This is a genomic window from Rhodanobacter sp. K2T2 (assembly GCF_013408815.1).
Taxonomy (GTDB): domain Bacteria; phylum Pseudomonadota; class Gammaproteobacteria; order Xanthomonadales; family Rhodanobacteraceae; genus Rhodanobacter.
This window is the reverse complement of sequence record NZ_JACCCA010000018.1, coordinates 1-56,461: the sequence shown is the minus strand read 5'-3', so window position 1 is coordinate 56,461 and position 56,461 is coordinate 1. Positions and strand designations below refer to the sequence as shown.

General features: G+C 61.8%; 51 protein-coding genes and 2 pseudogenes (1 of these 53 cut by a window edge). 29 read left to right on the top strand and 24 right to left on the bottom strand.

All coding sequences use genetic code 11. From position 1 onward, the window contains the following. Together HDE78_RS20110 and HDE78_RS20105 are read left to right on the top strand one after the other, a co-directional pair. On the top strand, positions 1–74 hold the 3' portion of the coding sequence (locus HDE78_RS20110) for a hypothetical protein (protein ID WP_179482878.1). 133 nt of this gene lie to the left of the window's left edge; 74 of the gene's 207 nt are visible here — the last part of the coding sequence; the start codon falls outside the window, past its left edge; it ends in the stop codon at positions 72–74. An 852-nt stretch (positions 75–926) separates the two neighbouring features. After that, positions 927–1,520: a hypothetical protein gene (locus HDE78_RS20105; protein ID WP_179482876.1), complete on the top strand. Its 594-nt coding sequence runs from the start codon at positions 927–929 to the stop codon at positions 1,518–1,520. Between the two features lie 131 nt (positions 1,521–1,651). Here the strand turns inward: HDE78_RS20105 and HDE78_RS20100 are convergent, their stop codons facing one another. Beyond that, complete coding sequence (locus tag HDE78_RS20100) at positions 1,652–2,254, bottom strand: short chain dehydrogenase (protein WP_179482874.1); 603 nt, start codon at positions 2,252–2,254, stop codon at positions 1,652–1,654. A gap of 101 nt (positions 2,255–2,355) precedes the next feature. Here HDE78_RS20100 and HDE78_RS20095 point away from each other — a divergent pair, with 101 nt between their 5' ends. Next, positions 2,356–3,237: a LysR family transcriptional regulator gene (locus tag HDE78_RS20095; RefSeq protein WP_179482872.1), complete on the top strand. Its 882-nt coding sequence runs from the start codon at positions 2,356–2,358 to the stop codon at positions 3,235–3,237. Between the two features lie 315 nt (positions 3,238–3,552). Here the strand turns inward: HDE78_RS20095 and HDE78_RS20090 are convergent, their stop codons facing one another. Together HDE78_RS20090 and HDE78_RS20085 are read right to left on the bottom strand one after the other, a co-directional pair. Further along, entirely contained in the window at positions 3,553–4,182 is a 630-nt protein-coding gene (locus HDE78_RS20090; protein ID WP_179482871.1) for a hypothetical protein, read from the bottom strand. 484 nt (positions 4,183–4,666) lie between these two features. After that, entirely contained in the window at positions 4,667–11,104 is a 6,438-nt protein-coding gene (locus tag HDE78_RS20085; protein WP_179482869.1) for a putative Ig domain-containing protein, read from the bottom strand. Between the two features lie 296 nt (positions 11,105–11,400). On the opposite strand from HDE78_RS20085, the gene HDE78_RS20080 reads away from it, so the two are divergent. The 4 genes from HDE78_RS20080 to HDE78_RS20065 are packed head-to-tail and all read left to right on the top strand — an operon-like array spanning position 11,401 to position 13,653. Continuing rightward, positions 11,401–11,934, top strand: a complete 534-nt coding sequence (locus HDE78_RS20080; protein WP_179482867.1) for a tail fiber protein — start codon at positions 11,401–11,403, stop codon at positions 11,932–11,934. A 36-nt stretch (positions 11,935–11,970) separates the two neighbouring features. After that, on the top strand, positions 11,971–12,501 hold the full coding sequence (locus tag HDE78_RS20075; protein ID WP_179482865.1) for a tail fiber protein: 531 nt from the start codon (positions 11,971–11,973) through the stop codon (positions 12,499–12,501). Between the two features lie 52 nt (positions 12,502–12,553). Beyond that, the gene (locus HDE78_RS20070) at positions 12,554–13,087 is read left to right on the top strand and encodes a tail fiber protein (RefSeq protein ID WP_179482863.1); all 534 of its coding nucleotides are present in this window, start codon (positions 12,554–12,556) and stop codon (positions 13,085–13,087) included. Positions 13,088–13,092: 5 nt separating this feature from the next. Then, positions 13,093–13,653 carry a GNAT family N-acetyltransferase gene (locus tag HDE78_RS20065; protein ID WP_343205674.1) on the top strand — a complete coding sequence of 187 codons (561 nt, stop codon included), beginning with the start codon at positions 13,093–13,095 and terminating at the stop codon, positions 13,651–13,653. Here the strand turns inward: HDE78_RS20065 and HDE78_RS20060 are convergent. Beyond that, positions 13,635–13,919 carry a hypothetical protein gene (locus tag HDE78_RS20060; RefSeq protein WP_179482862.1) on the bottom strand — a complete coding sequence of 95 codons (285 nt, stop codon included), beginning with the start codon at positions 13,917–13,919 and terminating at the stop codon, positions 13,635–13,637. The two genes, HDE78_RS20065 and HDE78_RS20060, sit on opposite strands and share 19 nt — an antisense overlap. Positions 13,920–15,280: 1,361 nt before the next feature. On the opposite strand from HDE78_RS20060, the gene HDE78_RS20055 reads away from it, so the two are divergent. The 4 genes from HDE78_RS20055 to HDE78_RS20045 all read left to right on the top strand — a co-directional run bounded on the left by HDE78_RS20055 (position 15,281) and on the right by HDE78_RS20045 (position 18,065). Beyond that, positions 15,281–15,901, top strand: a complete 621-nt coding sequence (locus HDE78_RS20055; RefSeq protein ID WP_218862603.1) for an FAD-dependent monooxygenase — start codon at positions 15,281–15,283, stop codon at positions 15,899–15,901. A gap of 27 nt (positions 15,902–15,928) precedes the next feature. Continuing rightward, positions 15,929–16,075 carry a hypothetical protein gene (locus HDE78_RS20875; RefSeq protein ID WP_218862601.1) on the top strand — a complete coding sequence of 49 codons (147 nt, stop codon included), beginning with the start codon at positions 15,929–15,931 and terminating at the stop codon, positions 16,073–16,075. A gap of 239 nt (positions 16,076–16,314) precedes the next feature. Continuing rightward, on the top strand, positions 16,315–17,463 hold the full coding sequence (locus HDE78_RS20050; protein ID WP_179482860.1) for a GGDEF domain-containing protein: 1,149 nt from the start codon (positions 16,315–16,317) through the stop codon (positions 17,461–17,463). Between the two features lie 377 nt (positions 17,464–17,840). Then, a complete protein-coding gene (locus HDE78_RS20045; protein ID WP_179482858.1) occupies positions 17,841–18,065 on the top strand; it encodes a hypothetical protein in 225 nt (74 codons plus the stop codon). 114 nt (positions 18,066–18,179) lie between these two features. Here HDE78_RS20045 and HDE78_RS20040 read toward each other — a convergent pair whose 3' ends face one another. Further along, entirely contained in the window at positions 18,180–19,088 is a 909-nt protein-coding gene (locus tag HDE78_RS20040; RefSeq protein ID WP_179482856.1) for a hypothetical protein, read from the bottom strand. A 499-nt stretch (positions 19,089–19,587) separates the two neighbouring features. After that, positions 19,588–19,842, bottom strand: a complete 255-nt coding sequence (locus HDE78_RS20035; RefSeq protein ID WP_179482854.1) for a helix-turn-helix transcriptional regulator — start codon at positions 19,840–19,842, stop codon at positions 19,588–19,590. A 165-nt stretch (positions 19,843–20,007) separates the two neighbouring features. On the opposite strand from HDE78_RS20035, the gene HDE78_RS20030 reads away from it, so the two are divergent. Then, positions 20,008–20,463 carry a hypothetical protein gene (locus HDE78_RS20030; RefSeq protein WP_179482852.1) on the top strand — a complete coding sequence of 152 codons (456 nt, stop codon included), beginning with the start codon at positions 20,008–20,010 and terminating at the stop codon, positions 20,461–20,463. Between the two features lie 119 nt (positions 20,464–20,582). On the opposite strand, the gene HDE78_RS20025 is transcribed toward HDE78_RS20030, so the two are convergent. Both HDE78_RS20025 and HDE78_RS20020 read right to left on the bottom strand, forming a co-directional pair. Then, positions 20,583–21,293, bottom strand: a complete 711-nt coding sequence (locus HDE78_RS20025; protein ID WP_179482850.1) for a hypothetical protein — start codon at positions 21,291–21,293, stop codon at positions 20,583–20,585. Positions 21,294–21,329: 36 nt separating this feature from the next. After that, a complete protein-coding gene (locus tag HDE78_RS20020; protein WP_179482848.1) occupies positions 21,330–23,276 on the bottom strand; it encodes a CocE/NonD family hydrolase in 1,947 nt (648 codons plus the stop codon). Between the two features lie 308 nt (positions 23,277–23,584). Between HDE78_RS20020 and HDE78_RS20015 the strand changes: the two genes are divergently transcribed. Continuing rightward, positions 23,585–24,304, top strand: coding sequence for a hypothetical protein (locus HDE78_RS20015; protein WP_179482846.1), 720 nt, complete (start codon positions 23,585–23,587; stop codon positions 24,302–24,304). Positions 24,305–24,366: 62 nt separating this feature from the next. Here HDE78_RS20015 and HDE78_RS20010 read toward each other — a convergent pair whose 3' ends face one another. Next, entirely contained in the window at positions 24,367–25,122 is a 756-nt protein-coding gene (locus HDE78_RS20010; protein WP_179482844.1) for a M90 family metallopeptidase, read from the bottom strand. A 548-nt stretch (positions 25,123–25,670) separates the two neighbouring features. Between HDE78_RS20010 and HDE78_RS20005 the strand changes: the two genes are divergently transcribed. The 4 genes from HDE78_RS20005 to HDE78_RS19990 all read left to right on the top strand — a co-directional run bounded on the left by HDE78_RS20005 (position 25,671) and on the right by HDE78_RS19990 (position 30,661). Beyond that, positions 25,671–26,180 carry a FecR family protein gene (locus HDE78_RS20005; protein ID WP_218862599.1) on the top strand — a complete coding sequence of 170 codons (510 nt, stop codon included), beginning with the start codon at positions 25,671–25,673 and terminating at the stop codon, positions 26,178–26,180. Between the two features lie 7 nt (positions 26,181–26,187). Next, on the top strand, positions 26,188–26,805 hold the full coding sequence (locus HDE78_RS20000; protein WP_179482842.1) for an OmpA family protein: 618 nt from the start codon (positions 26,188–26,190) through the stop codon (positions 26,803–26,805). A gap of 39 nt (positions 26,806–26,844) precedes the next feature. Beyond that, entirely contained in the window at positions 26,845–28,824 is a 1,980-nt protein-coding gene (locus tag HDE78_RS19995) for a CHASE2 domain-containing protein (RefSeq protein ID WP_179482890.1), read from the top strand. Between the two features lie 238 nt (positions 28,825–29,062). Further along, on the top strand, positions 29,063–30,661 hold the full coding sequence (locus HDE78_RS19990; RefSeq protein WP_179482840.1) for a tetratricopeptide repeat protein: 1,599 nt from the start codon (positions 29,063–29,065) through the stop codon (positions 30,659–30,661). Between the two features lie 167 nt (positions 30,662–30,828). On the opposite strand, the gene HDE78_RS19985 is transcribed toward HDE78_RS19990, so the two are convergent. From HDE78_RS19985 to HDE78_RS21165, 3 genes and pseudogenes are all read right to left on the bottom strand, one after another. Continuing rightward, positions 30,829–31,941 carry a hypothetical protein gene (locus HDE78_RS19985; RefSeq protein WP_179482838.1) on the bottom strand — a complete coding sequence of 371 codons (1,113 nt, stop codon included), beginning with the start codon at positions 31,939–31,941 and terminating at the stop codon, positions 30,829–30,831. A gap of 578 nt (positions 31,942–32,519) precedes the next feature. Then, a complete protein-coding gene (locus HDE78_RS19980) occupies positions 32,520–32,687 on the bottom strand; it encodes a hypothetical protein (protein ID WP_179482836.1) in 168 nt (55 codons plus the stop codon). Between the two features lie 154 nt (positions 32,688–32,841). Beyond that, positions 32,842–33,123, bottom strand: a pseudogene (locus tag HDE78_RS21165) (cation:proton antiporter); the annotation flags it as partial. A 387-nt stretch (positions 33,124–33,510) separates the two neighbouring features. Between HDE78_RS21165 and HDE78_RS19970 the strand changes: the two are divergent. Next, entirely contained in the window at positions 33,511–33,660 is a 150-nt protein-coding gene (locus HDE78_RS19970; protein ID WP_179482832.1) for a hypothetical protein, read from the top strand. Positions 33,661–33,947: 287 nt separating this feature from the next. Continuing rightward, the gene (locus HDE78_RS19965) at positions 33,948–36,662 is read left to right on the top strand and encodes a TIM-barrel domain-containing protein (protein WP_179482830.1); all 2,715 of its coding nucleotides are present in this window, start codon (positions 33,948–33,950) and stop codon (positions 36,660–36,662) included. Positions 36,663–36,812: 150 nt separating this feature from the next. Here HDE78_RS19965 and HDE78_RS19960 read toward each other — a convergent pair. After that, positions 36,813–37,852: pseudogene (locus HDE78_RS19960) on the bottom strand (NADH:flavin oxidoreductase). Between the two features lie 200 nt (positions 37,853–38,052). Here HDE78_RS19960 and HDE78_RS19955 point away from each other — a divergent pair. The 3 genes from HDE78_RS19955 (at position 38,053) to HDE78_RS19945 (ending at position 40,201) form a co-directional block, all read left to right on the top strand. Beyond that, positions 38,053–38,439: a helix-turn-helix domain-containing protein gene (locus HDE78_RS19955; RefSeq protein WP_179482828.1), complete on the top strand. Its 387-nt coding sequence runs from the start codon at positions 38,053–38,055 to the stop codon at positions 38,437–38,439. Between the two features lie 128 nt (positions 38,440–38,567). Next, the gene (locus HDE78_RS19950; protein WP_179482826.1) at positions 38,568–39,218 is read left to right on the top strand and encodes a hypothetical protein; all 651 of its coding nucleotides are present in this window, start codon (positions 38,568–38,570) and stop codon (positions 39,216–39,218) included. Positions 39,219–39,364: 146 nt separating this feature from the next. Beyond that, entirely contained in the window at positions 39,365–40,201 is an 837-nt protein-coding gene (locus HDE78_RS19945; protein ID WP_179482824.1) for a restriction endonuclease, read from the top strand. A 91-nt stretch (positions 40,202–40,292) separates the two neighbouring features. Here HDE78_RS19945 and HDE78_RS19940 read toward each other — a convergent pair whose 3' ends face one another. The 5 genes from HDE78_RS19940 to HDE78_RS19920 form a co-directional block, all read right to left on the bottom strand. Further along, positions 40,293–41,117: an alpha/beta hydrolase gene (locus tag HDE78_RS19940; RefSeq protein ID WP_179482822.1), complete on the bottom strand. Its 825-nt coding sequence runs from the start codon at positions 41,115–41,117 to the stop codon at positions 40,293–40,295. Between the two features lie 181 nt (positions 41,118–41,298). Then, entirely contained in the window at positions 41,299–41,952 is a 654-nt protein-coding gene (locus HDE78_RS19935) for a GGDEF domain-containing protein (RefSeq protein WP_179482820.1), read from the bottom strand. Continuing rightward, positions 41,883–42,374, bottom strand: coding sequence for a hypothetical protein (locus HDE78_RS19930; RefSeq protein WP_179482818.1), 492 nt, complete (start codon positions 42,372–42,374; stop codon positions 41,883–41,885). The genes HDE78_RS19935 and HDE78_RS19930 overlap by 70 nt, the downstream gene beginning before the upstream one ends. Before the next feature lie 58 nt (positions 42,375–42,432). After that, on the bottom strand, positions 42,433–42,591 hold the full coding sequence (locus HDE78_RS19925; protein WP_179482816.1) for a hypothetical protein: 159 nt from the start codon (positions 42,589–42,591) through the stop codon (positions 42,433–42,435). Between the two features lie 36 nt (positions 42,592–42,627). Then, complete coding sequence (locus HDE78_RS19920; RefSeq protein ID WP_179482814.1) at positions 42,628–43,095, bottom strand: hypothetical protein; 468 nt, start codon at positions 43,093–43,095, stop codon at positions 42,628–42,630. 283 nt (positions 43,096–43,378) lie between these two features. Here HDE78_RS19920 and HDE78_RS19915 point away from each other — a divergent pair, with 283 nt between their 5' ends. After that, complete coding sequence (locus HDE78_RS19915; protein ID WP_179482812.1) at positions 43,379–43,705, top strand: hypothetical protein; 327 nt, start codon at positions 43,379–43,381, stop codon at positions 43,703–43,705. 568 nt (positions 43,706–44,273) lie between these two features. Here HDE78_RS19915 and HDE78_RS19910 read toward each other — a convergent pair. Continuing rightward, a complete protein-coding gene (locus HDE78_RS19910; RefSeq protein WP_179482810.1) occupies positions 44,274–44,825 on the bottom strand; it encodes a peroxiredoxin in 552 nt (183 codons plus the stop codon). 151 nt (positions 44,826–44,976) lie between these two features. Continuing rightward, the gene (locus tag HDE78_RS19905) at positions 44,977–45,348 is read right to left on the bottom strand and encodes a hypothetical protein (RefSeq protein ID WP_179482808.1); all 372 of its coding nucleotides are present in this window, start codon (positions 45,346–45,348) and stop codon (positions 44,977–44,979) included. Positions 45,349–45,557: 209 nt separating this feature from the next. Between HDE78_RS19905 and HDE78_RS19900 the strand changes: the two genes are divergently transcribed. Beyond that, positions 45,558–46,673 carry a histidine kinase gene (locus HDE78_RS19900; protein WP_179482806.1) on the top strand — a complete coding sequence of 372 codons (1,116 nt, stop codon included), beginning with the start codon at positions 45,558–45,560 and terminating at the stop codon, positions 46,671–46,673. Continuing rightward, positions 46,670–47,458 (top strand): LytTR family transcriptional regulator DNA-binding domain-containing protein, encoded by a 789-nt coding sequence (locus HDE78_RS19895; protein ID WP_179482804.1) that lies wholly within the window; start codon positions 46,670–46,672, stop codon positions 47,456–47,458. The genes HDE78_RS19900 and HDE78_RS19895 overlap by 4 nt, the downstream gene beginning before the upstream one ends. Before the next feature lie 63 nt (positions 47,459–47,521). Here the strand turns inward: HDE78_RS19895 and HDE78_RS19890 are convergent, their stop codons facing one another. Then, positions 47,522–48,487 carry a zinc-binding dehydrogenase gene (locus HDE78_RS19890; protein WP_179482801.1) on the bottom strand — a complete coding sequence of 322 codons (966 nt, stop codon included), beginning with the start codon at positions 48,485–48,487 and terminating at the stop codon, positions 47,522–47,524. Between the two features lie 111 nt (positions 48,488–48,598). Between HDE78_RS19890 and HDE78_RS19885 the strand changes: the two genes are divergently transcribed. Further along, positions 48,599–49,051, top strand: coding sequence for a MarR family transcriptional regulator (locus HDE78_RS19885; protein ID WP_179482799.1), 453 nt, complete (start codon positions 48,599–48,601; stop codon positions 49,049–49,051). 116 nt (positions 49,052–49,167) lie between these two features. Continuing rightward, entirely contained in the window at positions 49,168–51,120 is a 1,953-nt protein-coding gene (locus tag HDE78_RS19880) for a M61 family metallopeptidase (RefSeq protein WP_179482797.1), read from the top strand. Between the two features lie 150 nt (positions 51,121–51,270). Here the strand turns inward: HDE78_RS19880 and HDE78_RS19875 are convergent, their stop codons facing one another. Then, complete coding sequence (locus HDE78_RS19875) at positions 51,271–52,152, bottom strand: aldo/keto reductase family oxidoreductase (RefSeq protein WP_179482795.1); 882 nt, start codon at positions 52,150–52,152, stop codon at positions 51,271–51,273. Positions 52,153–52,278: 126 nt separating this feature from the next. Between HDE78_RS19875 and HDE78_RS19870 the strand changes: the two genes are divergently transcribed. Further along, positions 52,279–53,172, top strand: coding sequence for a LysR family transcriptional regulator (locus HDE78_RS19870; protein WP_218862606.1), 894 nt, complete (start codon positions 52,279–52,281; stop codon positions 53,170–53,172). A gap of 30 nt (positions 53,173–53,202) precedes the next feature. On the opposite strand, the gene HDE78_RS19865 is transcribed toward HDE78_RS19870, so the two are convergent. Further along, positions 53,203–54,045, bottom strand: a complete 843-nt coding sequence (locus HDE78_RS19865) for an SAM-dependent methyltransferase (RefSeq protein WP_179482791.1) — start codon at positions 54,043–54,045, stop codon at positions 53,203–53,205. Positions 54,046–54,170: 125 nt separating this feature from the next. Then, entirely contained in the window at positions 54,171–55,160 is a 990-nt protein-coding gene (locus HDE78_RS19860; protein WP_179482789.1) for a LysR family transcriptional regulator, read from the bottom strand. A gap of 101 nt (positions 55,161–55,261) precedes the next feature. Between HDE78_RS19860 and HDE78_RS19855 the strand changes: the two genes are divergently transcribed. After that, positions 55,262–56,326, top strand: coding sequence for an NAD(P)-dependent alcohol dehydrogenase (locus HDE78_RS19855; protein ID WP_179482787.1), 1,065 nt, complete (start codon positions 55,262–55,264; stop codon positions 56,324–56,326). Positions 56,327–56,461 lie beyond the last annotated feature (135 nt).

Genomic DNA, 56,461 nt, shown 5'->3' with positions numbered 1-56,461 from the left:
CTACCATCGACGCGCAGATCGGCCAGGTACATGGGGCGCCGTTGCGTGGCCGGCGTCCGCTACGCGCGGTGTAATTTCCGCCGCTGCATTCCTCGATAGGGCTTACCCTGCTGCGCAAGCGGCTGGAGTGAGGGTGTGTACGATGTCGCGATAGCCATGCCGCGGGTAGGGCAGAGACTCTATTCGCACCGTCGCTGTGCGAAGGGCTCTGACCCGGAGCATCCTGGCTCGCCCATGCCGTGGCGGTGACGATGCTGCTATTCCGGGCGAAACCGGCCACCCGAAACGTCTTGTAAAGCGTCGCCAAGAGGATGTCGTTCGCCGACGACCACGTTGCCAGGAAGGGCTGCGTGCACCGGGACGCTTGCAACACACGACGGTTTGGCGATGACGAGCACGCCGACCAGTATGATCACTCTCAGACCGACTCCGGCCGGCAGAAACCGACCCAGAGCGGACGCAAAGAAAGGAGAATGTTTCAGGAGGACGTGACGTGAATTCGAGTAGATTTTTGAAGCTTGTGTCCGTGGCGTTGCGTATGGCCTCGGCCCCAATCGTATTGGCATGGTTCTGGGTTTGGCTAGCAATCGTGAGAGGACCTCTATCGCCAGACCCGTCGACCCAACGCGTCGTTCCCGTATCAAATCACGGTCATGATGTTTACATAACCGTACTGCAAAACAATCTTCTCCATTGGCTAATCCCTGCGGGCATCGCTCTGGGTGTCCTTAGCTATGTAGCGGGCTGGCTGGCAGATAAGTTGCGGAGCCCAACTAAAAAATAACGTCAACTTTCGATCCGAATCGGACACTGCCGTAAAAGTCATGCACAAATAAGGGATGAATATGCTTTATAGAATCGCCCACCTCATGATCAGCTGTTGGGCTCCGAACGCTTTTTTTCTTACGTGTGTATCAATTGCACTAATGTCAACAACCGCTTGCTCCCATCGCAATCAAAATGGCTTGGGCGAAATGGCTTGGACTGATACAGAGGGGAAATCTCTTGTAGATCAGGAGAAGATTACAGCCAGCGTGGCCTCTGTCTTAAATAACTTCTCCGAAGAAATAGAGAGTCATCCTTATATCGTCAACTCCATACGTAAGATGCAGGAAACGAGTCTCAGTCGAGCTAGTGAAGACTGGGAGCGCCTAAAGAGATTGGAGGCAGTTGGGCATACTGATTCAGTCGAAGAACAGCAACTCAAGTCGGAAATAACCATTAACAGCGATATGGTATTGGACGAAAATGGACTTCTAAGTGATGCTTTGAAAGGGCGAACGAATGTCGAAATGTTCGACGACATACTTGCCCGGAGTCCGTGCACTAAGGGCGTGAAACTTAACGCGTGTACTGCATTGGTAGCAGCGGCTCAGCGATATCAAGCGATACGTTCAGTCGCCATTACCAATACCGATGCAGTGCAGCTGCTGTTGAAACAAAATAGCCTTCGACAGAAGATTATCCAGACGCATATTGAAAGCTATGGTGGGACTCGATGGCGTCCAGCCGGTCGATAGCGAAATGTCCACTATTGACCCGTTGCCGTCTTTCGCGCTCGCACCCAATATGTCTGCAACGTTGGTGGAAGCGGCCATTGACCGTGGCAGTCGATCGTTCTGATCTGGCGGCCTGTAAGCCGCCTCCAATCTTATTGCCATACCTGATAAACGCGCCCCGTCTGGGGTCCCTCTACACTCCGCACATACGCCATTGCGACACGGGTCGCAGGCACCGACTCGAAGCCGGGAAAGAATGGCCCATAGACGCCCTTGGACTCCGTCAATACCGTCGGGCTCACGGCGTTAATGCGTAAATTGCGAGGCAATTCAATTGCTGCCGCCCGCACAAAGCCTTCAATCGATGCGTTGACGGCGGTCGCGTTGGCTCCCTGTCTGATCGGCTCTTCGGCGACGATCCCCGTGGTTAGCGTGATTGAGCCGCCCTTACGCAACATATGCTGGCCCAGCAGCGCGACCCGCACTTGGCCAAGTAGCTTGTCCTGCAAGCCGATGTTGAAATCTGCTGGCCGCATCGTCGCGAGGGGCCCGAAGAACAAGCTACCTGTCGTCGAAACGATAGCGTCTAATGGACCGACTGCTTTAAACATCCCCTCCACGCTGTCGTCACTCGTGATATCGACGCGGAAATCGCCGTGCTCGCGACCCACGCGGACCACCTCGTGCCGATCGACCAACGCTGCGACAACCGCACTGCCAACGGTACCGCTCGCACCAATTACTAAAACCTTCATATCCAACTCCTTTGAAAGATGGGATAGGAGGATTATTTTGCAAATACTTATTTGGATAAATGAGCGTATTGTTCGCACATTCGAAACCAATGGTTAGTAATATGGACAAACTGCGTGCCATGGAAGTGTTCGTGGCGACGGTCGATGCGGGCAGCTTCGCAGCGGCAGCAACGGCACTGAATCTCTCGGCGGTGATGGTTGGTAAGCACATCCACGCTATCGAAACCCAGTTGGGCGCAAGACTGCTAGAGCGAACGACGCGCCGACATCGACTTACTGACATTGGCGCGGCTTACGTCGAGCGATGTCGCGACGTGCTAGCGACCGTGCAAACCGCCGATGGCGTTGTCGACTCTTTGCACACTGTGCCGCAAGGCATACTCCGGATCACGGCGCCCGTATCGTTTGGTGCCCATAGGCTTACGCCAGTGATCGGCGACTACCTTGCTGCGCACCCGCAAGTGAAAGTGGACCTGAGTTTGAATGATCGCGTGGTTGATCTCGCGGAAGAAGGCTTCGACTGCGGTGTGCGAATGAGCCGCACGCTCGACGATAGGCTGATCGCGCGTCCGCTCGCCATGTCTCGCATGTTCGCCGTGGCCAGTCCCAGTTGGATAGCACGCTATGGTATGCCGGCGCATCCGTCCGAACTTGAAGGCCATGCGCTGCTTAATTTTGCAGTTTGGGGACCGAGCCACATCTGGCGTTTTGCGCGAGGCGACGATGTCGTTAAGGTCCCAGTTCGCGGACAATTCAGCACCAACAATGGCCAGGCGCTGCTGAGTGCCGCGATAGCAGGAGTGGGCGTGATCATGCAAGCGGACGCATTGCTGGCACCCGCCATCGCGGCAGGTCACGTAGTGCAACTCCTGCCCGATTGGGAGCTCCCTACGCGGGCGGTACACATCGTCCGATTGCCCGAAGTAAGGCCTAGCGCCAAGCTGCGAAGCTTTATCGATTTCGCGTTGACGCGACTGGGTTAAGAGCCTTTCCAGGCTCGGTAGGCAATTTGCGCATGTCCTCATGAGCAAAATCAAGGTTGCAAGCGCGCTATGTGAGCGACGAACGAATCGCCTATTAGGTGAGCGCATATCCATAGAATGGCCGGAGCCAGTCGGACTCCGGTCGTTCGATGTTGCATGCCGAGTGTCTCTTGATGGCCGGTCAGCGACCTTTTGGATGGAGACCGTGCCTCGTGGTTATCCGGCCTGTAGCAGAAAAGGCCTTCCAAGAATACCTTGCCGCTTAGCAGTCGTCGGACTGATCTTTTCGCCTAATCTATTGCCTTTGCTTGGACGCTAGGCGTTGGGCATCGCAATCTTCAGCGCGCCTTTTAACGCGTTTTCTTCGACCAAGGAAAGTAGTGTGTTGAAGGCGGAGCAAAAAGTCTCGAGTACGTGGAAGTGCGCAGCTCGAACTCCTTGGACGTAGGCGTGCGCATCACGATTGCGAATAGCGTCTGTAAGCAAGTCGTAGGTATGCTGGACCCTCTCCCTGTCCTCTTGCGAAACGCCTTGATGACGATAAAACAGTTGAGCGAGTTGTGATTTGACTCGACCCATTGTACTGAAATCCTCGACGCCAGCATGCGGAACGCTTAGCAGCCATTCTGATGTCCACGGCGTTTCTTTCGAAGGTATACCCAGCTTCTGTTGGGTCTTGATCTCCAGCAAACCCGAAAAAATCAATGATGCCTTCAGTAGGTACTCAGCTCCCGTGGAAAATAGGATCCACAACATTACTCGACCGAATATCGGGTGCTGCTTACGCGCCTCATCTTCAAAGGCAAATTCTGAGACGGGCTTGAACGCGCTGCTATCGCGATCTAACTCAACCATCTTCGATGAGCACATAAGCGCGATGGCCGCGGCGAGTTGGTTTACCCCCACTTCGGGTGTGAAGTACTCTTTTTCTTGTGACGTTTGCATGTATCAGCAACCTCCGCTGCGAGAGACGATAGGACGATGTCATCCAGCCGGCCCGAAACGCGACGTTCGAGCCCGTCCGTTTCTGGCCAATTTCGGACTTTTGCTGAACGTCGCCGGCCAAACCGCCGAAGATATAGAGGCAGAAATAGCTGCGTAGAATGCGGCGTTGTGAGCTGCTTTCCGTTTTTGATTCGACAGGCTATTCGAGGGCGTCATAGGCAATCCAGCAACTGGATAGTTGTTCTTCCCATAGCGACGAGCGAACTTTCTTGGGCGGCTACCGAATTTGTATAGGTAAGGACCTGCTGATTGCTAATGGCGGTCTCCACGCAACGAGCCCCCACCTTATGTTCAGGGGTAGGTTCGCGAGGTCACGGAGTGGAACGTGACCACTGCGAAGATTCAGAAGTGCGGAGCCGCAGTCGCGATATCATGCTTGGACACTGAGCGCCGTTCTGCCCAATTTTAAGCAGCCTAAGGCCACTCACGGATCGAACTTTTTCTCCACGCCCAGTAGGATCGATTGATTGTCCTTGCTCGTATTGTCCAGATAGTTCTGATACTCGGCACGGAACGTCCAGCCTTGAACGGTCTGCAGGCCTATGCCGGCACCAAGCAACGTGTGGTTGCGTGACTGATTGAGCAGGGTCGCCTGATACAGCGGTCCGCTCAGTAGATCGGCATAGCGCATCGTGGCTTCACTCGATCCCTGCAAGTCATGACCGAACTCCGCGCGCAGCTGTGGAGCCCACACGCCGTAGTCGCTCTTGACCGACCACTGCGCCAGCACACCAAGCGTGCCGGTGCTGGTCTTGACCGTCTGCCGCTGGTACGCGAGCGAATAGGTCGCGTCGCCGTGCTCGGTGTAGGCATCGAGATTCGCGTGGGCCAGGTCCAACCGGCCATAGGGTGTAAACAGCAGGCTGTCTCCCGCATGGTGTTCATAACCGACCGAAAACGATCCGAACCACTGCTTGCCATCGCGATTGCCGAACACGGTATTGCTGTCGTCGGTGACATAGCGACGCGCATCGAACGACAGCCATTGATAGCCGAGCAACGCATCGGCGTAGAGCGCCTCCGTTGGACGGAAGCTGGCGTAGATCGCCCCGTTGTAGCTGTTGACGGTACTTCGGCTGTCGTGTTGACCGATGTCCGAATCGTCGTGGCCGTAGCCGACGCCCACGCCCATCGCCAGTCGTTCGGTCACCTGTTTATCCGCACCCACGCTCAAACCTTGCGTCGTGAAGTCGACGCCGTTGTCGCTGGTGCCCGGCTGGGTCTTGCCGAAGTTCACGGCACCGCCGGTCCAGATCGAGAAACCGCCCAACGTGGAGCCGCTGCCGCTAGGTCCGATCAGCGGACTGGTCGACGTCGGCGCGTCCGGCGAGACCAGGAAGCGGGTCGTTCCGTTCTGGGTACCGTTATTCAGATCCGCCATCACGTCGGGGCGGCGCACGCTGTCCGCCGAGCTAGCGGTGATGCCGTTGCTGAAACCGCCGCCGGCGCTGCCGCTGTGAAGTGCTTCTAGACGACGCTGGAAGTTGCTGATCTGCCCTATCGCCATGCGACGTGTCGCATCCGCCTGTGCATCGAGCACGCCGAGCACTTCGGCGTTCTTCGACGGGTCGCTGCGCAAAGTCACGCTGACCGTCAACGTGCCAGGCGCTGAAGTGGCGTACGCGTTGCTGAGCGTATAACGCAACACCGCAGCACCACCGAACGTCGGCGCTGCCGTATAAGACAGCGTGTATCCCGTGCCGCTGGCCTTGATCGTTGCCGAACCGGCGTTGGCCGGCGAAACCGACACCAGCGTCGCCGCCGTAAACGGACCGCCGTGTGCGCTGGCCGTGAGATCAATCTGCACCGTCGAGCCGGCGATCGTCGTGGCCTCGAGCGTGGGTGCTACAGGCACTCCATTGATCGTCAGGGTGACATGCGCCGGCTTGGAGGCACCGAAAGCGTTGGACAGCGTGTAGTCGAAACCGACGCTGCCTGAGGCATCGGCCGCCGCGGTGTAGACCAGATCGGTGCCTTGGACGACCACCGTGCCGGAGGACGGCTGTGTGGCGATGGCTGCGGCAGTGAACGGTCCGTTCGTGGCCCCCGTGGTGGCGTGCAAAGTGACCGATTTTCCGGCGAGCACGGTCGCTGACTGCGCAGTAGCCACCGGCACCGCACCCGCAACGACCGTGATGGTTTCCGTCGCCGGTGCGGACGTGCCGCCTGAGCCCGTCGCGGTGTACTCGAACGCATCGGTGCCAAAATAGTTCGATGCCGGTGTGTAGACGATGCTCAGCCCGTTGACCGTCGCCGTGCCGTGCACCGGCTGTTGAGTCACAGTGGCGCTTGTAATCGGCCCACCTTCGCTAGTCACCGGGATCGTCACGGCGGTGTTGGCATTCGTGCTGGCGGCGCCGTTAGACACAACGGGCACTTCCTGCCCGATCACAACGACGTAAGCCTGGGCCCCCTGAAAATCGAACTTATCGGTTGCCGTTACGGTGACGTTGAACGAACCGGCGGCGGTCGGTGTGCCTGACACTACGCCGGCTGGACTGAGTGTTAGTCCGGCAGGCAACGAACCCGAAGTCACCGCATAGGTGTATGGGGCGGACCCGCCGGATGCAGACAAGGTGGTCTGCGTATAAGCAACAGCCACTTTGCCTTGCGGCAAGGTGGCAGGCGTCAACGTGAGGCTGGGCGCATTCACCGTGAATGTATAACTCTGGCTGATCGAGAACGGCGCGCCAACGCCGCCGCTGCTGTCTGTAGCGCGAATGCTGAAAATAAAGGAGCCGGCGACCGTCGGCGTTCCCGACAAGACGCCGTTGCTTGCATTCAGTGTCAGGCCCGCAGGCAGAGTGCCTGCACTCACCGCATAGGTGTACGGCGCCGTGCCCCCGCTGGCCGTGAACGACTGCGTGTAGGTCGCTTCCGCCGTAGCCGCCGGCAGGCTTGTCGGCGTCAGCTGCAGAGTCGGCGCACCGACCACCAAGGCGTAAGCCTGCGAGCCGGTGAAGCCCAGGCCATCGGTGGCGGTCACAGTGAAACTGAAACTGCCCACGTTGCTGGGCGTACCCGCCAGGTGGCCACTGCTGGAAAGCGTCAGTCCAGCTGGCAGCGTTCCGACAGTCACCGCATAGTTGTACGTGCCGTTGCCTCCAGTGGCGGTGATCTGCTGGCTATACGCCACGGCCGACTGAGCGTTCGGCAAAGTGGTCGGCGTCAGCGTCAGGGCGGGCGCGTTCACCGTGAACGTATAGCTTTGACTCACGGAGAACGGTGCACCGTTGCCGGTGGTGCTGTCGGTGGCTTTCACTGTGAAGGTGAAGCTGCCGGCAGCGGTCGGCGTTCCAGAGAGTGCGCCGCTGCTCGCGTTCAATGTTAGGCCCGCAGGCAGCGTTCCTGCACTCACGGCATAGGTGTAAGGCGCAGTGCCCCCGCTTGCCGTGAGGGTCTGGGTATAGGCGGCTTCCGCCGTGGCTGCCGGCAGGCTCGCCGGGGTCAGCTGCAGGGTCGGCGTGGCCACCACCAGGGTATACGCCTGCGTACCGGTAAAGCCGGCGCCATCGGTTGCGGTCACGCTGAAGTTGAAGCTGCCGGCGCTGGTCGGCGTGCCGGAGAGCTGGCCGCCATTGCTCAAGGTCAGTCCGGCAGGCAAGCTGCCTGCGCTCACGGTATAGCTGTAGGTGCCGTTGCCGCCATTGGCGCTGAACTGCTGGGTGTAGGCCGTCGCCACTTTGGCATTCGGCAGGCTAGCCGGGCTGATCGCGACGTTCGGCGCATTCACCGTCAGCGTGTAGTTGCGGCTTGCCGTGAACGGCGCGCCGGTGCCGGTGCTGCTGTCGTGGGCGGTGATGCTGACGATGAAGGTACCGGCCGCGGTCGGCGTGCCAGCCAGTGCGCCTGTCGTGGAATCCAGGCTCAGGCCGGCCGGCAGCGCGCCGCTGCTGATTGAATACGTGTACGGCGCGGTGCCACCAGTAGCACTGATGCTTTGAGAATAGGCCACCTCGGCGGTCGCTACCGGCAAGGTCGCGGGATTCAAGGTCAGGCTCGGCGCAGCAATGGTCAACGTATAGCTTTGCTGGCCGGTGCTTCCATTCGTATCGGTGGCGCGCGCAGTAATGTTGAAGCTTCCGGCCGCCGTCGGCGTACCGCTGAGTGTACCGCTGCCGCTTAGGGTCAGGCCGGCGGGCAATGCGCCGGCGACGATGGAATAGGTGTACGGCGCAATGCCGCCGCTGGCCGTGAGTTGGCTCGGCGCATAGGCCGTACCGACGCTTCCCGAGGGCAACGTCGCAGGAGCAAGCACGATAGTGGGCGCGGCGACGGTCACCGTGTAGTTGTGGGTCGTGGAGAACGGGCCGCTGCCGGTGCTGCTGTCGGTCATCGTGATCGAGACGGGAAAGTTGCCCGGCTGCGTCGGCGTGCCCGACAGCGTCGCCGTGGCTGGATTCCAGCTTAGGCCATTCGGCAAGGCGCCAGTCAGCACGAACGTGTACGGCGCCGTGCCGCCGCTGCCGGCGAAGCTCTGCGAGTAGGCGCTGCCGTAAGGCGCATCGAGCGTGCCGGCCGGCGGCGTGAAGTTCAGCGTCGGCGGATTCACGGTGAGCGAGTACGTCAGCGTGCCGGTATTGGTGTTGGCGTCCGTCGCGGTCACGCTGAAGTTGACCGTGCCGCCGGCGCTAGGCGTGCCGGACAGCGTGCCGCTGCTGCTGAGCTGTAGCCCGGCGGGCAGATTGCCGCTGGTGACGGCGAACGTATACGGCGCCGTGCCACCAGTCGCACCGATGCTCTGGCTGTAGGCATTACCGACCGCGGCCGCGGGCAGGTTGCCGGGCGTCAGCGTGATGGTTGGCGCAGCCACCGTCAGGCTGTAGCTGCGGGTGCTCTGGTAGGTGCCGTTGCGGGTGGAGTCGGTGGCGGCGACAGTGAAATTGAAATTGCCACCGGTGCTCGGAGATCCGCTCAGAGTTCCGTCGGTGCCCAGGCTCAGGCCTGGAGGCAGGGCGCCGCTGGCCAAACTGAAGGTATACGGTGCGGTGCCACCTTGCGCGGCGAGTGGCTGCGAATACGCCACATGCAGGGTCGCCGCAGGCACGGTCGCCGGCGTAATGGTGATTGTCGGCGCGGCGACGTTTGGCGAATAGGTACGCGTCGCCGTCGTGCCGGCAGCGTCGGTGACCTGGACGGTGAACGTCGCCACACCGGTGGCTGTGGGTGTGCCCGAGACCGTGTCGCCGAGCAGCGAAATCCCCGGTGGCGGGCTGCCGCTGCTGATCGCAAACGTGTAGGGCGGATTGCCGCCGCTGGCTGCCAGCGTCTGGCTATAGGCCACGCCGGCGACCGGATCGGGCAAAGTGGCCGGAGTGACGGTCGGCGCGCTCGGATGGATCGTCAGCGTATAGCCGCGGCTGCCCGAATAAGGCGTGCCGCCGCTGCTGTCCGTGGCGGTGACGGTAAAGTTGAAATTGCCGTAGACGGTCGGCGTGCCGCTGAGCGCGCCGGTGCTGTTGTTTAAGGTCACGCCGGTGGGAAGCGAGCCGGCGGACACCGCATAGGTGTAAGGCGCGGTGCCGCCACTCGCGGTGACGGTTGCGCTATAGGCCGTTGCCTGCGTGCCTGCCGCGAGCGTGGTCGGCGTGATGGCGATGGTTGCCGGTTGTATCGTGCCGCTGTAGGCGAGCGAGCCGGTGCCGGAACCGCCATCGTGCACGCTGATCGTGAAGCTGTAGCTGCCGCCCGCGGTCGGCGTGCCGGACAGCACGCCGGTCGTGGAGGACAGATTCAGGCCAGCGGGTAGGGTGCCCGCGCTGATGCTGAAGGCATAGGGCGACACGCCCGAGCCGCCGCTGGGGGTGATCGTCTGGTTCACCGGCACACCGACGGTCAGCGTGCCGAGCGTGGACGGACTCAGCGTGATCGGCGGCACCGCGTTGACGGTCAGCGAGGCGGTCACCGTGCCGAAGAAAGGAGCGGTCCCGCTGGTGCTGTCGTACACCGTGAACTGGAAGCTGGTCGTGCCAACCGCAGTGGGCGTGCCGGTGATGAGGCCGCTGCTGGAGAGGCTGAGTCCGGCAGGCAGGCCATGACCGGCCACCAGGGCGTAATTTGAATAAGGCGGCGTGCCGCCGCTGATCTGCAGTTGATAACTGTACGGCGCATTTACCGCGGCCGCCGGCGGCTGCGCCGCGGTCAACACCGGTTCGGCGATGGTGACCGTGTAATCCTCGTTGCCGGTGAGCGCGGCGGGCGTGGTCGAATCGCTCACGTTGACCACGATCACGAACGAGCCCGTACCGGTTGGCGTACCGGAGATGGTGTTCGCGTTGAACGTGAGCCCCGGTGGCAATCCGCTGACCGAAAAGGCGTAAGGAGCGACGCCGCCGCTGGCGCTGAGCGTCGCGCTGTATGACTGCCCGATCACCGGCGTGGGCAACGATGCCGGCGAAATCGTCAGCGCTGACGTGTTCGGCTGGATGGTGACGGTGAAGGCGATCGTATCGCCTTCGTCGTCGAGCACGGTGAAGTTGTCGGTAATCGAATTGGTCGAGCTCGGGTTCTCGTTGGCCACATAGGTGACCAGGCCGGTGCCATTGCCGTGCTGTGGATCAACCCCGGACAATGATCCATGGGTCGGTTCTACGGAAACGCCACTCAGGCCGAAGACGGAACAAGTGATGAAGTTCGCCGTGAAGGTGCCGCCGGATGCCACAGTCTCTATCTGCGTCGACGGACATTCGGTGCTCGGGCCGCTGGCATGCGCTAGGTCTGGCCACAGCGACCCGCCGGCAATGATCAGCAGCAGCGTCAAACGCGCCAATAAAATCGACAGACGATTCGCACCCACCTTCGATTGAAGATGAGCGTACGTACCTGCACGCGCCATGGTGCGGTCAAACAGACGATGCAGCATATTGGCCCCTCTTCCCTGTTTTCCACAGCGTTCGACATCGTTGCGATGTCATGGCTGCAGTGACGACTCTGGATACCCTGCAATCGACAAGCTCTGCGCTCTGATCGGCAGTAAGACTTCCAGGCTTCGTAATTCCCCGAGGAGATTGAAGCAAGAAATGGGTATAAATAAAAGTGCCTGTAAATAGTCACGGGCTTTAGTTGCGACGCACCAAAAAAAACATGCACTTGTAACTACGGCAAGCGTGTTACACATTAGCGCGGCGCGAGGACGCGCATCCTTCAAGGGAAATATCCATGGCTCAGGTCTATATGGGGCAAATCATGCTGGCGGGCTTCGGTTTTGTGCCCCGCGGTTTTGCAGCCTGTAACGGTCAGCTTTTGCCGATCAACCAGTTTCAGGCTCTGTTTTCGCTGCTCGGAACGCAATATGGCGGCGATGGCCGCACTACCTTCGCACTGCCCAACTTGCAAGGGCGAGCCGCGGTAGGTGCGGGGGCGTCGGTGGATCCCAACTGGCAGCCGCCGGCGTATACGCAGGGCGAGGTCGGGGGGGCCGAAACGGTCACTTTGGTATCGCAGAATCTGCCGGCGCATACGCATACGGCCCTGGGGTCGACAAACGCCGGTGCGATCAAAAACCCTACCAACGCGATGTACGCGGGCAGCGGATCGGAATCGATCTACGCGCCCTCCTCGGGGCCGCAAGTGGTGTTGAACGGCCAGACGATTGGGTTATCGGGGGGCAGTCAGCCGCATGTAAATATGCAGCCCTACGGCGTACTCAATTTCAATATCGCGCTATACGGCATTTTTCCGTCGCGTAATTGACCGTTTCAGCATCCAAGTCCGCACGGGAGCCAAGCCATGAGCACGCCTTATCTCGGAGAAATCCGGCTGTTCGCTTTTTCACGTATTCCAACCGGCTGGTTTGCCTGTGACGGCAGCCTAAAGCCCATTTCGGATTACGAAACGCTTTTCACCTTGCTTGGAACCACCTTCGGGGGCGATGGCGTCAGCACGTTTGCCGTACCCGATATGCGTGGGCGCCTCCCCATCAACATGGGCAGAGGAGCCGGTCTGTCGCCGCGCGTTCTAGGCGAGTACAGCGGTAGCGAGAGCGTGACGTTGCTTACGCCCAATCTGCCCTCGCACAACCATACGTTTGCCGCGACGACCGGCCTCGCGAACGGCAACGCACTGTCGAGCAGTGTCGAGCTGGGTACGGTCAGCGGCGATCTCCTTTATGCCAGCGATCTCACGGGTGCGCATTCCTATGCCATGTCTCCCACCACGATCAGTGCTATCGGCGCCAACCAACCACACGACAACACGATGCCGACCTTGACCGGGTCGTTCTGCATTGCCTGGGCCGGCATTTATCCGTCGCCGAGTTGAGTCGAGCGCAAGCATCGAATAGCCGCGACGCTAACATCTTGAGGAGAGCGATATGACCGAGCCGTATTTGGGTGAAATCCAGTTATTTGCATTTAACTTCGCGCCCGTCGGATGGGCGTTATGCAATGGTGCGACCTTACAGATCAGGCAGTTCAACGCCCTTTTTTCGTTGATCGGCACCGCCTACGGCGGCGACGGACGAACCACCTTCAACTTACCCAACCTTACCGCGCGTGCGCCATGCAGCCAGGGTACCGGACCGGGATTGAGCTCGCGCACTATCGGCGAAACGTTTGGCGAGAATGGGGTGGCGTTGACGACGTCTACCATCCCTTCCCATACCCATAGTTTGAACGTGTTCAATCAACCCGACACGGCCAAGCGAAGCCCTTCACCGGCGGCGAATTACGCGCTGATACCCCCGGAGAACGTGAACCCATTCGTCAACGGTATAACGCCCAATACCAGTTTTGCACCCATAACGGTCGGCGTAACCGGCGGTGGGCAGCCGCATGAAAATCGCCAGCCCTACCTCGCGTTGAACTACTGCATCGCGTTGCAGGGCGCGTTCCCCAATTTCGGTTGAGCGACGTGGCGTCACCCTCTTTCCCCGAAGCGCGCGGCGACCGATTGCGTACGCCGGTGGAACTTGACGCGCGCGGCATCACCTTACGCCCCATCGTAGACGCCGATATGGCATTCCTGCGCATGCTCTACGCGCAGACGCGAGCCGCCGAGCTGGCATCCGTGCCGTGGCCGGTCGAGTTCAAGCAGAAATTCCTCGACGACCAGTTTGACCTTCAGCATCGCCACTACGTGAGCTTTTTTGGTACCGCCGAGTTTCTGCTGATCGAACGAGATGGCGAGTCGATCGGGCGGTTATACCTCCTGCGCGATATGCTCGAATTCCTTATCGTCGATATCACGCTGATCGAAGCGATCCGAAATCAAGGTATTGGCGGCCTGTTGATCAAGCGTGCCCAAATGGAGGCAGGCTCGCTCGGACGCGGCATGGTTCTGCATGTCGATCGGCGCAATACCGCTGCGCGCAGGCTCTACGAACGACTGGGCTTCTGCATAGTCGACCTCGACGACGGCAGCTCTTCACACCTGACCATGCGCTGGTCGGCGGATCAATTGAATACTGCTTGATAGATAAACCCATTTGCTTGCCGAGCGATGGGCACCATAAAAATAGCGAAGTCGCCCATGATGGAATGCCGCAGCTGATAAAGGCTTTGCGGCATGACTTCCGCTCTCTCACAAAAAAACAGGAGACTAAAGGGCTGACGGGAAGCTGATGTCATGCCCAGCGGCGTCGCCTCCACCAGAATGAAGGCGACCGGTTCATCGTTATAGCTGCTCGCGAAGATCTCGTTGAGGTGCGGCAAGAAATGATGCAGCTCTAGATAGCTCATGGGGTTTCCGAGTCGACGGCACAGTGATCTGCGCAAGTTTAATACGCGAGATGGGATCGCCGAGAGAATGCGTCGGGGTAACTGTGCGTTCGCAATCGCTTTCTGCGCTGGCTTGTACTTTCTTCGAGGCGCACCGCGGTTCGTGCGTTTTGCTTATCCGGCAGCAAGCTTCTCCAATAGTATTGGCGACAATGCCTAACAATTCCGTAAGAGACTTCCCGTCAATACTGCCCGCTTGATGCTCTTGCCCCGAGCTTTCAGGCTTTTAGTTGGCCATCATGTTGTTCTCTATATTGCGTCGTGCGTGTCAGTGCGTGTGGCGTTGAACCTTCCCAGACTGCATTTCCGTAAACGGTCTTGTTGCATTGATGGTGCTGACGCAGACCTCGGTATAAATCGCGCCCTGAGACCTCACTCGTTCACCGGTGTCGTCGGTGTCTGGCGATCGACCAGAAAACGTTTAGACGTCCAGAATGTTGGCAGGTTCTCTCTCTAGGCCATCAGCCGATATGGCGGTATTAATTGCTCAGATGCAGCAACCCCTCCGATTGGATTCAGCTGAATGGCTTTCCCGCAAGAATCCTGAAGTGCCATGCGCGTAGTCTTCGTGGAATGGAAAGGCGGCGTGTACCCAGTATTCCGAATCGATTCAACAAGGGTGACTTGCCTCGCTCTTTCTCGAAGTCCCTTGGCCCAAGTCCTTAAAGCTCGCCCCTAGCGACTGTCAATTCCAGAATGCGTATCCGTGACTAAGGCGTTGTTCGATCGAAAGGACCAGCGTGAACCTTGCTGGGCATACGGAGTTAAAAAAGAGAGCTTGAGAAGCGGCCGCCAACTCAAGCCGCCGCCAGCAACGTTCCCAATTGACACAGCCAATGACTGCTTTGCGGCATGCGATTGTGGTAGCCGACGGGTGGTTGTTGGCCGGTTACTGACCGATCGCCGGCGTCCGCCGATTCGTCGACTGGCGAGTGACGCTTGATGGTCGCTGTTCGACCCATTTTTGCCGTTGGCGAGCGTCCGCTTTGCGGCGGCATCTTAGGTGGCAGACCGTATCTTCTTGGCCGTTCACCGACCGCTGTTTGGTGTGCGTCGCCCCCGTTTCGGCCATTGCAAGGTTGCAGTGGCCTTGACCGCCGCTGCTTGTTGCCGCTTCATCGTCAATGGCAAAATGGCGCGTCGGAAAAGGCAGACTTGGTTTGGTAAGCCCAAGTCCTTTCGGTAACGAAAGCTCTGCTCTTTGGCTTCGTGCACAAGATCCCCACGACGAACATGTGACGCCATTCAGGCGTCTATACGTTCGTCCGTGTGGTTCTCCTTCTGAAGAACGCTCCGGTCGGACATCGACAGAGGAGCAGTTCATGCACAAGCATCATCCAGATATCCATGACGTCGTCATTGCCGGCGGCGGCCCCGTCGGCCTGTTTCTCGCTTGCGAGTTGCGCCTGTTGGACCTGTCGGTCCTAGTGCTGGAGCGATCCGAAGATCCACACTCTCCCTTGAAGCGCATGCCGTTTGGAATGCGTGGCCTTTCGGCGGGCACCCTTGAAGCCCTTTACAGCCGTGGATTGCTGGACGAGGTCGTTGCAGCGCAGCGTGCGAATGACGGCGCAGACAGTACTGCAAAAACCGCACCCTGGATGGAACAGCCGCGCCGGCCAGCCGGCCATTTTGCGGGTATCCCGTTCTATCACGACGACATCGACACCTCGAAGTGGCCTTATCGCCTGACAAGCCCGGCCGGCACCAGCATGGCCGTCGCATTGGAGACGCTCGAAACAGTCCTGGCCCGCCGAGCCAGCGCCATGGGGGCCGAAATTAGGCGTGGCTTCAGCGCCGACGAGTTTCACGCATCAGGCGAAGAGGTGACCGTTCGCGCAGGTGGGGAGACTTTTCGCGGACGCTGGCTCGTCGGTTGCGATGGTGGCCGAAGTGCGGTGCGCAAGGCAGGTGCCTTCGAATTCGTCGGCACCGCTCCTTAGTTCACCGGCTATTCCGTCGAAGTCGAGATGGCCGATCCGAAAGCGCTCCCACTTGGCCGGCACTACACGTCGACCGGCATGTACACCTATGCGCGGCCCGGCACTATCGCGATGGTGGATTTTGACGGCGGCGCTTTTCACCGAACCCAGCCGATCACGCTTGAGCATGTGTAGGCGGTCCTGCGCCCCAGGGCTGGCCGGTTTGAGAGCATTTCGGGTGGCCGGTTTGAGTGTGGAATCGGTGGTGGGTTCGATCGGAATACGCAAACGGTGCTGCCCATGTGATCAGGCTCTTCCCCGGATCCCTGATCTCGGCTCCAGCATGGCATGGGCATGCTCACGGTGCTGTGCCCAGGTTTTCATCGTAAAATGACGCGGTCGCTGATAACGCGGCGTATCCCTGCACGCCGCCGATGCATGTTGATCTTCCAACGCTTTATTACCTCGTGGTGGGGACACTGCTGGCCAGTGCGGCGCTCACGCTGTGGGAGGCGCAGATCAACTCGGCGCGCCGCCGCCCGCTGAGGTTGCTGGCCATTGGCTACACCACGCTGGCGGTGGGGTGCACGATCGCGACCGTTCGGGATCATCTGTTCGGCGGCGTTGGCGCAGCGTCGGCCAACTTGGTCATCGTGGCCGGCTACCTGCTGGTGTGGAATGGGCTGGCCTGTTTTGTCGGGCGCCGTCACTTGATCGCCTCGCTGGCGCTCTGGCTGCTTATGCTGGCGTCCTGGCTGTTGGCGGGGCCGCAGGCGCAAACCGCCATGTGGATGTATGTGAGTGCGGGTCCGATCGCGCTGATCTGCGTACTGGCCATGTGCGATGCCCTGAGCATCGACCCCGACAGGGAGCTGCGCGCGCGGTACATTGTGGCCGCGGTGATGGCCGTGCACGCCCTGACGTATGCCTTGCGCTGCTCCCTGCTGCCCTGGTGGGTCTCTCGTCACGGGCCCGCTGGGCTGCTGCTGGCCGGCTGGCTGACCATGTACGAGGGCGTGCTGTTTTCGGTGGTGCTGCCGATGGCGGTGCTGCGGCTGGTGCGGGAGGAAGCGCATGGCGAGCTACTGCGCGATTCGCGCACGGACTACCTGACGCGGTTAGGCAACCGCCGCTGGTTTTTCGAGGAAAGCGAGCGGCTGATGTGCGCGAAGCATGCGCGGGGGCCACTGTCGCTGCTGGCGTTCGATCTGGATCATTTCAAGCAGATCAATGACGAGTACGGCCATGACACCGGCGACTCGGTGCTGCAGGCCTTCGCCGACACGGCGCGGACCGTTCTGGGCGAGCCGGTGGTGCTGGCGCGCATGGGTGGCGAGGAGTTTGTGGCGCTGCTGCCTGGCCGGCATGGCGAGGAGGCCCGCCAGGTCGGCGAAGCCCTGGTCAGACAGTTTGCCGAGGCCGCCGCGGCGGGCGTCTGTGGCATGCCACTGGCGGCCACCGTAAGCGTGGGCCTGGCGCAGCTCGATCAGGATGCGTCTTCCCTGGCGGGTCTGCTGGCGGCTTCCGATCGTGCGCTCTACCGTGCCAAAGCCCAGGGCGGCAATCGCCTGGAGCTGGCCTAACCGGCTGGCTGGCTATATGGCCCCGTGCACGGTCGTCGTTTCTATGCGCGGTGTGATTTACGCCGTGGCATGCGTTTCACGGTGGTCCCTATGATTCCGGCTCGTGGGCGCAGCTAAAACGTTTCGGTCTACAAGGGCTTCAATTGGGCGGACGGTCAATGGAGTTTCGATGGGGCAGGCCGGCGAGGCAGCGATACGCGGCTCGGGTGAGAGCGATGCGCCTGGAACGACTTTGACGGCTTTGCCGTCTCTGCGTTTGCCGAGTAAAAACCGCCGCTCTGAATTTTGGATCAGAATGCGCTCTCTCTAGCGACAAGCACGCTGCACCGCTTGCCGATCCTCGAGCCACTCACACACGCCACCACCCGGGAAAACCTATGGAAACGATCCACGTCGTGCAGCCGTTCGACCGGGTGAAGAACGGCTTGAAACCGGGGCAGGTGCTGCAGTTCAAGACGGCCGATGAGGCGGCACGCCGAGCCGGGCTGCTGGCCAGCAAGCATGCCGGCGTCGTCGCCTACAGCATGGACGTGGACGAGGACAGCGGCGACTACGGCACGCCGCGCGTGCTGTTCGAGTCGGGCGACGTGCCGGAGTTTTGATCGGCGAAAGATACGGGGCCAGGAGCTAACCGGGTCGGCGCCCCCTGTTTGCCTGGTTTGCGAACGCTAAAGCAGTGACGACGAGGGCGGGTTCCGACCGGCTTCGATCACTGCTCAGTGCGGCGCGGCACTTGCCGAAGCCGCCGGCGCCGATGCTTCCGCCGCGGCGCGCTTGGGCGTATCGGCCGGGCACCATGGCTTGAGGCGCTTGCCGGCGTTGAACAAGTCGATGCATTCGCGCATCTCGGCCTTGAAGGCCAGGTCGGGCGTATCGATCGGGCAGCCGTACGACAGCGGCTTGGTGTTGCGGTACTCGGCAAAGCAGGTCGACAGCGGCGGCGGCTTGGGCGGGTTCGGATCTTCGGCCAGCGAATGCGCCGGCATATTGAGGCGCTCGTCGCCATCCTTCGGCGAGGGCGGTATCGGCGGCGTGCCGCACAGCGGATTGAACCCGGGTTTCTTGGGGTCGCAGATGCTGGCAGCGATCGCCTTGATCGCATCGCCGACGTGCCGCCCGACTTTGCCGCCGGCCGTTTCGTTCGGCGGCGGAAAATATTTTTCGAAGCGGGTGGTCTTGGTGTGCATCTGGTTGTAGTCGTGCTGCATGATCTGACTGTCGTCAGTCGGCTTGGCCGGTTTGATCTTGGGGTTCGTCGTGGCGTAGTCGGTCTGCGTGGGCGCCAGCCGCACCGAGCCGTCTTTTGCAAACAGACTGGAAGCGGGCGGCGTGGCCGCGGAGGCCGCTGGCGGCGGCGCTTCGTGATCCTGCACCACCATCGCATCGCGATGCGGCTTCTCTTTCACCACCGGTCGCACGCGCGGTGGCGGTGCCTGCGGCGGCGCTATCGCGGGTTGCACGGGCGGCGGCGCGGCGGCCGGTGCGCTGGGGTGGTCGATAAAACGCACGACCAGCGCCTGCTCGGTTTCGACCGGCGCTGCCGCCAGATTCGATACTTTGGCCTGCATGGCGTACCACAGCACCAGCGCGAACAGCGCGTGCAGTACCAGTACCAGCGTCAGCACCAGCGTGGGACGTGTCAGCGATGGCTGCCGCCAGCGGCCGCGCGCCAGGGTCTCGCGCGTTTCGCTGTCCAGTGGTGCCAGACCGCGGGCACTATCGCCATGGCTTTTATGTGGGGCCTGCTCGGAACGTTCGATGACACTGCCTTATTAAGAGCCTATTACCCACACGAAACACGCGCACACCGTCAGCGCGTTTTGCGGCCAGCCACTATAGACCGATTTTTTCATTCAGGGTTCCCCTGAATCGCGGACGGCTGCCGCAACGCCGTCGCCAACGCCGAACTCGATGCGCGCACGCAACACGGCGCAACGGAAGGCGTGGCGATCAGCTGGTGAGTTATCGACAGTGAATGCCTTGCGCGCGTCGCGCGTTTGGCCCGTGTGCGTGTTGGGTATCTGCGATCGTCGATTGCGGAGGCTGGGTTTGCAGTCGCCCCTGATCGCAGGCCTGCGGAAGGCGTTTCAGGCTTCGCGAGCCGGCAAACCGGCAAACGTTTTTCTAGTTCTCTCCGAGCACCTTGAACATGCCGGGGTCGACCAGATCGCGCAGCGAGACACCAAGCGTCTCCGCCAGCAGACCCATATTGTCGATGGCGATATTGCGCGTGCCGCGTTCGACTTCGGAGACATAGGTGCGGCTCAGGCCCGCCTGCAGAGCCAGGGCCTCCTGCGACAAATCTTTCATGCGCCGGCTCTGGCGCAAATTTCTCGCAAAAACGTCGCGCGCGCTCAATGGTTTGGATGCCTTGCCCATGGGCCAAAGCATCCATGCAGTGGATGTTGATCGCTACAAGCTATAGGAGTATAAAAAGTAACTATAAGTGACTTTAAGAAGTGGCTAAACGACGAATTGTCTCCTATACAAGGAGATGCCAGTGAACTCATATCGTGCAGGCGAATGAGATAGGGACATGCATCAATGGAACTGATCGAGAACGACAACCAAGCCGCTACGCCGACGGACTCGGCGATCGAGGATGAGAGCCGCTATGGCGAAACCCTCGCCGAGCTGCTCGGCAACCTGCAGGGTCTCGCCGAGGATGCCGTGGTCGGCGCCGGCCTGGCCCGCTTCAGCGCGCAGCGGCTGATCGCGATCCGCTATGCCGCGCAACGCAGGGTGGAGACGCAGCTGCAGGGTATGGCGGCGCTTCTGCAGGTCATGCGGTTGGCGACGCGGGAGTTCGGCGACCGGCTAGCGCCGCATGTCATGTCGGATATCGCCGCGCATCTCCAATGGCAAACGCAGGAGCTGACCTGCTGGGGCGAACTGGCGAACCAGGCCGCCTACATCCGCGAGCATCCCGACTTCGCGCGATCCCTGGCTCAGCGCTACGTGCAACAGGCGCAGACTTTGGGTGAGTGGCCGAGCGCTTGAGCGGGCGCGGTTGAAAAGCAGGCGCGCGGCTTGCCGGTGGAAAGGGACGTCCGGCCGATTGGCTCGCGCGATGTCCGATTCTCGTTGAAGCGGCCTTGCCTTGGCCGAAGAGTGACGGCTTACGCGATCGCTTTGCTGAGTAACGTTTCGTAGAGTTGAAGTCGCAGTCGGATGTTGATCTGTCTCACGCTCAGCCAATAGCCGAAAATCAGCGCGAAGATCAGAAAAATTTCTATCCAGCCGGGGTGGGGCGGCCATTGCATGTCCTTGAACTGCAGATAGAGCGCGACGACGATGGGCAGGGCGCCGAGCTTTTCGATGCTGCCGGTAAGCATGGGCAGTTTCTCTTTCATTCGCTCATGCCGATAGCTGACGAATTCGCTCAGCGTTTCGCGCTCATCCAATGGGAATGCTCTTAGCCACTCGACGAGGGCCAGATGGTGGGGAAGATCGAAATCCAGTTGCTCGGCGAAATCGCGGCGTTCGTTGGCAAACCTCGGCCACTTCGTCGGTATCAGTGAAATGCCGGCTACGAGCACGCCGGCCATTTCCACAGTCAAGCTGATGTAGGCGATGACCACGGTGGTCGCGTGGTTCGGCAGCAACTTGACGCTCAGCAGGCCAATCAGTGCGCCAAACGCGGCGGCGGATAAACCCCATTTGGCTTTCTTCGGGAAAATAGTGTTATCGGACGGGGATTCCGGCAGCGCCTGGATCTGTGCATCGAGCGCGGAAAAGGTGAGGGTCGGTGATTCCATATCTTGTTGCTCCATAAGCATTAACGTTGCAGGACCCGACTCGCATGTGAGTGCGGATCGGGTCCTTTGCATTGGCTGGCAGCCTTTCGTGTGGGATAGGTCGCAGACTCAGTGCCCGCTCGCCGCGTCCGATACCACCGGCAGCAGCACCGCACTGCGTCCGTCCGCGCCGTGCTCGATCGTCACCGTCGCTTTTTGGTAGTCCGACGGTTTGGCGAACAGGATATTGGGTACGTAGGTCTGCGGGTTGCGGTCGTACAGCGGGAACAGGCTGGACTGGATCTGCACCATGATGCGGTGGCCTGGCTTGAACGCGTAGTTCACCGTGGGCAGGCGGAATTTGTATTCCTGCACCTGGTTGGCCGGGATCGGTGACGGCTCGGCGAAGCTCTTGCGATAGCGCCCGCGGAAAATGTCGAGCGAGATCGGCAGCTCGTAGCCGCCCATGGCGGGGTCGTTCGGATCGCTGCCCGGATAGACGTCGATAAGTTTGACCACGAAGTCGCCGTCGGTGCCGGTGGTGCTGGCGAACAGGTCGGCGATCGGTGCGCCCTCCAGTCGCACGGTTTTGCTCAGCACCGGCGTGGTGTAGCTGAGCACATCGGGCCGATCGACCACGAAGCGCTGGTCGTGCACCAGCCAGGTGCGCCACGCGTCTTCGTTCTTGGCCGGGATCGGCCGCGGCAGATAAGGCACGGGTTTGGCCGGGTCGGCGACGTAGCTGTCGCCGCTGCCGCTGGGCGGCTCGAAGCCCAGGCCCTTGTCGGCCTGCAGGTAGAGCGGCGTGAGCGATTGTTTGCTTGCCACTTTCCAGTCGGTGAAATCGTCCCAGTGCTGCTCGGTCGGGTTGTAGATCATCGCCTCGGGCAGCGGTTTGGCCAGCGGCGTGCCGCGCAGGTAGTGGTTGAACCAGGGGATCATCACACTGCGGCGGAATTGTGCAGTGGTGTTGCCCGGCCACTTCAGCGGGCCCATGTTCCAGCCATCGCGATTGATCTGGCTATGCCACCAGGGGCCCATCACGAGGTGGTTGTTGGCGCCGTGGCCGGCGGTTTTCAGCGCTTCCCACGCGTGCACGGCGCCGTAGATGTCTTCCTGATCCCACAGGCCTTGCAGCCACAGGGTCGGCACGTTGGAGGGATGCGCGACGAGCAGCTTGTCCAGCGCCTGGTTCTGCCAGAAGGCGTCGTAGGCCGGGTGGGCCGAGAAGCGGTTCCACCAGGGCAACTGCTTGAAGCCGTTGGCCTCGGCATAGGCGCCGGCGGAACCGGCGTCGAGGAAGTTGCTGTAGTCGTCGTAGCTGTCGCGCGGGATGGTTTGGCCTTCGCCCTGCTTGCTGGTCTGGCCGCTGAAGTAGTCGAGGTTGATCTGGCGCAGGGCGCCGTAGTGGTACCAGTCGTCGCCCATCCAACCGTCGATCATCGGGCTTTCCGGCGCGGCGGCCTTGAGCGCCGGGTGCGGGTGGAGCAGAGCCATGGCCACTGTCCAGCCGTCGTAGGACGAGCCGATCATGCCGACGTTGCCGTTCGACTCCTTGGTGTTTTTTACCAGCCAGTCGATGGTGTCCCAGGCGTCGGTGGTGTCGTCGGTGGTGGTCGGGTTGAGTGGCCCTACCGGTGGGCGCGTCATGATGTACTTGCCTTCGGAACCGTATTTGCCGCGGATGTCCTGCCACACCAGGATGGTGCTGCCGTCGGCCCAGTCCTTGTCGCCCGACCACACCGCGTCGGCCATGTGCGGGCTGTTGTTGGGTGCCATGCCGCTGGCGTCGTACGGCGTGCGTTCGAGCAGCATCGGCAGGCCGTGCGCGTTTTTCGGAATCATGATCACGGTGTGCAGCTTCACGCCATCGCGCATCGGAATCATCACGTCGCGCTTGACGTAGTCGAAGCCCCCCTGCGGCTGCTTCCAATCGGCGGGAATATCCGACGCGGTCTGGATCATGTCGGGCGTGATCTTCGATGCATCGGCGTTCTGTGCGCGAAGTGCGGGCGAGACAACACAGACGAGGCCGGCGAGCGAGACGAGTGCCGAGGCCAGGGCGGTTTTTTTCATGCGAGGGATCCTGTGAGGGGGCTTCAGAAAACTGGCGTGCGCGCGCGCTTTGTCAAAGCGCAGCGTGCTTTTGCGGTCAGCCGATCTTGGCCGTGCCTGCCTGAGGCATAGTAGAACTTCGATGGCCGCGTGCAAAAATCGTGCAGCTCTGTGCTGACTGCCTCACCCGCCCCGAGGGGCGGAATTTGGCTCTCGCGTAAAGGTCACTGGCTGGCTGGCTTCGGTTCTGTCATAACGCTTCCATGCGTCCCGAGGGACGGCAGCTGAGTTCCGGTCCCCTACATTCCCAACTCATGTAAGGACATGCCATGGCTAGCTTGGTTGCTCGTTCGGGGGCGAGGCGTGCGGATGATATTTTTTTCACCGCCATGTCTTTGCTGATGCTGGTGATCGTGCTGGTCGGCTTTGCGCCGAGCTACTTTTTGCAGGGCGCGGTGTTTGCGCATTTGCCGAGCCTGCTGGTGCATCTGCATGGTGCGGTGTTTTCGACGTGGATCGTCCTTTTCGTCATTCAGTCGAGTCTGATCTCGACAGGCCATGTCCGGCTTCATCGACGGCTCGGCGTGCTCGGCGCCGTGATTGCCGGACTGATGGTGGTGCTCGGTGTGCTGGCGCCCTTCGGTACGTTGCGGCGAGCGGCCGTGCTGCCGCCATTCTTTACGCCGGCGTCGTTTCTGATCGACAACGTCATCGGCATTCTCATCTTCGGCGCTTTCGTGGCGGTGGCGATCCGGAAGCGCCACAACGCCAAAGTGCACAAGCGGATCATGCTGATTGCCAACGTGATGCTGATGCCGCCGGCGCTGGGGCGCATCCCGTTTATGGAAAGCCATCCCGCGCTTATCGGTGTGATTCCGCTCGGCATGATTGTGGCGCTGTTGGTGTTCGACGTGTTCACCTGGCGACGCCCGCTCGCCGTTACCGTGATCGCAGGCCTGATCTTCGTCGTCGCCAACCCGATCATGGCGGCGGTCGTGCATACCCCGTTGGCGGAGCGGATCACCGTTTGGGCGCAGCAGCATCCGTGAGCGATGTCGCTGCCCGGAATCTCCTGTGGTGCGTTGTCGCTTTTTCTCGGGACGCCGAGCGTTCAGAGCGGGTGCTGCTTGTAAAACAGCTCAAGCTGCCGATAGACGTCCGGCAGATGCTCGTGCAGGGTTGCCGGTGCTTCGAAAAACTGTTCGCTGGCGACGGCGAAAAACTCGGCAGGGCTTTCCAGCGCATACGGATCGATCGGCAGATGAATGCCGTTGTGATGCTCATTTTTCAGATGATTCCAGGCGCTCAAGAAGACGCGCGACCACACGTGATGATCCATGCCTTTATGCAACGGCGGAAAGCCGTTGGCGTCGCCGTTGAGCATGTCGAGCTTGTGCACCATTTCGTGGATGACGACGTTGTGTCCGGGTCTGTTTCCGCCGTGCAGCACTTCGGACCACGACAGGATCACCGGGCCGCGGCCCCACGCTTCGCCGGCCAACAGGGCGTCGCTCTGATGAACCACGCCGGCGGCATCGATTTTCGGCCGGCGGGGCATGAAGGCGTCCGGATAGACGATGATGCTGCTCCAGCCGTCGTACCAGTCCATGCCCAGTTTCAAAATGGGAACGCAGGCGTTCGCCGCGAGCAATACAAGATCGGCGTCGTCCAGCGGCAGATCTTTTACCGGCTCTACCGACTTGCGCACCAGAAACAGCGTGGCCAGCACGCGCAGCGCCGCCTGATCGGACGCGCCCAGCCGACGTGCCGGTGCACAGCGCTGCAGCGCCTGCTGCCAGAGCGGCTCGTCGATGGGATGTCGAGCGACGATGCGTCGGATGCGCCAGTTTCTGAATTTGTTGAACATGGACGCATGCTGGACTGAGTCTTGGACTTCACAGGATTAGGGCCGACGCGCGCTTTCTCAAGCAAGACCGCGCGATTCATTCGGTTGCGACCGCTGCGATACCGGCCCGCTCGGGGATTCCGTCGGCGTGTCTGTCGACGGCAGGACGTCGGTTCGGGCAGGTTCTTACAGATTGGCACCGGTCATGCATTAATCATCCCGGGAAGAGGCCCCTCGCTTTTGCCGGCGCCGGTCACGATGTCCGACGAGGCGACAGAAGGAAGGCTGCGCCGTTTATTTCAGAACTCGTGATGCGTTCGCTACGCCCGGGAAGTGCGGTGATGAAATCGCCGTGACGACGCGCAGCGGCAGTGAATGACGCTGGTGGGGAAGGTGGAGTGTGAAGGGAGCGGCGGCGGGGGATGGGGGAGCTCACACGGTTTGAAAACCGGTTGGCATGATGCGGCGGAAAGCTTTGAGACATCCGCGCCGAGAAGCGCACCGTCTTGGCGTCGTCCATCGACGTAACGGACTACCGGCCATCGTGGCCGGTCCGAATGGAGGATTGAATGAAACGCTATCTGTGCCTGCTGGGAGTTGCATGGCTCGTCTGCCTGGCGATGCCGGTTCACGCTACCGGTCATGCGAAAAAGAAGCCCGTGACCACGTCGGTTGCTGCCGATCCGGTGATAGCAGACGAAATTGCCGATCATGCCGCCCTGGTCAAAAGCGTGATCGGCGTAGTCAAGGTGACCCGCGGGCAACAGACGTTCGATGCCTCCAGCGGCAGCACGCTGCAGGTTTCCGACCGCCTCGTCTCGGCGCCCGGCGCATCGGCCGCCATCGTCTTCCGCGACGGTACGCTGCTGACGCTGGGAGCGGGCGCCGACATTCTGGTGCGTAACTACGTGTTTGCGCCGAAGGACAACAAGTTCGCTTTCTCGCTGTACCTCAGCAAGGGCTCGGCGATCTACGAGTCCGGCAAGATCGGCAAGCTGTCGCCGCAGTCGGTATCGGTCGAGACGCCCAAGGCCACCGTCGGCGTCCGCGGTACCCGCTTTCTGATCGAAGTGAACTGAGCCGCCCATGGATATTCAACGTATGACTGTGCGGCTTTTTGCGCTTGTGCTGCTGTCCGCCGCCGGCGTGCTGTCCGGCTGTGCCGCCTCCAGCGCGACCAAGGTCACTCTGCTGCCGGACCAGAGCGGTCACGTCGGTGCGGTGACGGTGTCCGATGCGCAGGGCGAGCAACGTATCGACCGGGCCTTCGACACGGTGGCGGTGGAGCCGTCGACGGCGCCCGGCGCGCCGCGGGCCAGCGATCGCCAGGCGTTCGAAAAGGACCATCGCGCGCTGCTCGATGCGCAGCCGACCCCGCCGCGTAGTTTTACGCTGAATTTTCTGTTCGACAGCATGGCGCTGACGCCGGAATCGAAGCAGCAGCTGCCTGAGGTTTTGCAGTCCGTGCGCGATCGCAGCCCGACCGAAGTCACTGTTTACGGTTACGCCGATTCATCGGGTACTGCCGCGTACAACATGGCGCTGTCGGCGCAGCGTGCGCAGGCCGTGGCTCGCCTGTTGAAGCAGATCGATCCCAAGCTGCCGATGGACGTACGCTACTTCGGCGACAAGGCGCCGCTGGTGCCGACCGGGCCCGGCGCTCGCGAACCGCGAAACCGGCGGGCCGAAATCGTCGTGCTGTAACGCGGGCCAGTCATGAAGCCGATTACCTCAGATGTGCGGATGTCTCGACGCTCGGTCATTCTCGTGCTGCTGGGGGCGCTGTCGATCGCGCTGGTCGTCGGACTCGCCGGGCTGTTCAACGCGCCACCGGTCACCGGCCTGGACCGGTCTGTGCTGGACAGCCTGCTGGTGCATACCGCCTCGGGTGCTCCCGCGGCAGGCACCGTGGTGGTGGATATCGACGAAGTCAGCCTGTCGGCGCTGGGGCAGTGGCCATGGCCGCGCTATCGCGTGGCGCAGCTGATCGAGCGCATCGCCGCCGGGCATCCGTCGGCCATTGCGATGGACATCGTGTTCTCCGAAGCCGATCGCACCTCGCTGGCCGACATCCGGCAAACCTTCAAGCGCGACTTCGGCATCGATGTGTCGTTCAACGGCGTGCCCGCCGGTTTGCTCGACAACGACGGCTATCTCGGCCAGGTGATGGCGGGTGACGATGTCGTCGGCGCGCGCTATTTCTATTTCGACCACGCGAGCCGTTCCGATGGCCCGTTACGCCCTGGGGTCGGCTTTGTCGGTCGCCTGAACCTGCTGTCGCTCGATCGAGCGACTGGGGTATTGCAAAGCATCGATGCGGTCGCCTCGCAGACGCGCATCAGTGGCTTCGTCAACAGTCGTTTCGATGACGACGGCGTGTTGCGACGGCTGCCCTTGCTGATCGAATACAACGGCATCGTCCATCCCAGCCTGGCGCTGGCAGCGACCATGCGTTCGCTCGGCGTGGCTTCGGGCCGCGTGGAATCGGGTGCCGACGGGTTGTCGATCCGGATCGGCTCGCACCGCATTCCCGTGGACCGGCGCGGCGACGCGCTGCTGCGCTTCAACGGTTCGTCGCAACGCTATGCCAGTCTCTCTGCGGTGGATGTGCTGGGCGGTCGCGTTCATCCCGCGGCGCTGCGCGGCAAGATCGTCTTCATCGGCTCGTCGGCTGTCGGTCTGCACGATATGCATCCCACGGCAGTGGATCGGGATTTTTCCGGATTGAAAATTCAGTCGGTGATGGCGCAGAACATCCTGGACGATCAATCGGTACGTCTGCCGGTGTGGGGCGGCAAGGCTGCCCTGGTTCTCGGTCTGCTGCTGGCCCTCGTGTTTGCCGCGCTATTCGTTGCCGGCTGCGGTCTGTCGCTGCTGGCGTCGCTCTTCGTGTTATCCATCGCCGCATTGCTTGCGACGGTTGTGGCGGTGTTTGTTCGCGCCGGTCTGTTCCTGCCGATAGGCGGGCCGCTGCTGGTTCTCGGTGTGCTGCTGGTGCTGTCCTTCGTGGTTCGCTTCGCCGTCGATCAGCGCCGCGCGCAGCGTTGGCGACGACAGCTGGACAACGCCCGTCAGGTCGCCATCGAGTCGATGGCCGCCGTGGCCGAAACCCGCGACCCGGAGACCGGTGCGCATATCAAACGCACGCAACACTACGTGCGCGCGATTGCCGAACGGTTGTGGCGCACCGGCCAGCACCCGCAGACGCTGAACAAGGAATACATGCACCTTCTGTTTCTCTCGGCGCCGCTGCATGACATCGGCAAGGTCGGCGTGCCGGATCACATCTTGCTCAAGCCGGGCCCGTTGACGCCCGATGAGATGAAAATCATGCGCCAGCATGCGGAGTTCGGCCGCAAGATCATCTACAGCATGGCGGAACACATCGAAGGCGATAACTTTCTTTTGATCGCCGGCGAAATCGCCGCCACGCATCACGAAAAATGGGATGGCACCGGCTATCCGGATGGATTGCGGGGTCAGGACATTCCACTGTCCGGCCGCATCATGGCGGTCGCCGACATTTACGATGCGTTGATCAGCCGACGCTGCTACAAGGATCCTTTCCCGCACGAGCGCGCCAAGGCGTTGATGCGCGAACTGGACGAGACGACCTTCGATCCGGCCGTGCTCGATGCTTTCTTCGCGATCGAAACGGAAATTCTGCAAATCGCCGCCCGCTTCCGCGATGAGGAAGAAAATCCCCCGGCGTGGGTCGACTAGGTATTGCCTTGGTCTGCGGGCGTTGAAAAGAGCGGTGGTAAAAAGCTATCGGAATAAACTGCAGCCCGACGAGCTGGTCGACCTTATCAAGCATAAAACGTAGAGGCCGGATCAGACACTTGCGCCTTGCGCTGCTGCACCAGAACAGCCGTTGACGGTGGTGGAACGAGGTTGCGAAAGTCGCCGATAATAACGGTAGCAGCCATGGGGCGAAGCGTGTTCAAGGACAGGGGGCGTGATGGATTATTCGAATCGCAAGGGCATGGGCCGGCCCGATCATGTAAAGCGTGCCCATCCTTCCAGGCAAAGCCTGCTCGCGCTTTTGCTTTTGGTATTGGCCGCCATTCTCATCGGGCGTTTCTGGATCGAACGGGCCAACCGCAACGAAGCCACGCAGGCCGCGGTCGATTATCGGGCGTTTATGGCCGCCGTCCGCGAGGCAGACGACATCCCCGACGCGCTGCAACGATGCCTGCGTTTTCCCGATCTGCCGGGCACGCACTGGAATGGTGAAACCACCGCGACCTATTGCCAGTTGCGCAACCGCCATACTTTGCAACTGTCTGACATCGACGCGTTGCTGCAAAAAAATCAGGCCGATCGGGTCGATCGGTCGTTTCAGGGCTATCTCGATGCCGCGTTGCACGATCCCAAGCAGCCTGGAACGCTCGACGCCGCTTTTTATGCCGCAGGCTTCGACAAGGCCAAGGATGGAACGCGAAAAATCATCGATGCGTGGAAGCAGCAGGCGCCCAACAGCGCCTTCGCATTGGCGGCCAGCGGCATGCAATACCTCGATGCCGCTCAGCAGGCGCGCGGCGACGATTGGGCACGTAACCTTCGTGACGATCAGGTCATCGGTATGCGTCAGCAGCTGGATTCGGCACAGCGCGATCTGGATCGCGCCGTGGCGCTTTTGCCGACGCTGACGACAGCTTATCAGTCGATGATCTACGCCGGTGCCCTTGAAGGCGACGACGAGTATATGAATCGCGCGGCGAGAAGCGGCCTGGCTGTCGATCCGTCGAACTTTGCCATTCGCACGCAGATGATGAATCAGGCACAGCCCAAGTGGGGCCGTGCCTTTGGCGGCGAACGTGAGCAGAAACAAGAAGTCGAACAGCTGGTTCAACGCAACCCGCTGCTTCGCATGGTCGCCGGCATGCCGCGTGTCAACCGACTGACCTCCAGCGATGCTCCGACTATGTGGAACGAGACGGAGCAAATCATTTCTGCTGCCGATAAAAATCTCACCTATCTCGATCTGATAGATCTTGCCGGCAAGATTTACGATGAAGCGCCGACGCAGGCGATCGAACTGTATTCCGAGGCGTTGCGCTTTCAACCGAGGGATGCCGATGCGCTGCAGTGGCGCGCCCAGGAAATGATGAAACTGGGCGATGCCAAGAGCGCCATCGAGAGTGTCGCTCAAGCGGCGCGGCGCTTTCCCGGCGACAGTGCAATTGGCACGAAGCTCGGCCATATCTATGCGTCGACCGGCCATGTCCAAGAGGCGGAGGCCGCGTTTCTTGCCGTCATCCAGCGCGATCCGGATGCCGAACGGGCGATGGCCGAGCTGGGCGATTTGTACAACCATGCGGGACACCAGCCCGAAAAAGCCGAAGCACTGGCCGATACCTTGGTCAGCCGTTATCCGGATATTCCGGATGGCTATATCGTGCGCGCCTGCAATCAAATGGATCACAACTTGGACGGGCGTTACGAAACGATCCATTACTTTATCGATCACTTCGGCGATCGATCGGAGTTCAGGTCGCAAGTGGCGGAGATGCGGGCTTACCTGGCCAGCCATCCCGAGAAAGCGCTCGAAAGGTAACGTATACCAACAGCGACGAGGCGTTCGTCGCGTACAGGGGCCACTGCGCTATCCGATAGTTTTGGCCATCCATTTGCTCGGTCACGAACCCGCTGAAAATAAAAAAAAGCACCGACGGAATCATCCGTCGGTGCTTTTTTTTCATCGGCTTACGTTGAACGTATCGCTCAGTTCGACTCGGTGAACTGGATATACGGCGACGAGCCGCCGACAGCGCTGCAGCTGCCAAGGTTCAGGTTGTTGCTTTCGCCGGTGGAGCCGGCGTTGGCGGCGCAGGTCGGCGTGGCGGTGCTGCCATCGGCGACGGCGAGCTTCACCGTGATCGACGAACCGGAGTTGAATTCCGCTTCCGATCCGCCGGCGTTGCCGACGACGTTGAACTCGGTCTGGTCCCACACGGTGGCCAGATTCAGCACGCTGTCCTTGGCGGTGAGCGAATAGGCGGTGGTGCCATTGGTAAACACCACGGTGTCGTTGCCGCCGCTGGTGGCCGTGCCCGAAAGCTTGAGGTTGGCCAGCTGGGTGGCAGGCACATCGGGTGCGGTCACGGCGGCGCTGTTCTTGTAGCAGTCACCGGAGCCGTCGCTGCCGAAGCCGCTGGGGCAGCTGCTGCCGCCGTAGCCGAGCAGCCAGTACTGGATGAACACCGCGGCCTTGCCCTTGGTGCTGTAGTCCGGCGAATAGATGAACTGCTGCCAGACCGTGCAGCCCGAATGGCTTTTACACGCGGACGTCGTCTTGTTGTAGTTGGAGTTCGCCTGCAGCGTGTACTCGTTCGCGCCCAGGATGCCGCCGCCGCCGAAGGCCGCGACGCCCACGCCCTTTTCGGAGGTGACGCCGGTCACCGAGGGAAAGGTGCCGGTGGCGCTGCTGATCAGGCTGGCCGTTTCGATGGCGTAGTCGTCGCCGTTACCCGTGGTCTGCGTGCCGCCGGCAACGCTACCTGCGCTCGCGCTCTGTACGGCAAACCGGGTGAGAGCGTCCGGGCGTCGCGGCAGCGGGTGCGAAAACGACTGAACCTGCGAGCAGGACACCTGCTTCCAGAGAATGCTGGGGAAGGTCGCCTGAAAGCAGCCTTCGGCCGGGGTCGACATGCGGGTGATGTCTTCATGCCAGCTTTGAATGGCCTGCGCCTGCACCATCGAGGGAGCCTGTGCCTGATCGGCAATGGCGGTCGTGGGTGCCGCAAAGGCGGCGGGAACAGAGGCTGCGCAGACAAGACTTGCTGCAACGGCGATCTTGATAAGTCGACGTGCGGCGAAATGGCTCTTTGATTCCATGCTTTTCTCCCAATAGAAGCTAGTTGTTGTAGCCGTTGGGCCCGGACGATCCGGGCTCCTCCGTTACTCCCTAAACAAACACACCGCTTTATCTCCACCTCCCTGTGTACCGTCATGACGACGGTCCCTACGATCTTGCTGATCTCATCGGCAGCAAATTGTTGCGATCGAATATCAAGATGATGCGAATCGCCGAAGCGCAGCAAACCATGCGTTCAAAAATTGCGCGGACAACCGAATTCCCGACAAGCCGCAAAAATGATCGCCGTGGATTTTGTCCCATCGAGGGTACTCATTAATTTCGGTGTCCATAACTGGAAAATTTCGTATGGGCGAGTGCGTATGCTCGATTTGTCGATTGCGTCGAGGAATGGACTGCCGCACGCATCGCGTCACCCGATATAAAGTCCTGAATCGTCTCGCCGGCATCGGCGCTACTGGCTTTACCGGCGCATGGCTACCGAAGTGGCGAGCCCTTCTCGCGGCCGGATGAAGAACGTGTTGTCGCCTGCAGCGCCATGCAGTGCACGCTCTCGGGCGTCTTCAGTCTTTGTGCCCATCGAGGCCGATATCGTTTCTCACGACTCCACGCGATGGCGCGCTTCGGCGAGATCGATCTCGCGCACCAGGCGGCGGGAGGTTTCGTCGGAGATAAGCGCATGCCGCGCCAGGTTGAAAATCTCGTTTCGCTCGGCCTGCAGTGCGGCGAGGCGCAGGGCGATTTCAATCTCGTCGGCCTTGCGCAACTGCTTGGCCTCGGTTTCGCTCGATGCATCGCGATCCAGTCGATGCTGATAAAGCGCAATCACGCGTGCGGCGGCATGGGAATACATTTCGGCGTCGGCCGCGACGCTTTTCTCCATCAGCTGGTGCTGCGACTTTTCGATGGCCGCAATCGCCAAATACCACCAGCCCCAGCGCAAGCTGCAGGATCACTGTCTTGTCGCGCAGCAGTCCGTCCTTTGGAATACGCCAGCCATCGAGAAACAGCAGCGGCGGAAGAAACAGCAGAAAGAAAATCTGCGGATCCAGCACTACGCCGTGATCGAGCACGCCGGCAATCCCCGCGCCCATCGCGATCTGCACCAGCGGCAGCGGTATCGGCAGCGGCAGGATACGCACCACATAGCTGCTGGCCACTACGGCCAACAGCATCGCCAGCACCAGTTCTATCGAATCCATCGTTTTCCTCGGCCGATCAAGTCGCGGTTACCCAGGTCATCGTCGCAGACCAATCACCGCGCATACTTCAAACCTCGGGCCAACGCACTGTGGCAGAGCCGGAGTGTTCTGTGCGTGCCTGCTCCAGCGTCGAGCAAGCGTTGCGCGACGGTGGCGGCGCGCCGATCGCTGTAAACGAAGGCCGCATTCGCCCGTATTTCATACGCCTGTGCCCGAGCCATCGCGCGCGCCGCTGCCGGCACCTTTTGCCGAATGTGGCAGCAACCATAGCCAACGCATATGGCAACCATGAGAACAAACGATTGGCCTCAATGGCGCCGATTGCGGATGATGCAGCGCAACAGACGCCGCGGTCGACGTCTGTGCCTTTTCTCAGGAGTTGCCCTCATGTTCCATTCGCAAACTGCCAGCGCCAGCCGTCTCCCTCATCTCGCCACCGTTGTCGCGTTGGTGCTTACGCTCGCCGTGGGCGTGATGCAGTCCGGTACGCGCACCGATACCGTCACTGCAAGCACTGCCAGCGTAACGACCCGCTGACGTCTGCGCGGCGCATGCCGCGCATAGGGCCGTGCGTCGAAGCTCGAATTCGGCGCGTTCTGCGTTCGTGCGGTCAGTGGCGCCAATGATCGAGGCCTGCGCCATGAGGAGCGCCTGATTTCGATCGACCCGGTTTCGATGAGGTTCGCTGTAAGGTAGGCGGACTGCGTCGTACGGGAGCATCGATCCGCATGGTTTTGTCGAAGCGCTTTATGCATCACACCTGTTGCTGGCTGCTCGCAGCAGGGCTGTCGGTATGTCTGCCGCCTTGCGCTGCGGCAGAGTCCATGGCGCGTGCATCCGCCGGCGCAGGCGAAGCGCGGTTCGAATTTCTCACGCCGTCGCTGGTCCGCATGGAGTATTCGCCGACCGGCCAATTCGTCGATGCGCCCACGGCGGTGGTGCAGAAGCGGGACTGGCCCGCTGTGCATGTGACAACGACGCAGGCCGGCGGCTGGCTTGTCGAGCAGACGTCGGCGATGACGTTGCGATATCGCTTGCATTCCGGGCCCTTCACGGCCAGCAACCTGGTCGTTCGCTGGAGCGCGCCCGCTGGCGGTGCGGGGCACGAATGGCACCCGGGCGATGTGGACGCGCGCAATCTCGGCGGGCTGACGTATTCGCTGGACAACATCAGCGCGCCCAACCTGCCGAAGGACGGCAAGGATCTGCAGAGCCCGGTCAACGACATCATCCCCGGCATCGAGGTGCTGCTGCCGCCTGCCCAGCCGGGCCTGCTCAGCCGCAGCGGCTACGCGGTTATCGACGACAGCACCACGCCGGTGTGGAACGCGCAAAAGGCCTGGATCGAGCCGCGTCCGCAGACCGGCGGGCAGGACTGGTACCTGTTCACCTACGGCACCGACTATCGGAGCGTGCTGCAAACCTACGCCGAGCTGTGCGGCCCGGTGCCGATGATTCCGCGCTATACGCTCGGGCCGTGGATTACCGATTTCAATTTCGAATACTTTCCCGATTCCGCCGACGCCAGGCAGCCGGCGTTTCAACGCTACAACGCGCAGCACCTGAAAGACGAGGTGACGCGTTTGCGCGATGAGGGCATCCCGTTCGATGGGCTTGTGCTGGATTTTGCCTGGCACAACTACGGCTGGGACGGCGGCTTCGACTGGAGCCCGCTGGTGCCGCACCCGAAGCAGCTGCTCGATTGGCTGCACGGGCAGGGCATCAAGGTCAGCCTCAACGATCATCCCGGCTACGCCAATACCGAGGAGAGCGTGGTTTCGTACGACGACAGTCATGCACCGGCCGCGCTCGCCGCTCTTGGCCAGCCGCTGCCGTCGAAGCCAGCGTTCGACCGGTCGTTATCGAACGCATGGCAGTTCGCCGCCGACCCGAACGACCGGGGGCTGTCGCAGACGTGGTTTGCGCTAGACGCCAACGTGCGCTGGTCGCCGATCGAGACGGGCATGTCGTGGGAGCAGCAGGGCCGCGGCAAGGGCATCGGCATTGCCTGGTATCGCACCTCCGTGAGTCTGCCCGCGCAGCTGCCCGCGTCGCTGTATCTCGTGTTCGGTGAAGTGGCGTCGTCGTATCGGCTGTTCGTCAACGGGCACGAGGCGACGCATAGCCAGATTCAGTGGCCGCAGCGGGTCACCTATGCCGACGTCGCCCAGTTCATGCGCGCAGGCGAGCGCAATACCATCGTGCTGCGCGTCGTCGCCGGCAAGCGCGGCAGCGGCCTCCTGGGCAGCCGTATCGTGCTGCGCGACGTCAAGCCGCCGCCGCGGATCTTTTTCGACCTCTCCGATCGGCGGCAAGCCGACAGCTCCATGCAGACCCTGCACAAGCCGCTGCTGGATCAGGGCGTGGCGTTCTGGTGGATCGACGGCGGCAGCGGCGCGGTCGACATGCCCGGCCTGGACAAGCAGCTGTGGACCAACAAGGTGTTCTTCGACGCGACCGAGCAGGCGACCGGCAAACGCGGCTTCATCCTCGGCCGCTACGGCGGCTGGGGCAGCGAGCGCTACCCGGCCTATTTCACTGGCGACACGTATTCGCAGTGGCCGGTGCTGGCGTACGAGGTCGCGTACAGCACGCGCGCCGGCAACGTGCTGGTGCCTTACGTCAGCCACGACATCGGTGGCTTCCACGGCGCCAAGATCGACTTCGACCTCTACGCGCGCTGGATCGAATTCGGCGCGTTCAGCCCGATTCTGCGCATGCACAGCGCGCACGCCAATCCGCTGGAGGGCAATGTGCGCATGCCTTGGCTTTACGGCGCGCAGGGCGTGGCGCTGATGAAAAAATACTTCACCCTGCACACGCAGCTGATTCCCTACGTCTACAGCTATGCTTGGCAGGCGCACACGGCGTCGCTGCCGATCATGCGGCCGCTCTATCTTGCTTATCCGCAGCTCGACGAGGCGTACCAGCATCCGCACGAATACTTTTTCGGCGAGCAGATGCTGGTGGCGCCGGTGCTCGATCCAAGCGGCGATGTCAGCGTGTATCTGCCGCCGGGCGACTGGTTCGATTTTTTCACCGGCAGGCACTATGCGGGCGGCATGACCTTCAGCGCTCACTACGCGACCGATGCCACGCCGGTGTTCGTGCGCGATGGCGCGATCGTTCCACAGCAGCCGGTCAGCGCGTACTCCGATGCGCGGCCGCTGGATACGCTGATGCTCGATCTCTACGGCCGCGGCAAGGGCCACTTCGATCTTTACGAGGACGACGGCACGTCGCTGGCTTATCTGCATAATGCCTATACGCTGACCGCGATCGATTACGACAACGCGAGCGGATCGCAGCAGTTGACCATCGCGCCGGCCAGTGGCGCGTTCGCGGGCCAGGTGCAGCGCCGGTCGTACGAGCTTCGCCTCCACGCGGCGGGCAAGCCACAGAGCGTCACCGTGGACGGCCAGCCTGTCGAGCACTGGTCATGGGATGCCGCGTCGACCATCGCCACGTTGAACCTGCCCGAGCGCAGCGTGCATGTGCCGGTACATGTGGCGTGGACATATTCGACGCCTGCGCCTTGAAGGACGCGCGCAGCGAGTCGGCGGCTTGCGGTCCTCGTTCTTTTCGCGGTGAATCGAATCCGCTTTTGCTTTACGACGAAACGGGACCAGCGCCATGTGGCCCCGTTCGGTCTTTTTCGATGCGCTCCGCATGGCGGCGTCATCGTTGAATTACATCACCAACTCACCCATCGCGGCGGCGGTGAATTCCTTCAGGTGCTCGCTGTCGCCTGTGCGTACCTTGGTCAGCCATAGCGGATCGCTGAGCAGGGCACGGCCCACCGCAATCAGATCGAACTCGCCACGCTCCATGCGCTCGATCAGATTGTCCAAACCCACCGGCGTGGAGCTTGCCCCGCCAAAGGCCGCCATCACGTCGTTCGACAGGCCGACCGAGCCGACGCTGATGGTGGCGGCACCGGTGAGCTTCTTCGCCCAGCCGGCAAAGTTCAGTCCGTTGGCGCCATCGATCTCCGCAAACTCCGGCTCCCAGAAGCGTCGCTGCGAGCAGTGCAGAATGTCCACGCCGGCTTCCACCAGCGGCAGCAGCCAGTCGGTCATCGCTTCCGGCGTCGGTGCCAGGCGTGCCGTGTATTCCTGCTGTTTCCACTGGCTTACGCGCAGGATGATCGGGAACTCTGGACCCACAGCTTGGCGGATCGCCTTGACCACTTCGCCGGCAAAGCGCGAGCGCTGCACCAGCGTAGCGCCTCCGTAGCGGTCGCTGCGCTCGTTGGTGGCCGACCAGAAAAACTGGTCGATCAGGTAGCCGTGTGCACCGTGAATCTCCAGTGTGTCGAAGCCCAGACGCTTCGCATCGGCGGCCGCGCGAGCGAATGCTGCGACGGTGTCGGCGATGTCTTCTTCGCTCATCGCCTCGCCGCGCGCGGTGCCCGGCGCCACGAGGCCGGAAGGGCTTTCGGGCGGTGCGGGTGGCGTCCATTCGGCAAACGGATGCGCCACGGCACCCACGTGCCAGATCTGTGGGCCCATCTTGCCGCCGCGCCATGCACGGCATGGATCACGTTCTGCCAGCCGGCCAGCGCGGCCTCGCCGTGGAAGAATGGAATCTGGCCTTCGTTGCGCGCTGCCGGCCGGTCGATCACCGTGCCTTCGGACAGGATCAGCCCGACCTCGCCCTCGGCGCGGCGGCGGTAGTAGGCCGCTACATTGGCGCCCGGTACGCCATGGGGGGAGAACGAGCGCGTCATCGGTGCCATCACTACGCGATTCTTCAGCGCGAGGTTTTTGATCTGGAACGGCTGGAACAGCACGTCGGTGTTGGTTGTGGGTGTGTTGTTGGATGTCATGCGGGAGGATCCACTGGGGAGGAACCCGTCGATGGTATATTTTGTATACCTAGTGTCAATGAGGCACAATTTGGCAACTAGGTAGCCGACGGGAAACCACCATGCCTTCGCTCAGACATCGCGTGCTGCAGGCTTCCGACTGCCCCAGCCGGCTCCTGCTGGACGAGCTGGCCGATAAATGGTCGGTGCTGATTCTGGCCGCGCTCAACGAGGGCCCGCTGCGCTTCAACGAGATCAAGCGCACGCTGGAGGGCATTACGCAAAAAGCGCTCACCCAGACGCTGCGCCGCCTGGAGCGTAACGGCATCGTGGCCCGTCGCGTCGTCGTGGCATCGCCGATCGCGGTGGAGTACAGCGTAACGGCATTGGGCAAAAGTCTGAAAAAGCCGCTCAAGGCCTTGTACGAATGGACGGTCGTCTACCTGCCCGAAGTGGAGGAAGCGCGGCAGACGTTCGATAAAAAATCGGTGCGAACTCCGGCCGAATAACGTTTAACGCGGCATGTCAAGGCAGACGCCTGCTATTCGTCGATCCCGCTATCCCTCTTTCGTGTCACTTATCGCGTTGATAGCATGTGGATGGCCGTAAGGTCACAGCAAAATCAAACTGGGGAAATATGAAGAAGTTAGTGATCGCGGCGGCTGCAGCCGCCGTTTTGGGTGGCTGCGTGTCCGCGCCCAGCAAACCGGTGGAATCAAAGACCGCCATGCGGGGAAAGCAGGTGGTGTTGGCTCATTACGCGATGCCCGATTTTGCAGCTATGACGCCTGGCAAAGCCGCGTTCGGTCTTTTCGGTGCTGCTGCGATGATTCATGCGGGCAACGCGATTGTTCAAGCCGACAATATCCCCGATCCGGCACTTGTTATCGGCCAACATCTGGCGAATGATCTAGCGGCAAAAGAGGGTGTGAGCATCGTTTCCGGTCCGACACCGATGGCGATGAGCGATCAGCCAGCGACCTTGCTAAAGACCTATGCGGGTGCCGACATCATTCTGGACGTAAAGACACTGAGTTGGATGTATAGCTACTACCCTACTAAGTGGCAGACTTATCATGTCTTTTACGTTGCTCGTGTTCGCTTACTGGACGGGCACACGGGTAGCCTGATCGCGCAGCAGTTATGCAAGGTCGACCCCACCGATCCGAAGAATCCACCTTCCTTTGATCAGCTTCAGGCCGATCACGGTGCAATGCTCAAAGATTTTCTCGGCAAGGCTGCGGATACATGCGTCAACACCGTGGAGCAACAGGCACTGCGCGTTTAATTGCGCTGTGGCTAAACGTGTTTGCAACGTCAGAGAATGAGCGCCAAGCCAACGGTTAACGTTGTGGGTATCTGCACATTTATTCGGTGATTGATCAGGTCGGCGCTGGTTGATCTTCTTATCTCCATCAAGGAGCTCAGGGACGTATGTATCCTCAAAAGAGGGTAGGTCGGCGCTACGACGACCTACTGACGAGAATCTCCTGGCAGGAATTCGAGCAGTTGCTCGCGACTTACTACGCGGCTCAAGGTTATCGCGTCGAGCATGTCGGCACGGGCGGTTCAAGCACGAAGTTCGATGGTGGCATCGACCTCAAGCTGTATCGCGACGATCAATACTTGATTGTGCAATGCAAGCACTGGAACGTTTTTCAGGTCACGCACAATCCGGTGCACGAGCTGCTTGGCGTGATGCTGACGCAGCATGCGACGGGCGCCATCGTGATTACCAGCGGTGAATTTAGTCGTGCGGCGAGAGTGGCTGCGGCCGAGGAGCCGCGGGTAACGCTGATCGATGGTACGAAACTGCGCGAAATGCTTGGGCCGATTGCCGGATTGTTCGTGCCCAGCGAATCCGGCCATGTACATACGAGCGTCGGCGGAAAATTGGGAAGCGCCGAAGCGAATTTTTCGGGCTATCGTTCAAGTCGCAGTCGGCAGTCGCGCTCACGCAATCCGCTGGCTGGCTTGGCTTTCGCCATCGTCATGGGCCTTGTCGCGTATGCGGTGATCATGCATACGATCAAAGGAGTCGCGCCAAAAACGGTATCGCTCCAAGCGCCTAGCGGCGCGTTGCCGCTGTCGTTCGCACCGCCGGTCGCCGTCGCTCCCAGCATGGCTGTCGCTACTGCCGTCGCGTCGGCCATGCCGGCGTCGAAAGATCAAGTGACTCATATGACGGCGGCGCAGCAGCGCGAGTGGCAGCGCAAAAACGATGAAGCGATGAGGATTCTCGAGAAGACCACGCCGACGCTGGAGCGATAGCGTTACCCGGCTCCGGCCAGCAATCGATTGAGCGGCTGATTTTTTCTTCGGACGGCGGGTAGAACCCGATGTCCGAAGAAAGGAAAAACTTTCACGACTTGAAGAACGCCAGCAGATCCTGATTGATCACGTCGGGATGCGTGGTGCACATGCCGTGCGGGTAGCCCTCGTACACCTTCAGCGTGCCGTGTTTGACCAGCTTGATCGAGAGCAGGGCGGCGTCGGCGATGGGGACGATTTGGTCGTCGTCGCCGTGCATGATCAGCACCGGTACGTCGATGGCTTTGAGATCGTCGGTGAAGTCGGTTTCCGAGAACGCCTTGATGCAGTCGTAGTGCGCTTTGGTGCCGCCCATCATGCCCTGGCGCCACCAGTTTCTGATCGCGCCCTCGGACACCTTGGCGCCCTCACGGTTGAAGCCGTAGAACGGGCCGGAGGCGACGTCCAGAAAGAACTGCGCCCGGTTGGCCGCCTGCGCCGTGCGAAAGCCGTCGAACACTTCGATCGGCAGACCGCCGGGATTGGTATTGGACTTCACCATGATTGGCGGCACCGCGCCGATGAGCACGGCCTTGGCCACGCGGCCCTTGCCGTGTTTGGCGACATAGCGGGCGACCTCGCCACCGCCGGTGGAGTGGCCGACGTGGATCGCGTCTTTCAGATCCAGGTGCACCGCCAGCTCGGCCACGTCGGCGGCATAGGTATCCATCTCGTTGCCGGTATCGGTCTGGGTGGAGCGGCCGTGACCGCGGCGGTCGTGCGCAATCACGCGATAGCCCTGGTGCAGGAAGAACAGCATCTGCGCGTCCCAGTCGTCCGCGCTGAGCGGCCAGCCGTGGTGAAAGACAATGGGCTGGCCGGTGCCCCAGTCTTTGTAGAAGATGTCGGTTCCGTCGCGGGTCTTGAGAGTCGGCATGGTGTTCTCCTTAGACAAAGCGTTTGAGGAAGATCGAGTATGCGACATTCCACGCACGGCGATATGTGCCGTGCCTGCCGTTTGCCTGACTCCTTGTGGATGTGCTTCGATCGCCGTGCTTCTCTGCCGACGGACAGGCGCAGCCATCGAAGCCGTTAGATCTCGTGCGCCGCGACGGCGGCTAGGTTACTGGCTGTCCCACCACCCCATTGCCGCCCTGGCGTTTGGCTTCGTAAAGCGCGCGGTCGGCCCGTTGCAGCACGCTGGTCAGGCTGTCGCCGGCTTCGATCATGGCAACGCCGAAGGAGGCGGTCACCTGCTGCGCCGGTTCCACGCTCAGCTCGGCGATGGTCGCGCGCAGGCGTTCGGCCAGCTGCTGCAGGCCGACGGCGTCGACGTGCGGAACCACGACGAGAAACTCTTCGCCGCCCCAGCGTGACACGCACTCGCCGCTGCGCAGCAGCCTTTCGCAATGCTGCGCTACCTTCTGCAGTACCCGGTCGCCTACGGGGTGGCCGTAGGTATCGTTGATCGCCTTGAAGCGATCCATGTCGAACATGATGACGCCGGCGGGAATCCGATCGGCGAGGATGCTCTGCAGTATCTGCTCGCCCGGACGGCGGTTGGCGATATGCGTGAGCGGATCGTGGTTGGCAATGATTTCCAGCCGCGCGCGTTCCAACGTGAGCCGCTCGATCTTGCCGGCCAGCCCTCGCTGCACGGGTATCAGCACGGTGACCAGGACGAGCGCCGGTCCGTAGGCCATCAGCAGGTCGCGCCCTCTCGGGGTTTCCATTTCCAGCGGATGCAGCAGTAGATAGACCAGCACGGCCACGCGACGAGTATCCAGACGAGCAGGGCCACGCGAAACGCCTGTGGGGTCGGGAAGAACAGCATCACCATCAGCACCAGGATCAAAAGCAGCGAGGATATCGGCGGTAGAGTGGTGATCAGCGGCAGGCCTGGCGTGAGAACGGCTTGCGTCACGTACAGCCAAGTCGGCGCGACCAGCGCCGCGCCTGACGCCAGCAGCGCGTAGCGGCCGATAGCCAATGCCCACCTGGGCTGGCGGAGCAGCGCGATGAGTAGAACGGCAAACAGCACGAGCATGGTGGGCGGAACGATCAGATCCAGCGGCTGCTGGACAGGACTGAGCCAGTGGATCGTCGTGGCGCACGCGGCAGCGACTATGGCCAGTCCCAGCATCACCACCATGGCGTGGTGGACGAAGCGTTCGCTGGGATCTTGCATGGGCATGGGGCTGTGGCCTGTGTAACCGACGGCGGCAATGGGTCGGTAGTTTTCTATGGCTTTATTAAGCGCACACGGGCGCGTCGCCGACAACTGGCTTCGAACCGATCGAGCGTTCGATGGTGGTCGCGTCGTAGAGGCCAGCGTGATGTCGCAGGCTGGTGATGAGCGCAGCGAATCCCAGCGCCATCGGCACCGAAACGTTGGGATTCGCGTTGCTCATCGCCAACCTGCCCAAGCGGATGCAATCGCTGACGAACTATCGCAGCGGCTCGGCGGCGGTGTCGCCCTTGCAGGTGATCGGCTGGCCGGTTTTGCCGACGACCGGGCTGAAGCTCGAGCCGCTGTGGTTGATGACGATGCCGGCATCGCAACGCTGGTTGCCGTCGAGCCGATAGGTGGCCTGCACACGCAGCGCTTCCTGCCGCTGCTTCTCCATGCGCACCGCCAGGTCTGCCTGGTACTGGCGCGACTGCTCATCCACCTGCTGATGCGTTTCGGAGAGCTCCTGGCGCTGCTGTTCAAGGTCGGCAGCCAGCTGTGCCTGATGCTGCGCAGCGGCGGCTTTGGCGCGTTGCGCGTCCTCGGCGGCAGCGAGCGCCGACGCATGCATGACCTCATCGGCGTGACGCCCGGCAAGGTATTGAGACATGCCGTTCCAGGCCACTGCGGCGACGACCAGACCGGCCACGCCAGCTCCGATTTTCCACGACAGCGACATGGCCATGACCTTTGATCCCCCGCCAGGTTGACGAAAATTCCGCGCCGGCGGAACCCGACAGCGCATCCGTTCGAGGCCGCTCGGTCGAGTCTAGCATTGACTCGCAGAGTGCCTTGGCTCGCGGCGGCCGATTATGATGCAGGAGTGGACTTTTCAAGGGGATTCGGCTTTTGTGCCAAGGTGCATGTGCCAATGACGGATTTCTTGTTTCTGGGGCGACCCGACCGTTCGTTGCCACTGGCGAGCAGAAACGTTGATGAGTCACGCCCTGGACACGATCGAAAACGCCTTGCTCGACGAGCTGATGTCGGCCATCGAAACGATCCGCTTGACCGATTTGGCGATTCGCGAAAACGTCGAGTCGGGTCAATGGGATGAGGCGCGCCGCCGATCGATGGCGTTAGTCGATGTGCTGAAGGACAAGCGCACTTTCGGTGACGCCATAAGCCAACAGCTCATGGACTTGAGCGTTGCCGATGCCGGGCGTGCGAGGTTCCAGCGGTGCTCCGACATGTCGATACATCTGTTGAGTCTGCTTTCAAAACACTCGCCGATTTACCAGCGTATCGTCGCCGGCCTGGCCGCAGAAAGTCGTTGGGCGCTGTCGGCCGAGTAACGGCGAGTGACAACGGACGGAGCATGCCGTGCTGCTTGCTGCTTTCGGGCAACGACAAACGCCGATAGGTATCTGGTCGATCGGAGCGTTGCCAACATGGGCGATTGATCGGTTAGTTTGTCCGTGGTCGTGTCGCTGCGCTCGGACATCGGCTGCCAGTCGCCATCGACAAAGGTGATGGTGACAAAGATCGGGTAGCCTTGGCAGGTACGCGCGCTTTCGTAAAAGCGCATTTCGCGATCGATAGCCGTGTGCCACGCCATCCACGGCAGCAGGTGGCCCCGAGGTCGCGCCTTGCGTTGCGACATGCCCGGCGTTTGGACGTCTGATTGGACAGGGCGGGCATACGCGCGACGAAGGCGCCGACAGCGAAGAGGCAACAGGTGTGGGGTGGTTTCATCGGTCGATCCGGGGCGCTGTCGGGTATGAGAAGTCGGTGCCATCAAGGCGTGCGGCTTGCCGGCCCGTCAATCGCCGTGGCGCGCCCCTCGACCCCGATAGACGAAGAGCGCCGTTGCCGGCGCCCTTCGTCTATCGCGGCGAGTGAATGGCCCCCAGCGCGAAGATGTTAGCCCTGCTTCTCGAGTGCCCTGACGGCATCCAGCGTCTCCTGCACGTGCTTGGTGGGACTGAGGCTGGAATAGACGTGGACGATCTTGCCGGACTGGTCGATCACGTACGAGGTGCGGTCCGACCAGTCGGGTTTGAGCATCAGCGTCGCGTCGTACTGTTTGGCGATCTTTGCGCCTTCGTCGGCGGCGACCGGGAACTTGCCGCCGCAGTGTTCGGTTTCCTTGGAGAAATCGGCCAGCTCGGAGGTATGGCCGGCGGTCACGCCGATCACGGTGGCATGCAACGCCTTGAACTTGTCGATCGATTCGGAGAACAGGTGCGCCTCGACGTTGCAGCCGGAGGTATGCGCGGCCGGGAAAAAGTAGACCACTACCGGCCCCTTCTTCAACGCATCGGCGAGGCTGAAAGTAAAGGGCTGGCCGGCAAGGTACGCCGGCGCGGTGAAGTCGGGCGCCTGCGTGCCTTCCTTAAGCGCGGCAAACGCCGGCGAGGCGAGGATGGCGGTACCGACGAGACTGAGGGCGGCAAGTTTCAGCAAGGGCTTCATGAGAGCGGTTCCTGTTTGGACGGAAGAGTCAGGAGGTTTATACGCCATAAGTGCGCCGATGGATGCCGCTTGCGCTGAGCGATGAGCCATCTCTACACGTCACGGGGCCGGTTGAAAACGCCGTCTGGGGGCTTGTGGGCGGTCGTCGGCTTTATCCGCCGCCTCGCGACGCCAGGCGCAGGCCGCTGGTCCGGCAGACGTCGATGTGTTGAAACAGCTGGCGGCGTCCGCCTTGAAATGTCACGCGCAGGTCGCGCAGGCAGCCGCCGGTCGGAACGTCGAAGCTCAGCGAGCTCAGGCCGCCCTGCAGCGGCTGGCCTATCGCCACGTCGCTGAAATTCCCGTCGTCGGCGGGGGCGATGGCCAGCGCGGTGATGCTGTCGAACGTGGCGTTCACCACCTTGAACTGTCGCGCAGATGTGAGTGCGGCCTCGGCATGTGCGGCGCTGGCCGACGGTATGGCGAGCAGGCTGCCGAACATCATGGCGGTAGCAAGGAGGAGAGTGGCGCGGTTGGGATTCATGCAGGGGCTCCGGTTCGAATGGTGTGGCCGCCGTTGGCGCGATGGCACACGGTCGGTAACCGGATATCGCTGGATGGAGCTACTCGATGGAAGCGGTTTGGGACGAATCGTCGTGATGCGATGGCGAATCGTAGCGGCGTGAAGCATTGCTTTTCAGCGCCGTGCGCAGCGCCTAGGATGGCCGCTCCCACTTACGGAACATTCCGCTGATGATGGTTCGCCTCGGCAACACGCAGATCGGCCTGTTTCGCTATCTGGGGCTGTGGGGAGGCGTGGTGCTGGTGTTCGCCGTGCAGGGATTCATGCAGGATGTCATGAACGGCAGCACCGTCTGGTCGATCTTCGATTACCTGCGCTGGTCGATGATCGAGTGGTACACCTGGGCGGCGTTGACTCCGCTGGTGTTCCAGCTGGCGACGAGGTATCCGATTCAACCGCCGGTGCGCTTGCGCGGGCTGGGCATACAATTGCTGGCGAGCTTGGGCGTGACCATGCTGGTCATTTTGATCGGTGCCTTCGTATCGACGGCGTTCGAGCCCAGTTCGTTTGCCGAGCAGGTCAAGCTGTTTGTCGGCCAGCATTTCGCCACCGACTTGCTGGCCTATTGGTTGGTGTTCGCGATCCAGCAGGCCATGCAGTTCCATGCCGAAAAGACGCGCCGCGAGATCGAAGCCAGCCAGATGGCGACGGAGCTCGCGCAATCCCGCCTGCGCGCGCTGAAGTCGCAGCTGCAGCCGCACTTTCTGTTCAACACCTTGCATGCCATCGCGACCCTGCTGGACGAGGACACGCTGTCGGCCGAAGACATGCTGCTGCGCCTGAGCGAGTTGCTGCGCGCGTTTCTGGAGGACTACGACGGCCAGGAAGTCAGCCTGCGACGAGAGCTGGTGCTGCTGGATCTTTACCTCGGCATACAGCGCATACGTTTTAAGGATCGCCTCACCACGCGCATCTACGTGGCCCCCGATACGCTGGATTGCGCGGTACCCAGCCTGATCCTGCAGCCGATCGTGGAGAACGCCATAGCGCACGGGATCAGCAAGCGGGTCGGTGTGGACTGCATCGAGATCGAAAGCCGGCGCGAGGGCGATACGCTGTGTATCGACGTGCGCAACCACAACAGCAAGCTGGAGGCGGGGCCGGCATCCGGTTCGGGACACGGTATCGGTCTGTCGAACACCGAGCTGCGCCTGCGCGAACTGTATGGCGAGGTCGCCCAGGTCAGCCTGGGCATGATCTGGCCCGAGGGCGTCATCTGCCGTCTGCGCCTGCCGTTTCGCGAAATCGACGGGCTGGACGATGCGCCCGAGGTCGCTTCCCTGTGAGCATTACCGCTCTCGTGGTGGACGACGAGCCGATCGCGCGCCATGCCATCGTGCGCCTGTTGCGCGACGATCCGGACATCGAGCTGCTGGGCGAGTGCGGCGATGGCGCGTCGGCGGTCGAAGCGATTCGCCATAGGTCGCCCGAGCTGGTTTTTCTCGACATCCAGATGCCTGCCATGAGCGGCATGGAAGTGGCCTCGACCATCGGTGCGGAGCGCATGCCGGCGACGGTGTTCGTGACGGCCTTCGAGCAGTACGCGGTGCGGGCGTTCGAGGCGAACGCGGTAGATTATCTGGTGAAGCCATTCAGTCGCGAGCGTTTCGCCGCCACGCTGCGGCGCGTAAAGTCGCGGCTGTCGGCTGGAGCAGGGGCGGGCAGGGATGCGTCGACGCAGATATTGCAAGCGCTACAGGCCTTGCGCCAGCGCGACGAGCATATCCAGCGTATTCCCATCCGTACCGACGAGCACATCCGGTTTATCGAGGTCGACGATATCGTGTGGATCAAGGCCAGCGGCAACACCGTGCAGATTCATCTGGCCGATGGCATGCACGAAATGCGCGAGACCATGAGCGCGCTGGTGGAGCGGCTCGATCCGCGGCATTTTGCGCGCGTCCACCGCTCGGCCATCATCAACGTGCGCCGGATCAAGGCGATCCATCCGTGGTTCAACGGCTACCACGTCGTCACCATGGATAGCGGACAGAAGCTTCGCATGAGCCGCTACCAGCACGACACTTTTCTGCGTCTGGTATCGGCGCGTGGTGGCAACACCGCGGAGTAGGGCCGCAAGCGAAACGGCGACGGTGTCGGGATTCTTTACTGGGTAACGCCTTGGCAACTTTGTTCAGCCGTTGGGGCCCATGGTAAATACCGTGCGTGCGCGGCCTTCGGCCTCAGCCCAGCCGCTTGCCACCATCGACAGCGGCACCGCGTGGGTCGCCATCTGGAAGCCTTGGGGTACGGTGGCGTTGAGCAGTTGCGTGATGGCGGCGAAGATGCGCGGCATAGGCACGCTGCCGATGCCGCTGCCCATCAGCTCGATCGCGGTGGACCGAAGCGCTGAACTGGGCAAGGTAATGGTCGGTGCGCTGATCGAACCGATCTGCACAAATCGAAGCGGCACCGCATCTTCCGCCGCCTTGGCCGCCGCTGCCAGCAACAGGCTGGCGCTCGGTCCCCAGAGGTAGTCCAGCACCGCGCCGACGCCGGCGCGAAAGTGATGCTGGAATTCGCTTTCCAGGGCGCTTTCATCCTGCGCGAGGTTGATCGTCACATCGGCACCCAGTGCGCGCAGCGAGTGCAGTGCTTCGACGTTGCGTCCTGTCGCGATGACTTTGCCGGCACCCAGATGTTTGGCGATCTGTACCGCGAGCGCACCGGAGCTGCCCGTAGCGCCGTTGATCAGTACCGTCTCTCCCTCAGCGAGCTTGGCACGCTCCACGAAAGCCGCCCATGACGACATGCCCGGAATGGCGATCGCCGCCGCGGTCACGTCGTCCAGTGCTGCCGGCAGGGGAATGCAGCGGTTTTGTTTGACCAGGCAGTATTCGGCCATGGCACCGAAGGGCGCTTCAGGCAGCACGAAATACACGCGCGTGCCGTCCTCGAGCGTCCCCGTGCCGTCGACGCCGGGAACGAGAGGAAATCTTCCCGATGCGCTGTAATGTGAGCCGGCTGCCCGGCTTTTTGTGACATGGCTGAGCGATGACGCCGCTACCCTGACCCGAACCAGGCCTTCGGTGGCGACCGGTTCGCGAAAGTCGGTATATACCGGCAAGTTACCCGGTTCTTTGATGAGTGCTGCTTTCATGTGTTTTCTCCTTTGAAGAAAATCGGTGTTCGATTCCCTGCGCTGGGTAGATCGAATATATGTGTATAATACACGTACAAAATATATGTGCAATATGCACGGAGTTTGGCGATGAAAAAAGAAATTCGCGAGCTGCGCGGTGCGCTGCTCGACCTGACCGGCGTACTCAATCGCCCTCAGCCCGACGCGGCTCTTATCGAGGCGGCAGGCGTCGACCTCGACCGCGCACTTTTTCCGCTGCTGGCGCGAATCGACCGACTGGGCCCGATAGGTATCGTCGAACTGGCTGAGCTGGTCGGGCGCGACCACACCACGGTCAGCCGGCAAATCACCAAGCTGGAGAGTCTCGGTCTGATTGCCCGTACCCCGAGCCCGCAAGACGGACGTATCCGCGCGGCCGTCGTTACCGAGCAGGGCCGTGCGATGACGGCCGCATTAGATGCCGCCCGTCAAAAGATCATGGAGAAGATGCTTGGCGACTGGGAAAAAGAAGATGTGCGCACCTTGGCTCGTTTGCTTCGCCGGGTGGCGGACGACGCGCTGGACTGGGTGAAGACCCTGTAGCGTTATACATGGCGATGCGATCCATTTCGTGGTGGAAATGTACCGCCCCGACATGACGCGTCGTGCATGCTGCTAAATTGCGGTACTCGTCTTTCTCTTTCGTATCGGAGCCCGTCATGCCCTGTATCCCTACCGCAGCTTCGCTTGCCGTCGTGCGCTGCAAACAGGCGAGCGTCGCGCTGGCGATATCCATCGCACTCGCTGCCGGCGCTGTTGGCGCGCAAGAGGCGCGTAGCGATCAGGTGCCCCCACCGCAGGACACGGCCTACGTCGGTACCGTGACCCTGCATGTCGATGCCAGCGACACCGCGCAGGGCATTTTTCGCGTGCACGAAACCATTCCGGTGAAGGGGGGGCCGTTGACGCTGCTGTACCCGCAGTGGATCCCCGGCGACCATTCGCCGACGGGGCCGATCGCCATGCTGGCCGGGCTCAAGCTCAGCGGCAACGGCAAACCATTGATGTGGAAGCGTGACAAGTACAACGTCTACGCCTTCCATCTCGATGTGCCGGCGGATGTGTCGAGCATCGATGCGGATTTCCAGTATCTGTCCGGACGCAGCGATGATTTCGAAATCACCGACCGCATGATGGATATGGAATGGAGCAAGGTATCGCTGTATCCGGCCGGCTATTTTTCGCGCGACATCACCTTCGCGCCCAGCGTGACGCTGGCGCACGGCTGGCAGCTCGGCGCGGCTCTGGAGACGGCCTCGCAATCGGGTGACACCACCACGTTCAAGCCAGTGACGTTCAACAACCTGATCGACTCGCCGATCTATGCCGGGCAGTATTTCAAGCGCGTCGATCTGAACCCCGGCGGCGATGCGCCGGTGCATCTGGATATCGTCGCCGATGCGCCGAAGTATCTGGAGATGACGCCCGAACAGCTGAAGGTGCATCGTGCGCTGGTGACGCAGACGGTAAAGCTGTTCGGTTCGCACCATTACGACCACTACGACTTTCTGTTCTCGCTGTCGGATCAGATGGGCGGCAACGGTACGGAGCACCACCAGTCCAGCGAGGACGGCCTGGGCGCCGATTACTTCACGGCGTGGAGCGACAACGCGCCCGAGCGCGATCTGCTGGCGCACGAGTACACCCATTCGTGGAACGGCAAGTTCCGTCGCCCCGCCGACCTGTGGACGCCCAACTTCAACGTGCCGATGGGCGATTCGTTGCTCTGGGTCTACGAAGGCCAGACCCAGTACTGGGGTTACGTGCTGACCGCGCGCGCAGGCATCTGGACGCCGCAGCAGTTTTTCGACGCGCTGGCGATGATGGCGGCCAATTACGACCGCAATCGCGAAGGTTTCCAGTGGCGCACGCTCGAAGACACCACCAACGATCCGACCGCCGCCCGACGTTCGAGCCTGCCTTATCGCAGCTGGCAGATGAGCGAGGACTATTACAGCGGCGGCCAGATGATGTGGCTGGCGGTGGATGCCAAGCTGCGCGCGCTGACGTACGACCACAAATCGCTGGACGACTTCGCGCAAGCGTTCTTTGGCGTGGACAACGGCAGCTACGTGACCAAGACCTACACCTTCGACGACGTAGTCGCGACGCTGAATACGGTGGCGCCCTACGACTGGGCGGCGTTTCTGCATGCGCATGTCGACACGCTCGACCCGCCGCTGCAGAACGGTCTGGCGGCGACCGGCTGGAAGCTGGTCTATACCGACAAGGAGAGCGATTACGAGAAGCAGTACAACAGCCGGCCGGAGCCCTCCCGTCATCTGTACAACTTCGCTTGGTCGATCGGCCTGACCATGAACGACAAGTCGCAGATCAACGACGTGCGCTGGGACGGTCCCGCGTTCAAGGCCGGCGTCAGCACCGGTGCCACCCTCGTCGCCGTGAACGGGCAGGACTATTCGACCGACGTACTGAAAGCGGCGATCACCGCGGCGAAGGACAGCAAGACGCCGATCCAGCTATTGCTGAAATACCAGGGCGGCTTTCGCACGGTGGCGGTGGATTACCACGGCGGCCTGCAGTACCCGCATCTGGTACGCGTCGAAGGCACGCCGGACTATCTGAGCCAGATCATTGCGGCGCGCAAGTAGCGGGGGGGGGGGCGCTCTCGCCATTGAACGTTACCGACGAGGGCAAAAGCACCGCTGGCTGCTTTTGCCCTCGTCGGTTTTGGACGGCTGGTGTTTGCGCACAAAGCCATCAAAAGAGCGCAGGTATTTCCGGCAAGCGTGGGCCCGCGGTCAGCCGTGGGCGTGATCGCCGGCCATGCGATCGAGCGTTTTCAGCGCATCGTCGGGCAGCGCGATATCCGCCGCCGCCAGGTTTTCGCGCAGATGCGCTACCGATGAAGTGCCCGGAATCAGCAGGATGTTCGGCGAGCGTTGCAGCAGCCACGCGAGCGCCACTTGCATCGGCGTGGCATCGAGCTGCGTGGCGACCTCGGACAGCGCGGTCGACTGCAGCGGGGTGAAACCGCCGAGCGGGAAAAACGGTACATAGGCAATACCGGCGGCGGCGAGTTCGTCGATCAGCGTGTCGTCGTGGCGGTGCGCGAGGTTGTACTGATTCTGCACGCCGACGATGTCCGCGATGACGCGTCCTTCGGCCACCTGCGTGCGCGTAACGTTGCTGAGGCCGAGATGGCGAATCAGGCCCTGCTGCTGCAGTTCGGCCAGCACCGTCAGCGGTGCTTCGAGCGAACCTTCGGCCGGGCCGTGCACGTCGAACATCAGGCGCAGGTTGACCACGTCGAGCGCGTCGACGCCGAGGTTGCGCAGGTTGTCGTGTACGGCACGGGTCAGGTCTTCCTTGGAGAAGGCGGCATTCCATGAGCCGTCCTCGCCGCGCCGTGCGCCGACCTTGGTGACGATGACCAGATCGTCGGCGTAGGGATGCAGCGCTTCGCGGATGATCTGATTGGTGACGTGCGGACCGTAGAAGTCGCTGGTGTCGATGTGATCGACGCCGCTGGCGATCGCCTCGCGCAGCACCGCGATGGCGCCGTCGCGGTCTTTCGGCGGGCCGAACACGCCCTTGCCGGCCAGTTGCATGGCGCCGTAGCCCAGGCGCTTCACGGTGCGATCGCCGAGCTTGAACGTGCCGGCTTTGCGGATATCGGTCATGGCTTGTCTCTCAGGGTCTTTGCTATTGGGGACCTGAAATATAGACACTCCAAGCTTGTATGATAACTGGGCACAATCGGCACGGGCCGTATGGAAAATCGAACAATGCCACCGAATCTAGCCGATCTGTCCGCCTTCGTGGCTGTGGCTCGGGCCGGCGGATTTCGCGATGCCGCCCGCAAGATCGGCGGCAGCGCCTCCAGTCTGAGCGAGGCCGTGCGCCGGTTGGAAAGCACGCTCGGCGTCAGGCTGCTCAACCGCACCACGCGCAGCGTGGCCACCACCGAGGCCGGGGCGCGATTGCTCGATCGGCTGGGTCCGGCGCTGGGCGAGGTCGAGGCGGCGCTGGATGTGGTCAACGGTTTTCGCGACCGCCCGGCCGGCACGCTGCGGCTGAACGTGCCGGTGAGTGCGGCCCGGCTGGTGCTGCCGCAGATCCTGCCGCCGTTTCTCGCGGCCTATCCCGATATCCGGCTGGAGATCGTTGCCGAAGACAGTTTTGTCGATGTGCTCGCGGCGGGTTGCGACGCCGGCATTCGCTACGACGAGCGGCTCGAGCAGGACATGATCGCGCTGCCGATCGGTCCGCGCGTGCAGCGCTACGCGACGGCGGCATCGCCAGCTTATCTGGACCGCTGCGGTCGCCCGGATCATCCGCGCGATCTGCTGGCGCATGCCTGCCTGCGCGGTCGCTTTTCCAGCGGGGTAATACACCCCTGGGAGTTCGAGCGTGACGGCGAGATCGTGATAGTGGAACCGTCCGGCCCGCTGATCGTGCGCATCGGCGCAGCGACCGATCTGGCCGTCGACGCCGCGGTCGCCGGCTGTGGTGTCATCCAATTGTTCGAGGACTGGCTGCGCCCGCATCTGGACAGCGGCGCGCTGGAGCCCGTGTTGGAACCCTGGTGGCAGCGGTTCTCCGGGCCGTTTCTCTACTATCCGGGGCGCCACCATCTGCCTGCGCCGCTGCGCGCGTTTGTCGATTTCATTCAGGCGCAGCGTGTTTTGGCGGAAGGCTGAGCAGCGCTGGACGAACCGCCGTGCAGCGCGTCAGCGCCGCGTCGCCAGTACGCCGTCCAGCGCCAGCTGCGCCTTGAAGCCGGCTTTCTCCAGCCGCTTGGCCACCTCGTTGGGCACATCGCGACCGCTGGTGAGCTTGTTCGGGCTGCCGGTGTAGTGAAACAGCCGGCCGCCGCGACGCAGCACGCGCGCGAGGTGGTCGTAGAACACCTGCGAATACAGCTCGCCGGCGATGCCGAAGCGCGGCGGGTCGTGCAGCAGCGCATCCACGGAGGCGTCGGCGATCTGCGTGATCGCCTGTGACACGTCGGCATGATTGAGCTGCAGGCGCCCGCCGCTGGCGAGACCATCCGGATCGGGCGACCACGGATTGAGCGTGCGCAGCCACAGCACGTCGGCGTTTTTCTCCAGCGAGTGGATATGCGCCACGCCGGCTTCCAGACAGCAGGCGGCGAAGTAGCCCAGGCCGCCGCAGGTATCGAGCACCATCTTGCCGCGCGGTTCGATCAGCGCGACCTTGCGGCGCGCATCCTCGAACGGCGATTCCTTCGAGGTCGGCAGCATTTTGATGCCGTCGATCTCGAACGTCGGCGCGCCCCATTCGGTCGGCACAAGTTTGATCAGCGACTGGTCGAAACGCGAGACGGGCGCGAACGCTTCGCCGTCCCAGTGGTAGATCGTGCGGTCTTTCAGTGTGGGCGGGTAGGGGTATGGCCGCTGACGCCACTGCCAGGCATCGCTATCCAGCGTGACGCTGTCGGTCGACAGTCCCAGATCCAGCGAACCATGCCATGTGCCTGCGCCGGCATCACGCGCGGCGAGAAGTGCGCTGGCGATCGGGCGAGTGAGCAGGGGGCTGGAACAATGCGACACGAGAACGCTCCTGGTACGACGGCAGCCGGCCGCATGCGACGAACGCGAGATCGTAACCTACTGCTGTCGTTGGCGCGGGATGGATGAGTCGACGCGTGGTGCGAAGGCAGTCGATCGCATGTGCTTTATCCGTCGCGCAGTCGCGCCGACCGGTCTGTCGCCGCGGCGTGCAGGCCTCGCCGGTGCAGGGTTTTCAATTCCTCGGCGGTCAGGCGGCAGGCGGTGGCGCTGCCGGTCTGCGCCATCACGAAATCGATAAAGGCGCGTACGCGGCTGGGCAGTTCGGTGCGCTGGGCGTAGTACATGTAGACGCCGTAGCGCTCGTTGAGCTGGTCGAGCATCAAGGGCACCAGGGCGCCGCGGCGGATGTAGTCGGCGGCGCTGATGCTGTCGAGCTGACCGATGCCGAGGCCGTCCACCACTGCCTGGGTTTCGGCTTCGGCATCGTTGCTGGTGAAGCCCGCCGGCAGGTCGGCGAAGCGCAGCTCGCCCTTGTCCTGAAACTCCCACGGCGAGATGCGGCCGGTATTGGGGTGACGCGCGCCGGTAAGCTGATGCCGCTCGAGCTGCTCGCGTTTTGTCGGCGTGCCGTGTTCGGCCAGATAGGCCGGACTGGCGCAGATCAGCAGCTGGATGCGGAACAGCTCGCGCACCACCAGCTGCGCATCGGGCGGAAAGCCGCTGCGAAAACCGATGTCGATATCGCTGCCGATAAGGTCGGTGTAACGATCGTCCAGCAGCAGCTCGACCATGACGCCGGGATAGGCCTTGCGGAACGCGCCGATCAGCGGCAGCAGAAAGACGCGGCCTAGAGTGGGTGAAGCGGTGAGGCGGATGGTGCCCTGCTCTTCGGTGACGGCACTCTGCACTTGCTGCCAGGCGCTGTTGACCAGCTCGATCCCCGGCCGCACCTTGTCGGCGAAGCGGCGGCCTTCCTCGGTCAAGCTGCTTTTGCGCGTGCTGCGGCGGAACAGCTGCACGCTCAGTTCGCGCTCGAGCTGACGCACCGCCTTGCTCACCGCCTGCGGCGTGATGCCCTGGGCCGAGGCCGTACGGTTGAAGCTGCCCAGGTCGATCGCCTTGAGGAAGGTTTCGATCGCGCGAAGCCGATCCATTGGAAACTCCGGGTTGTTTTTGAAAGCCGGTATTGAGACTACTACGGTTGCTTTTCAACGCGTAGCCTATGCGGGCTTACTTCCCCCAAAGGAGACATTCCATGCTTCCCACTCTCAGCTATGCCGCATCGTCGGCCAAAGCGCCGCTGGCGCCGTACCGCTTCGAGCGCCGCGACCCGCGCGAGCACGACGTCGTCATCGACATTCTCTATTGCGGCGTCTGCCATTCGGATGTGCACACCGTGCGCGACGAGTGGGGCCAGGGCAAGTACCCGATCGTGCCGGGCCACGAGATCATCGGCCGCGTGACGGCGGTCGGCAAGGGCGTGACCAAGTTCAAGGTCGGCGACATGGCCGGCGTCGGCTGCATGGTGGATTCGTGCCGCGAATGCGCCAGCTGCAAGGAAGACCTCGAGCAGTTCTGCGAGAAGGGCGCCACCTTCACCTACGCCAGCAAGGATCGCCACGACGGCAGCGCCACCCAGGGCGGCTATTCCAGCCAGGTCGTGGTGGACGAGGCGTTCACCCTGCACATCTCCGACAAGCTCGATCCGGCCGCAGCGGCGCCGCTGCTGTGCGCCGGCATCACCACCTACTCGCCGCTGAAGCACTGGAAAGTGGGCAAGGGCAGCAAGGTCGGCGTGGTCGGCCTGGGCGGCCTGGGCCACATGGCGCTGAAGCTGGCACACGCGTTCGGTGCCACCGTGGTGCAGTTCACCACCTCTGAATCCAAGCGTGCGGATGCGCTGCGTCTGGGCGCCGACGATGTCGTGCTGTCCAACAATGCCGAGCAGATGAAGGCCCATGCGGGTACCTTCGATTTCATTCTGGATACGGTATCGGCCAAGCACGATTTGGACGTCTATTTGCAGATGCTCAAGCGCGAGGGCACCATGACCCTGGTCGGCGTGCCGGACAAGCCGGCCGAACTGGCGGCCGGTGCGCTGATCTTCGGCCGTCGTTCGCTGGCCGGGTCGCTGATCGGCGGCATTGCCGAAACGCAGGAGATGCTGGATTTCTGCGCCGAGCACGGCATCGTCTCGGAAATCGAAAAGATCGATATCCAGGACATCAACGAGGCCTACGAGCGCATGCTCAAGAGCGACGTGAAGTATCGCTTCGTGATCGACATGGCCAGCCTGAAGAAAGAAGCCGCGTCGGCCTGATTCCCGCCGAGCCGTCGAGCTTCATCGAAAGAGGCCGCCGATGGCGTAATGCTGTTCACTTAAGCATTGCATCGTAGCCAAGGCGTCCCAAGAATCCGGCCTTCACCTGTTGAAGGCCGGATTTTTTTGTGTCCC

Excerpts from the sequence above, each read along its gene's own strand:
- HDE78_RS20000 (WP_179482842.1), top strand. The coding sequence starts at position 26,188 with ATGGATATTCAACGTATGACTGTGCGGCTTTTTGCGCTTGTGCTGCTG.
- HDE78_RS20005 (WP_218862599.1), top strand. The coding sequence starts at position 25,671 with ATGAAACGCTATCTGTGCCTGCTGGGAGTTGCATGGCTCGTCTGCCTG.
- HDE78_RS19920 (WP_179482814.1), bottom strand. The coding sequence starts at position 43,095 with ATGGCCATGTCGCTGTCGTGGAAAATCGGAGCTGGCGTGGCCGGTCTG.
- HDE78_RS19995 (WP_179482890.1), top strand. The coding sequence starts at position 26,845 with ATGTCTCGACGCTCGGTCATTCTCGTGCTGCTGGGGGCGCTGTCGATC.
- HDE78_RS20060 (WP_179482862.1), bottom strand. The coding sequence starts at position 13,919 with ATGAGCTATCTAGAGCTGCATCATTTCTTGCCGCACCTCAACGAGATC.
- HDE78_RS20090 (WP_179482871.1), bottom strand. The coding sequence starts at position 4,182 with ATGCAAACGTCACAAGAAAAAGAGTACTTCACACCCGAAGTGGGGGTA.
- HDE78_RS19940 (WP_179482822.1), bottom strand. The coding sequence starts at position 41,117 with ATGCCGACTCTCAAGACCCGCGACGGAACCGACATCTTCTACAAAGAC.
- HDE78_RS19905 (WP_179482808.1), bottom strand. The coding sequence starts at position 45,348 with ATGAATCCCAACCGCGCCACTCTCCTCCTTGCTACCGCCATGATGTTC.
- HDE78_RS20070 (WP_179482863.1), top strand. The coding sequence starts at position 12,554 with ATGACCGAGCCGTATTTGGGTGAAATCCAGTTATTTGCATTTAACTTC.
- HDE78_RS19985 (WP_179482838.1), bottom strand. The coding sequence starts at position 31,941 with ATGGAATCAAAGAGCCATTTCGCCGCACGTCGACTTATCAAGATCGCC.
- HDE78_RS19945 (WP_179482824.1), top strand. The coding sequence starts at position 39,365 with ATGTATCCTCAAAAGAGGGTAGGTCGGCGCTACGACGACCTACTGACG.
- HDE78_RS20030 (WP_179482852.1), top strand. The coding sequence starts at position 20,008 with ATGGAACTGATCGAGAACGACAACCAAGCCGCTACGCCGACGGACTCG.
- HDE78_RS19950 (WP_179482826.1), top strand. The coding sequence starts at position 38,568 with ATGAAGAAGTTAGTGATCGCGGCGGCTGCAGCCGCCGTTTTGGGTGGC.
- HDE78_RS19885 (WP_179482799.1), top strand. The coding sequence starts at position 48,599 with ATGAAAAAAGAAATTCGCGAGCTGCGCGGTGCGCTGCTCGACCTGACC.
- HDE78_RS20095 (WP_179482872.1), top strand. The coding sequence starts at position 2,356 with ATGGACAAACTGCGTGCCATGGAAGTGTTCGTGGCGACGGTCGATGCG.
- HDE78_RS20100 (WP_179482874.1), bottom strand. The coding sequence starts at position 2,254 with ATGAAGGTTTTAGTAATTGGTGCGAGCGGTACCGTTGGCAGTGCGGTT.
- HDE78_RS20050 (WP_179482860.1), top strand. The coding sequence starts at position 16,315 with ATGCATGTTGATCTTCCAACGCTTTATTACCTCGTGGTGGGGACACTG.
- HDE78_RS20105 (WP_179482876.1), top strand. The coding sequence starts at position 927 with ATGTCAACAACCGCTTGCTCCCATCGCAATCAAAATGGCTTGGGCGAA.
- HDE78_RS20025 (WP_179482850.1), bottom strand. The coding sequence starts at position 21,293 with ATGCAAAGGACCCGATCCGCACTCACATGCGAGTCGGGTCCTGCAACG.
- HDE78_RS19990 (WP_179482840.1), top strand. The coding sequence starts at position 29,063 with ATGGATTATTCGAATCGCAAGGGCATGGGCCGGCCCGATCATGTAAAG.
- HDE78_RS19925 (WP_179482816.1), bottom strand. The coding sequence starts at position 42,591 with ATGAGCAACGCGAATCCCAACGTTTCGGTGCCGATGGCGCTGGGATTC.
- HDE78_RS20080 (WP_179482867.1), top strand. The coding sequence starts at position 11,401 with ATGGCTCAGGTCTATATGGGGCAAATCATGCTGGCGGGCTTCGGTTTT.
- HDE78_RS20075 (WP_179482865.1), top strand. The coding sequence starts at position 11,971 with ATGAGCACGCCTTATCTCGGAGAAATCCGGCTGTTCGCTTTTTCACGT.
- HDE78_RS19880 (WP_179482797.1), top strand. The coding sequence starts at position 49,168 with ATGCCCTGTATCCCTACCGCAGCTTCGCTTGCCGTCGTGCGCTGCAAA.
- HDE78_RS20020 (WP_179482848.1), bottom strand. The coding sequence starts at position 23,276 with ATGAAAAAAACCGCCCTGGCCTCGGCACTCGTCTCGCTCGCCGGCCTC.
- HDE78_RS19930 (WP_179482818.1), bottom strand. The coding sequence starts at position 42,374 with ATGCCCATGCAAGATCCCAGCGAACGCTTCGTCCACCACGCCATGGTG.
- HDE78_RS20055 (WP_218862603.1), top strand. The coding sequence starts at position 15,281 with ATGCACAAGCATCATCCAGATATCCATGACGTCGTCATTGCCGGCGGC.
- HDE78_RS19890 (WP_179482801.1), bottom strand. The coding sequence starts at position 48,487 with ATGAAAGCAGCACTCATCAAAGAACCGGGTAACTTGCCGGTATATACC.
- HDE78_RS20015 (WP_179482846.1), top strand. The coding sequence starts at position 23,585 with ATGGCTAGCTTGGTTGCTCGTTCGGGGGCGAGGCGTGCGGATGATATT.
- HDE78_RS19910 (WP_179482810.1), bottom strand. The coding sequence starts at position 44,825 with ATGAAGCCCTTGCTGAAACTTGCCGCCCTCAGTCTCGTCGGTACCGCC.
- HDE78_RS19860 (WP_179482789.1), bottom strand. The coding sequence starts at position 55,160 with ATGGATCGGCTTCGCGCGATCGAAACCTTCCTCAAGGCGATCGACCTG.
- HDE78_RS20085 (WP_179482869.1), bottom strand. The coding sequence starts at position 11,104 with ATGCTGCATCGTCTGTTTGACCGCACCATGGCGCGTGCAGGTACGTAC.
- HDE78_RS20010 (WP_179482844.1), bottom strand. The coding sequence starts at position 25,122 with ATGTTCAACAAATTCAGAAACTGGCGCATCCGACGCATCGTCGCTCGA.
- HDE78_RS19955 (WP_179482828.1), top strand. The coding sequence starts at position 38,053 with ATGCCTTCGCTCAGACATCGCGTGCTGCAGGCTTCCGACTGCCCCAGC.
- HDE78_RS19855 (WP_179482787.1), top strand. The coding sequence starts at position 55,262 with ATGCTTCCCACTCTCAGCTATGCCGCATCGTCGGCCAAAGCGCCGCTG.
- HDE78_RS20035 (WP_179482854.1), bottom strand. The coding sequence starts at position 19,842 with ATGGGCAAGGCATCCAAACCATTGAGCGCGCGCGACGTTTTTGCGAGA.
- HDE78_RS20875 (WP_218862601.1), top strand. The coding sequence starts at position 15,929 with ATGGCCGATCCGAAAGCGCTCCCACTTGGCCGGCACTACACGTCGACC.
- HDE78_RS19970 (WP_179482832.1), top strand. The coding sequence starts at position 33,511 with ATGTTCCATTCGCAAACTGCCAGCGCCAGCCGTCTCCCTCATCTCGCC.
- HDE78_RS19875 (WP_179482795.1), bottom strand. The coding sequence starts at position 52,152 with ATGACCGATATCCGCAAAGCCGGCACGTTCAAGCTCGGCGATCGCACC.
- HDE78_RS19965 (WP_179482830.1), top strand. The coding sequence starts at position 33,948 with ATGGCGCGTGCATCCGCCGGCGCAGGCGAAGCGCGGTTCGAATTTCTC.
- HDE78_RS19900 (WP_179482806.1), top strand. The coding sequence starts at position 45,558 with ATGATGGTTCGCCTCGGCAACACGCAGATCGGCCTGTTTCGCTATCTG.
- HDE78_RS20045 (WP_179482858.1), top strand. The coding sequence starts at position 17,841 with ATGGAAACGATCCACGTCGTGCAGCCGTTCGACCGGGTGAAGAACGGC.